Source organism: Streptomyces sp. NPDC051051, assembly GCF_040682975.1.
Taxonomy (GTDB): domain Bacteria; phylum Actinomycetota; class Actinomycetes; order Streptomycetales; family Streptomycetaceae; genus Streptomyces.
Genome location: NZ_JBFBCB010000019.1, coordinates 1 through 56,084, shown reverse-complemented (window position 1 = coordinate 56,084; position 56,084 = coordinate 1). Strand labels below are relative to the sequence as shown.

Sequence of the window (56,084 nt, the reverse complement as noted above, 5' to 3'; positions counted from 1 at the left end):
GGCTGCGCCGGCTCGGCCTGACTCCGGCGGGGGTGGCGGTGGCCGTCGGCGCGGCCGCCTTCCCGGGGGTGCTCGTGGGAGCGCTGGTGCACACCGGGGTGCTGGGCGTACCGGCCGTGCTCTGGGTCGCGGGCGGCGTGCTCGTCGTCGTCCTCGTGCTGTGGCGCGTACGCGCGCGCGTGCCGGGGCAGGGGCGTACCGGCCCGGAGACGCGTGCGGGCCAGGGCGCCCGCGTGCGTCACGACCCGTCTCCGCATCAACGCCAGCGCCCCCGGCGTCAACCCGTGTCCCTGGTGCAGCCCCCTCGGGAGTCGGCGGAATCACCCTTGCGGACACCTCGTCGCATCGCATCGCACCAGGTCAGCGGCTCCTTGCGTGTAAGGAACGGATAAGAGTTGAGTCCGGCTGACTCATGTCTGTTGACCCAGCGGTGAGCGTCGTGCACACTTGAGCCTGTTCCACTCAAGTCAGCTGGAGGAAGATCACCATGGCACGTGCGGTCGGCATCGACCTGGGCACAACCAACTCCGTTGTCAGCGTTCTGGAGGGCGGCGAGCCCACCGTCATCACCAACGCCGAGGGTGCCAGGACCACGCCGTCCGTCGTCGCCTTCGCCAAGAACGGCGAGGTGCTGGTCGGCGAGGTGGCCAAGCGCCAGGCGGTCACGAACGTGGACCGGACCATCCGCTCGGTGAAGCGCCACATGGGCACCGACTGGAAGATCGAGCTCGACGGGAAGCAGTTCAACCCGCAGCAGATGAGCGCGTTCATCCTGCAGAAGCTGAAGCGGGACGCCGAGGCGTACCTGGGCGAGAAGGTGACCGACGCGGTCATCACCGTCCCGGCGTACTTCAACGACTCCGAGCGCCAGGCGACGAAGGAAGCCGGTGAGATCGCCGGTCTCAACGTCCTCCGCATCGTCAACGAGCCCACCGCGGCCGCGCTCGCGTACGGCCTCGACAAGGACGACCAGACGATCCTCGTCTTCGACCTCGGTGGCGGCACCTTCGACGTGTCCCTCCTGGAGATCGGTGACGGCGTCGTCGAGGTGAAGGCCACCAACGGCGACAACCACCTCGGTGGTGACGACTGGGACCAGCGTGTCGTCGACTACCTGGTGCAGCAGTTCAAGTCCGGTCACGGCGTGGACCTCGCCAAGGACAAGATGGCCCTCCAGCGCCTCCGCGAGGCCGCCGAGAAGGCCAAGATCGAGCTGTCCTCGTCCACCGAGACCTCGATCAACCTGCCGTACATCACGGCGTCCGCCGAGGGCCCGCTGCACCTGGACGAGAAGCTCACGCGCGCCCAGTTCCAGCAGCTGACCGCCGACCTGCTGGAGCGCTGCAAGACGCCGTTCCACAACGTCATCAAGGACGCCGGCATCGCCCTCTCCGAGATCGACCACGTCGTTCTCGTCGGTGGCTCCACGCGTATGCCCGCCGTCGCCGAGCTGGTCAAGGAACTGACCGGCGGCAAGGACGCCAACAAGGGTGTGAACCCGGACGAGGTCGTCGCCATCGGCGCCTCGCTCCAGGCCGGTGTCCTCAAGGGCGAGGTCAAGGACGTCCTGCTCCTCGACGTCACCCCGCTGTCCCTCGGCATCGAGACCAAGGGCGGCATCATGACCAAGCTCATCGAGCGGAACACGACGATCCCGACCAAGCGGTCCGAGATCTTCACCACCGCCGAGGACAACCAGCCCTCCGTGCAGATCCAGGTCTACCAGGGCGAGCGCGAGATCGCGGCGTACAACAAGAAGCTCGGGATGTTCGAGCTGACCGGTCTGCCGCCGGCCCCGCGTGGCGTCCCGCAGATCGAGGTCTCCTTCGACATCGACGCCAACGGCATCATGCACGTGACGGCGAAGGACCTCGGCACCGGCAAGGAGCAGAAGATGACCGTCACCGGCGGCTCCTCGCTGCCGAAGGACGAGGTCGACCGCATGCGCCAGGAGGCCGAGCAGTACGCGGACGAGGACCACCGCCGCCGCGAGGCCGCCGAGGCCCGCAACCAGGGCGAGCAGCTCGTCTACCAGACGGAGAAGTTCCTCAAGGACAACGAGGACAAGGTCCCGGGCGAGATCAAGACCGAGGTCGAGGGCGCGATCGGCGAGCTGAAGGAAGCCCTCAAGGGCGAGGACACCGCCGAGATCCGCACCGCCACCGAGAAGGTCGCGGCCGTCTCCCAGAAGCTGGGCCAGGCCATGTACGCCGACGCCCAGGCCGCCGGTGGCGAGGCTCCGGGCGCCGGCGCCGGCGCCAAGGCCGCCGACGACGACGTGGTGGACGCCGAGATCGTGGACGACGAGCGCAAGGACGGTGCCGCGTGACGGAGGAGACTCCGGGCTTCGAGGAGAAGCCCGACGTCCCCTCCGGCGCCACCCCTGAAGACGCCGAGCCGCAGGCCGACTCCTCCGCCGCGGCGGAGGAGTCGGCCCCGGCCGGGGACGCGAACCAGACAGTGGCACTGGTGGCCCAGCTGGACCAGGCCCGCAAGGCGCTCGACGAGCGCACGGCGGACCTCCAGCGCCTCCAGGCCGAGTTCCAGAACTACCGCCGCCGGGTCGAGCGGGACCGGATCGCGGTCAAGGAGATCGCCGTCGCGAACCTCCTGACCGAACTCCTGCCCGTGCTCGACGACATCGGCCGCGCGCGGGAACACGGCGAACTCGTCGGCGGGTTCAAGTCCGTCGCCGAGTCGCTGGAGACCGTGGCGGCGAAGATGGGCCTCCAGCAGTTCGGCAAGGAGGGCGAGCCCTTCGACCCGACGATCCACGAGGCCCTGATGCACAGTTACGCCCCGGACGTCACCGAGACGACGTGCGTGGCGATTCTCCAGCCCGGGTACCGGATCGGCGAACGCACCATCCGTCCCGCGCGGGTGGCGGTCGCCGAGCCCCAGCCGGGCGCGCAGGCCGTCAAGGGCGACGAGGCGGAGGCCGGCGACGACAAGGAGAGCGGTGGCCCGGACGAGGGCTGAGCTTGACGAGCGGATGAGGAAGGAGGGACGTCGGGGATGAGCACCAAGGACTTCATCGAGAAGGACTACTACAAGGTTCTCGGCGTCCCCAAGGACGCCACCGAGGCCGAGATCAAGAAGGCGTACCGGAAGCTCGCCCGCGAGTTCCACCCGGACGCCAACAAGGGCAACGCCAAGGCCGAGGAGCGCTTCAAGGAGATCTCCGAGGCGAACGACATCCTCGGCGACCCCAAGAAGCGCAAGGAGTACGACGAGGCACGCGCCCTCTTCGGCAACGGCGGCTTCCGCCCGGGGCCGGGCGCGGGCGGCGGCTCCTTCAACTTCGACCTGGGCGACCTCTTCGGGGGCGCCCAGGGCGGCGGTGGCGGCGCGGCCGGCGGTTTCGGCGGCGGACTCGGCGACGTCTTCGGGGGCCTGTTCAACCGCGGCGGCGCGGGTACGGGCACCCGTACCCAGCCCCGGCGCGGCCAGGACATCGACACCGAGGTCACCCTGACCTTCACGGAAGCCATCGAGGGCGCGACGGTCCCGCTGCGCATGTCCTCGCAGTCCCCCTGCAAGGCCTGCTCCGGCACCGGCGACAAGAACGGCACCCCGCGCGTGTGCCCGACCTGTGTCGGCACCGGCCAGGTGGCGCGGGGCTCGGGCGGCGGGTTCTCGCTGACCGACCCCTGCCCGGACTGCAAGGGCCGCGGCCTGATCGCCGAGCACCCCTGCACGGAGTGCAAGGGCAGCGGCCGCGCCAAGTCCTCCCGCACCATGCAGGTCCGCATCCCGGCGGGCGTCACCGACGGGCAGCGCATCCGGCTGCGCGGCAAGGGAGCGCCCGGTGAGCGCGGCGGCCCGGCCGGCGACCTGTACGTGCTCGTCCACGTCGGCGCGCACCCGGTCTTCGGCCGCAAGGACGACAACCTCACGGTGACCGTGCCGGTGACGTTCGCGGAGGCCGCCCTCGGCGGGGAGATCAGGGTGCCCACGCTGGGCGGCCCGTCGCTCACGCTGAAGCTGCCGCCCGGCACGCCCAACGGGCGCACCATGCGGGCGCGCGGCAAGGGCGCGGTCCGCAAGGACGGCACCCGCGGCGATCTGCTGGTCACCGTGGAGGTAAGTGTTCCGAAGGACCTCTCGGGGAAGGCTCGGGACGCACTGGAGGCGTATCGCGAGGCGACCGCGGGTGAGGATCCGCGGGAGGAGCTGTTCGAGGCAGCGAAGGGAGCTTGAGAGTGATGGACGGCCGTCGGCGCAATCCGTATGAACTGACCCAGGAGACCCCGGTCTACGTCATTTCGGTGGCGGCTCAGCTCTCCGGCCTGCACCCGCAGACCCTGCGCCAGTACGACCGCCTGGGACTGGTGTCCCCGGACCGCACCGCCGGCCGGGGCCGCCGCTACTCGGCCCGCGACATCGAACTGCTGCGCACGGTCCAGCAGTTGTCGCAGGACGAGGGCATCAACCTGGCGGGCATCAAGCGGATCATCGAGCTGGAGAACCAGGTGGTGGCCCTCCAGTCCCGGATCGCGGAGCTGGAGGACGCCCTCGACGGCGCGGCGGCGACCATGCGGCAGCGCGAGGCCGCCGTGCACGCCTCCTACCGGCGCGACCTGGTGCCGTACCAGGAGGTCCAGCAGACCAGCGCCCTGGTCGTGTGGCGGCCGAAGCGGCAGAAGTCCGCGGACTGACGGGGTGACAGCACGCCCGAGGGGCCCGGAGGTCGATTCCTCCGGGCCCCTTCGCGTCCTCCGGGCCCCTTCGCGCGCTGTCCCGGCGGGCGTCGGCCGCCGTTCCGCACGGGGCCGGAGTGTCGTGCGCGTGGGGTGCTGCGCCGTCGGACGCGCGGGCCCGGAGCCGATGCCGGCCAGGGCTGGCCGACTTCGTGCGGTCCTCTGTTCGGGCGGGACGGCCGGGCGGTTCGCCGTGATGACGTTCCGTGAGGGGCGGAGAGGGCTGTGCGGTCGTTCGCTGATGTGTGAACTCGTGTCGAGTGAAGGGTCCGTAAAGGGGTTTTGGAGGGTTTCCGTCCTGTCTCCATGCGTCTTCACGTGCTAAGCGGAGTGTGATGTTGTCACTTCGTTAAGTAGTACGGCTTGACGCCGACGGGCGCCGCCGCGTTGGCTTTTGAGCCACCTGGGTCAACATGTCGCACCCATGTCCGGAACGCACCTGAAGTGAGCCCTCGAATGCGTCGTATCGCCATAGCCGTGGCTGCCTCCACGATGTCCCTCTCGCTCGCGGGATGCGGGATGCTGAGCGCGACGGAGGACAGCGGCGAAGCGACGCCGACGAAGAGCAACGACATCACCGTCGGCGTGCTGATGCCGGAGAAGACGAACACCCGTTACGAGGAGTTCGACTACCCCATCATCAAGGCGAAGGTCGCCTCGCTCACCGGCAACAAGGGCAAGACGGAGTACGCCAACGCGGCCGCGAAGAGCGAGACGCAGGTGGCCCAGATGGAGCGGATGATCGACGAGAAGGTCGACATCATCCTGCTCGACGCCGTCGACTCGCACGCCATCGCGGACACCGTGAAGAAGGCCAAGGACGCCGGCATCCCGGTCATCGCCTACGACCGGCTGTCCGAGGGCCCGATCGACGCGTACGTCTCCTTCGACAACGAGCTGGTCGGCCAGGTGCAGGGCCGCACCCTGGTCGAGGCGATCGACACGCCCAGCACCGCCGACAAGATCGTCATGATGAACGGCTCGCCGACCGACCCGAACGCCAAGCAGTTCAAGACCGGCGCGATGTCGGAGCTGAGCGGCCGGGTGACGATCTCCGAGTCCTTCGACACCAAGGACTGGAGCCCGGAGATCGCCGAGTCCAACATGGCCGAGGCGATCGGGAAGATCGGCAAGGGCAACATCGCGGCCGTCTACTCCGCCAACGACGCCATGGCCGGCGGCATCATCAAGGCCCTGCGCGCCGCGGGCGTCGAGGAACTGCCGCCGATCACCGGTCAGGACGCGGAGCTGCCCGCGGTGCAGCGGATCATCAGCGGTGAGCAGTACATGAGCGTGTACAAGCCCTACCCGCAGATGGCGGAGGCGGCCGCGGAGATGGCCGTCGCCAAGGTCCAGGGCCGTGACATCGAGTTCGACGCCCTGACCCGCGACAAGATCGACAGCCCCACCGACAAGGAGATCCCGGCCCAGCTGGTCACCGTGGTGGCGCTGACGAAGAAGAACATCAAGGAGACCGTCATCGCGGACGGCATCTACAAGCCGTCCGACATCTGCACCGCCAAGTACGCGGCCGCCTGCCAGGCCCTCAGGCTGAACTGAGCGGTGTGAGCCGGTAGGGACGGCGGGGCCGGGCCGGGCCCACCGTCCGCCGGGCCGGCCCTCGCCGTCCGTGGCGCGAGGTACCGAGCGGGCCCCCGAAGCACCGCAGGCGTCGGCGTACGCCGCACGGCGCCGCGCTCGGCGGGCGGCCGGCGGGAGCCGCCACGTGGAGCCGCTCGGTCACGTTCACGGTCGCGCGGGCGGAGCCGGTCCACGCCCCCGCGGGTCCCCGCCCCCGCCCCGCACCGGTACAGGCGACCTGAGGTCGCGCCGGCCCCGTCCGACGGCTCGCCGCTCCCACAGCCGGTACGGACTCCTGAGGCCACCGGAGCGGGCGCCTGCCCGCGCTCGGCCCGTACCGGGCCGTCGGGCGGTCGGGCCGTCGGCCGGTCGCCCAGGAGTCCAGCGTCGCCCGGCCGGTCCCGGCGCTGCGTGCAGGGCGCTGCCCGCGCACAAGCCCGCACCGTCCGGTCCGTCCCCCGAGGCACTGTCGGCGCACCGCGGCAGGAGCGCCACCCGGGCCCCTGGGCGCCGACCGGGCGCGCCCCCAGCCGCCCGGACCCGCCGGGCTGCCCCCTCGCCGTACGCCCCCCTCAAGGGTGTCGAGGCCCCGGCCCCGGCGCGAGGACACGGGCGCGAGGACACGGGCGTCCGGGCGGGGCGGTGCCCCCCCCCGCCCGCGGCGGCGCCCGTCACACCCCGGTCGGTGGCCGCGAGGGCCATCGGGGCGTCCCGGTGACGCCGTTGCCCCGTTGCCCCTTCGCCCGGGCGGCAGCGGTACGGCGGCCGCCCGGCCACGCCGGCGCCTGCTCCCGGGGGCGGGACGCGACGCGGTGATCACCCGGTGGGTTGCGGGGCGCACGGGCGTGCGAGGACCCGGACGGATTCCCGCCGGGCGTCCGCGGGGAGCATCAGCTTGTTGCAGTGTGAGGGGCGGAGGCCGGGAGGAACCCGCGTAAATGGGCGGAATTCAAAAGGATCGTGGGGAGGAGTCGTGTTGCGGAGCCGGTCCGGGGCCGCGCATAGTTGCGCTGCGGAAAACGCGGACGACGCGCGACACGCGGACGGCGGGGGTGGGATGGGCGATGGCCGGGCACGGGGCGGAGGAGCATCCTCACGGTGCTGACCGACTGTGCGAGGCCGGGGACCGCGTGTACTCCCGGGCCGTACGGCGGGGCCGGGTGTCGCGCCGGGACGCCGAGCCGGTGCCCTGCCTGCTGGACCTCGCCCTGTTGCACCCCGACCCCGACGACATGGAATGGCTGGTTCCGACCTCTCCGCAGGAGGTCATGACCCGGTTGCTGCGCGGACTCTACGACGAGGTGAGCGCCAGCCGGCTGCGGATGGGTTCGGCGGTCGCCGCCTTCGAGTGGTACGCCGGGCTCGGCGGGCCCGCGCCGGGCGGCCCGGCCGGGGAGGGCGCGGCGATCCGCGTCCTGGACGGGGCCTCCCGCATCCAGGCGGCCCTCGACGAGGCGACGGAGGCGTGCACCACCGAGGTGCTGACGGTGCAGCCCGGCGGCATCCGGCGCGAGCACGAACTGTCGGAGGGGCTGCACCGGGCGCTCGCCCTGCGCGGGCGGGGCGTGCGGATGCGCGACCTCTACAACCACGTCGCCCGGCACGGCCAGGGCCTGCTCAACTACCTGGAGCTGATGGGCGACGCGGTCGAGGCCCGCACCCTCGACGAGGTCATCGACCGGCTGATCCTGTTCGACCGCACGGTCGCGTTCATCCCCGCCAACGCCGACCGCACGATGGCGCTGGAGCTGCGCCACCCGGCCCTGGTCGCCTACCTGGGCACGGTCTTCGACCGGTTGTGGCGGCTGGCGGTCCCGCTGTCCGCCGCGCTGCCCGACACCCGCGTCGAGGGCGTCTCGCACCGCGAGCAGTCCATCGCCGCGCTGCTGGCGGAGGGGCACCAGGACGCGGTGATCGCCGAACGCCTCGGCATCAGCGTGCGCACCTGCCGCGCGCACATCGCCCGCCTCTCGGAGACGCTCGGGGCGGCCAGCCGTACCCAGCTGGGCGTGCGCATCGCCCAGGTCGGCCTCGACGTGCCGCGCACCGCGGATCCCGCTCAGCCCTCCGGGTCGAGGATCCCCGAGCGCCCGATGAGGTAGCCGAGCTGGGCGCGGCTCTCGCTGCCGAGGGTGGCGGCGAGTTTGGCGATGTGCACCCGGGCCGTACGGACGTTCATGCCGAGGCGGTCGGCGATGACGGCGTCGGTGTGGCCCTCGACGAGGAGGGCGGCGATGGCGCGCTGGCGCGGGGTGACGCCGTCGCGGGTGGGCTGGGTGACCGTCTCGGGATACATGGGGGTGGCCAGGCGCCAGAGCCGGTCGAAGACCGTGACCAGGAAGGAGATCAGCGCGGGGTGGCGGATCTCGAGCGCGAGGCTGCGGTCGGCGTTGGCGGGGATGAACGCCACCGTCCGGTCGACCAGGAGGAGGCGGTCGGTTATCTCGTCCAGGGTGCGGGCCTGCGCGTCGCCCCGCAGCTGTTCGTAGCGGGACAGCACGAGGGGCCGGTGCCGCTGCGTGTGCTGGTAGAGGGCGCGGATACGGCCGCCGCGGTCGAGGAGCGCCTGGTCGCGGCGCATGGCGACGGCCTGGGCCGCCTCGCCGCGGGCGCCCGTGTGGTGGTGGTTGGGCTGGATGCAGAGGACCTCCAGGGACGCCTCGCCCATGGCGTCGGTGATGGCCTGGTTGATCTGCTCCGTACCGCTCAGGATGCGCAGGGCCGACGCCTCCGCGTCCGCGGCGCACCGCCCGTCGATCCGCATCAGCGGCTCGAACTCCTCCAGCAGCAGGGTCTCGCGCCGTCGTTCGTCGGCGACGCGTGCCGCCGAGGTGCGCAGGAACCGGTGCAGCGCGGTGGCCGGGGCGACCGGTCTCAGCACCCGTGGTTCGCAGGGGTCCGGGTGCAGCAGGCCGAAGCCGAGCAGGCAGGGGGCCTCCTCCTCGGCGTCCTTCCCGGTGACGTGTCCGTCCCGCAGGGCCCGTGCGTACAGCTCCAGGCCCGCGGCGCACAGCTCCTCCACGCCGTGCTCCGGGTGCGGCGGCGGGTTCACCGGGTTCACGGCGCGGTGTCCTCCTGCTTGAGGATCCCGGACTGCGCGAGGAGGTAGCCGAGTTGGGCGCGGCTGCCGCTGCCCAGCGTCGAGGCGAGCTTGGCGATGTGCGCGCGGCAGGTGCGGACGTTCATGCCGAGCCGGCGGGCGATCGCCTCGTCGACGTGGCCCTCGACCAGGAGCTTGGCGATGGAGTGCTGGATGTCGGTGATGCCGTCCGGCGCCGGTTCGTAGGGGGCGCCCGCGCTCAGGGGTACGGCGCGGCTCCACATGAACTCGAAGACCTTGATCAGGTAGCGGACGAGGCCGGGGTGGCGCAGTTCGAGCGCGACCTGCCGGTCGTCGCGGGTGGGGATGAAGGCCACGGTCTCGTCGCAGATGATGAGGCGTTCGACGAGTTCGTCGATGGTGCGGTACTCCACCTTGCCGTCGGTGAACTGGGCCACGTAGGCCAGCGTCTCGGGGCTGTGCCGGGCCGTGTGCTGGTACAGGGTCCGGATGCGCACCCCGCGGTCGGTCAGCGGCTTGTCGCGGTCGAGGGCCTGTTCGAGGGTGTGTTCCAGCCGCCGTTGGCCGGGCTGGACGGTGAGCATCTCGGACCGGCACTGTGCGGTGGCGAGGTCGAGGGCGGCGTTGATCCGGTCGAAGCCCTCCAGGACCGTGATGGAGTGCGTGGACGCGGTGGACTGGGCGCTCAGTGCCATGAAGGGTTCGAAGGCGTCGGCGATCCGGATCGACATCCGCCGGTGTTCGCTGATCTCGCGTTCGATGGGGTTCAGGCGCTGGGCCAGGGCGACCGCCGGCGGCACGGGACGCAGCCAGTCGGCGTCGTCGGGGTCCGGGTGCAGGAGGGCGAACTCCATCAGGCACGGAGCGGGTTCCGCGTCCACGCGGGCGATGCGTCCGGCGCGCAGGGCCTGCGCGTAGAGCCGGGCGCCGGCCTCACACAATTCGGTCACCGCATGGGGATGTGTCCCTTTAGTCCCGATGGTTACCAAATTTCCACCCCCCAGGGTCCTGAACATGCAGGAACATGATGCACCGATCGTGTGGCCATGACGTGCCCGAATGAGCCATCGTCTTACTCGACGGGGGAAGAGGTGACCATCAAGTGAGGACGAAGCCGACTATGGGCAAGAGAAAGCTTCGCTCGGTTCTTGTCGCCGCCTTCTCTGCCGCTGTGGCCTTCGGAGTGCTGAGTGGCCTCGCGGGTGCGGAGAACGGCGCCCTGGCGGACAGTAGCTGGGGTTCGAAGCAGCCGAGCACCGCTGTCGCCGGCGACAGCAGCTGGGGCATCGTGGCGCCGAACGGCGCGGACGACAGCAGTTGGGGCTGACGGGCAGATGACGACCCCTCCTGACGACCGCTCCTTCCGACGCGAGATGGCCACGGCCTACCGCTCCGGCTGGCACTTCATCGACCTGGTCACCGCCATCCCCCACAGTGGTGACTCGTTGATGGTGACGGTGTTCGGGGAGCCGGTCGTCGTGACCCGGGACGATGACGACGACGTGCGTGCGTACCGGTGTCTGCGACGGCCCCGGGGAGCCCCCCAGCCCGTACGGTGTGCCATCCGATACGGAATGATCTTCGTCAACCTGGACCAGCGGGACCACCAACTGGCGGAGTCGGCGAGTCCGACCGCGCCCAGGACCATCTCAGCCACCCCCCGCAGTGCCTGACGCGATTCCCCCGTCGTAACAGATCGCGCAGGTACTTCCCCCCGCAGCGGCGTCACCGTGACCTGAACACGGTGACGCCGCTGTCGTTCGCGGGGACGTTTCCGGTTGTCGGACCCGGCGAGGTGGCCGGAAGTCGCCGGTGCGGATCAGGTCACCCGCCGGGCGGCCCGTCGGCTCCGTCCTCCCCGGCGCGTCGCGCCCGTCGTCCCCCTCAACCCCGGCCCATCGCCCGCGTCAGCTCGATCTCGATCACCACGCGCGTGGGGTTGGGGCGCGGGGTCCGGCCGTAGCGCTCGGCGTAACGGCGTTCCGCCTCCGCGACCCGGTCCGGCTCGGCGCGGACGACGGCCCGGCCCTCCAGCGTGGCCCAGCGCCTGCCGTCCACCTGGCACACCGCGACCCGGGCGCCCTCCGTGCCGGCCGCCAGGACGTTCCGCACCTTCGTACTCGCCCGGTCCGCGATCACCCGGGCGAGCCGGCCCTCCGGGTCGTACGTCACTCCCACCGGAACGACGTGCGGAGAACCGTCCGGGCGTGGTGTGGTCAGGGTGCACAGGTGTCTTTCACGCCAGAAGTCGAGGTACGGCGCGTCGGGAGCGCCCGGGTCCTGGGGGTATGCGGCCATGGCTTGAACCTAGCTGCCGGGGGACTCCCGGACGCAACCTTGAGTGGAATAGACTCAAGTTTGTGTACGCTGACAGAGTCAGTGATGACGGCTGACGCAAGGAGGAGACAGCGACCGTGGACGCAGAGCTGACCAACCGGAGCCGAGAAGCCATCCAGACCGCCGGCAATCGGGCCCTGTCCGCAGGGCACCCCGACCTCACCCCGGCACACCTGCTCCTCGCGCTGCTCCAGGGGCAGGAGAACGAGAACATCGTCGATCTGCTCGCCGCCGCCGGCGCCGACCAGGCCGCCGTGCGCACGGGCGCCGAGCAGGTGCTCGGCTCGCTGCCCAGCGTGGCCGGGTCCACCGTCGCGCCCCCGCAGCCCAACCGCGAACTGCTCGCCGTGATCGCGGACGCCCAGGAGCGCGCGCGGGAACTCGGCGACGAGTACCTCTCCACCGAGCACCTGCTCATCGGGATCGCCGCGAAGGGCGGCCGGGCCGGCGATGTGCTCGACCGGCAGGGGGCCACCGCGAAGAAGCTGCTGGAGGCCTTCCGCAAGGCCCGCGGCGGACGCCGCGTGACCAACGCCGACCCCGAGGGGCAGTACAAGGCGCTGGAGAAGTTCGGCACCGACTTCACCGCCGCCGCCCGCGAGGGCCGGCTCGACCCGGTCATCGGCCGGGACACCGAGATCCGGCGGGTCGTCCAGGTGCTGTCCCGCCGCACGAAGAACAACCCGGTCCTCATCGGCGAGCCCGGCGTCGGCAAGACCGCCGTCGTCGAGGGGCTCGCCCAGCGGATCGTGAAGGGGGACGTGCCCGAGTCCCTCAGGAACAAGCGGCTCGTCTCGCTCGACCTCGGGGCCATGGTCGCCGGGGCCAAGTACCGCGGCGAGTTCGAGGAGCGGCTGAAGACCGTCCTCGCCGAGATCAAAAACTCCGACGGGCAGATCATCACCTTCATCGACGAGCTGCACACCGTCGTGGGCGCCGGCGCGGGCGGCGACTCCGCGATGGACGCGGGCAACATGCTGAAGCCGATGCTCGCCCGCGGTGAGCTGCGCATGGTCGGCGCGACGACCCTGGACGAGTACCGCGAGCGGATCGAGAAGGACGCGGCGCTGGAGCGGCGCTTCCAGCAGGTGCTCGTCGCCGAACCGTCCGTCGAGGACACCATCGCCATCCTGCGCGGCCTCAAGGGGCGCTACGAGGCCCACCACAAGGTCCAGATCGCCGACAGCGCGCTGGTCGCCGCGGCCACCCTGTCCGACCGGTACATCACCTCCCGCTTCCTGCCCGACAAGGCCATCGACCTCGTCGACGAGGCGGCCTCCCGGCTGCGCATGGAGATCGACTCGTCCCCCGTCGAGATCGACGAACTCCAGCGCGCCGTCGACCGGCTGAAGATGGAGGAACTGGCCCTCGACAAGGAGACCGACCCGGCCTCCCGGGAGCGCCTGGAGAAGCTGCGCCGCGACCTCGCCGACAAGGAGGAGGAGCTGCGCGGCCTCACCGCCCGCTGGGAGAAGGAGAAGCAGTCCCTCAACCGGGTCGGCGAGCTGAAGGAGCGGCTCGACGACCTGCGCGGCCAGGCCGAACGGGCGCAGCGCGACGGCGACTTCGACACCGCCAGCAAGCTGCTGTACGGCGAGATCCCGACGCTGGAGCGCGACCTGGAGGCCGCGTCCGAGGCCGAGGAGGAGGCCGCCAAGGACACCATGGTCAAGGAGGAGGTCGGCTCCGACGACATCGCCGACGTCGTCGCCTCCTGGACCGGCATCCCGGCCGGCCGCCTCCTGGAGGGCGAGACGCAGAAGCTGCTGCGCATGGAGGACGAGCTGGGCAAGCGGCTCATCGGCCAGGGCGAGGCCGTCCGGGCGGTGTCCGACGCCGTACGCCGCTCGCGGGCCGGTATCGCCGACCCCGACCGCCCGACCGGCTCCTTCCTCTTCCTCGGCCCGACCGGCGTCGGCAAGACCGAGCTGGCCAAGGCCCTCGCCGACTTCCTCTTCGACGACGAGCGGGCCATGATCCGCATCGACATGTCGGAGTACGGCGAGAAGCACAGCGTGGCCCGGCTCGTCGGCGCCCCGCCCGGCTACATCGGCTACGAGGAGGGCGGCCAGCTCACCGAGGCCGTGCGGCGCCGGCCGTACAGCGTGGTGCTGCTGGACGAGGTGGAGAAGGCGCACCCGGAGGTCTTCGACATCCTGCTCCAGGTCCTCGACGACGGACGCCTCACCGACGGGCAGGGCCGCACGGTCGACTTCCGCAACACCATCCTGGTGCTGACGTCCAACCTGGGCAGCCAGTACCTGGTCGACCCGCTCTCCACCGAGGCCGAGAAGAAGGAGCAGGTCCTGGAGGTGGTCCGGGCGTCCTTCAAGCCGGAGTTCCTCAACCGGCTCGACGACCTGGTCGTCTTCTCGGCGCTGAGCAAGGAGGAGCTGGCCCGGATCGCACGGCTCCAGATCGACCGGCTCGCCAAGCGGCTGGCCGAGCGCCGGCTCACCCTGGAGGTCACCGAGGAGGCCCTCACCTGGCTCGCCGACGAGGGCAACGACCCCGCGTACGGCGCCCGGCCGCTGCGCCGCCTCGTCCAGACCGCCATCGGCGACCGCCTCGCCAAGGAGATCCTCGCGGGCGAGGTCAAGGACGGCGACACGGTCCGGGTCGACGCCTTCGGGGACGGCCTGATCGTGGGCCCCGCGCCGACCGGAAAGGCCCTCTGACCGGCGCCCGCGCCCGGCCGGACACACGCCCTGAGCGGAATTCCGCCAACCGGAGGTGAACCCTCGGGGCGGGGGTTGCCACCCCCCGCCCCGCATGGGGGAGGATGGCCAGATCCGCACGAAGGGAAAATCACGGTGACCATCGACCCGTCCTCGATTCCGAACTTCGGGGGCCAGCCCGAGCCGCAGCCCCAGGGACCGGCGGGCCCCGTCGTTCCGGATCAGGACCTCGTGAAGCAGCTCCTCGACCAGATGGAGCTGAAGTACGTCGTCGACGACGAGGGAGACCTCGCGGCGCCGTGGGAGGAATTCCGCACGTACTTCATGTTCCGCGGCGAGGGCGACCAGGCGGTCTACTCGGTCCGCACGTTCTTCGACCGTCCGCACCAGATCGACGAGAAGCCCCAGATCCTGGAGGCCATCGACGACTGGAACCGCCGCACCCTGTGGCCCAAGGTGTACACGCACACCCACGACGACGGCACGGTCCGCCTCATCGGCGAGACGCAGATGCTGATCGGCGCCGGCGTCAACCTCGAGTTCTTCGTCTCCTCGACGGTGAGCTGGGTGCGCGCCTCCATCGAGTTCGACAAGTGGCTCGTGGAGCAGCTGGGCCTGGAGTCCTCGGTCGACGAGGCGGACAAGCCCGGCGACGACGACAAGTCCGGCGACGACGAGTAACCGACCGCCGCACGCCCCAGGCGAACGAGAGCCCGGCCAGGGCCGCGACCCCACCACGGTCGCGAGCCAGGGCCGGGCTCTCGCCGTCCCCCGCCCCACGCGGCCGCGCGGCGGGGTTTCCCACAGGGTGTGGACGGGTGCGTCGGCCCGTACGGCGGGCGGCGTCGCGGAATCCCGCCGTCACAGCTGAGCCGCCGCCTCGACGGGCACCTCCGCCCACACCGTCTTGCCCACCGGCCGACGGGGTTCCGTCCCCCAGCGCACGGCCAGGACGTCCACCAGGAGCAGTCCTCGACCTGACTCGCCTTCCGGGTACGACGACGGCGGGGCCGTGGGCGGCCGCTTCGCGGCGGCGGCGTCCGCGACCTCGACGCGCACCAGACCCGCGGCCGCGTCGAGGACGAGCCGCAGCCCGAAGTCGCGTCCGGGGACCCTGCCGTGCCGCACGGCGTTCGCCGCCAGCTCGCCGACGACGAGCGCGACCGCGCACGAGGCGTCCGACACCGGCGGGTGGCCCCACTCCTCCATGCGCCGGACGGCGAGACGCCGGGCGAGCCGCGCACCGCGAGGTGTGGAGGCGAACCGCGCCGCGAATGAGGGCAGTTCCTGCTCCGGAGTGGTCGTTGCTGTCAGCACGGCTTGTCCGTCCTTGTCCGCTGTGAAGAGGGAGAACTCCCTCGACGTACACGCTTCGTCACGTTCCGTACCCAAGGATCGGCAGGTCGCCCTACGCTCGACAGGTGACACAGCCTTACTTTTCCTCCCGTAAGGAACGGAAGTGACGCCTTGGCCAACGGAATCGACCCCAGTACGTCCATGGCGGCCCTCTTCGGCGCGCGGGTCCGCCGGCTCCGCACGGCGGCCGGGCTGACCCAGGCCGAACTGGGCGACAGGACCCACGTGGTGAGCACGCGGATCACCCAGATCGAGCGGGCCTCCGGAGCCAAGCCGACACTGGAACTGGCCCGTGCGCTGGACGCGGCCCTCGGCGCGGACGACCTGCTGGTGGACCTGTGGCCGTACGTCTACCGGGAGGCGTTCCCGGACTGGTCGCGGAAGTTCATGGAGTACTCGGCGCGGGCGGTGGCCATCAGGCAGTACGCGGCGCACGTGGTGCCGGGTCTGTTGCAGACGGAGGACTACGCGCGGGCGGTGCTGAGAGTCGGCCGAACACTCGGCAGCGAAGAGCAGTTGGAGGAGCGAGTCGCCCTTCGCATGGGACGACAGGAGCGTCTCGGCAGCCCCGACCGCCCTGAGCTGTGGGTGGTCCTCGACGAGGCGGTGCTCCGGCGTCCGGTCGGCGGCCAGGCGGTGATGCGCGAGCAACTGACACGTCTGCTCGGCACCGTGACGGAATCTCACATCACCTTGCAGGTACTGCCGTTCGACCAGAGTGAGCACGACGTCATGGGCGGCTCGCTCACGGTGCTCACCATGCCGGACGGCTCGGAGACCGCCTACACGGAAGGCGCGCACTTCGGCCAACTCGTCGAGGATCCGGACGAGGTGAGGAGTTTCGCGCTGACCTACGATCGGCTGCGGGCGGCAGCGCTGCCCCCGCTCATGTCGCTCGACATGATCCGATCCGTGAGGGAGGACAACCACCGTGGAGCGAAGGTCCCGTCCCGATCTGAACGGCGCCGCGTGGCGCAGGAGCAGCTACAGCAATCAGGAGGGGGGCGACTGCGTGGAGGTGGCCGACGGGTTCCGAGGGGCCGTCGTCCCGGTCCGTGACAGCAAGGTCCCGCATGGTCCCGCGTTGTGCTTCGAGACCGCCGCCTGGGCCGCCTTCATAGGCGAGTTGAAGGCCGGGCCGCACCGTCGCTGAGGCGGCCGGGTCCCGGCCGCCGTCCGTGTCCCGGGCTCACCGGGCCCTTGTCCGCGAGGGTCCGGTCGGCCGCTGACCTCCTGAAAGAACCGGGGGAAAGAACCACCCACCCACCTACCCTCCCCGGCCGCGAAGCCCGCGTCACCCGTCCGGGTGACCGGCTTGCAGGGGCGGGACACGGGCGGTTACGTTCACCGCAACAACCGCAAACAGATACGGCCCCCGGCCGGGACGGCAATCCCGAACGAGGGCCTGACCGATCAGGAAGTGAACCCCTTCCCGATGGCTGACCCGCAGTCTAACGCGCGCCTGCGCGCCGACGCCGGAGCTCCGACGTCCGGCGTGATCCACGTCCGCACCCGCCTCACGGCCGACTTCACGGTGATCTCCAACGCCCTCGCCCAGCGGCGCGGCAGCGCGGTCACGGTCGGCGTCGCGGCGTACATCGCCTCCCTGCCCGACGGCTCCCCCGTGAGCATCGCCGCCCTGTGCGAGCACTTCAGCGAGGGGGAGATCCTCATCTCGCGGGCGCTCAGGGAACTGGAAGCCGCCGGATACCTGGAGCGCCGCCGCGAGCGAACACCCTCCGGACAGGTCCGCACCCGGACGTACTCCTACGACGTCCCCGGCGGCGACCCCGGTCCGGACGGGCCTCCGGAGCCGCCGCGCCCTCGGAAACAGCCCGTCGCTGCGGCGTTCACGCCCGCGTCCGCGACCGTGCGGGAAACGGTGCAGGCGCCTGCACCAGCCGAGCCCGAGACGCCGGTCCCGCTCGCCGAGGCCGACCCCCGAGCCGTCGCCCTCCTCGCCTTTCTGCGCCAGGTCGACCCCCGCCTCGTCCTGTCCGAGCGGGAGACCGCCCGCCTCGCCCCGGCCGTCACCGGGTGGCTCGCGGCAGGCCTGCTGCCCACGCACATCACGGACCACCTCACCGCCGGGCTCCCGGCCTCCTTGCTGGCCCGCCCGGCCGGCATCCTCGCCTACCGGCTCAAGGAGACGCCCCTGCCGCTACCGGCCAGAAGCGCCGAGCCCTCCGTACGTCCGGTGGTCGCCCCCATGGTGAACTGCGACGGCTGCGACCGGGGAATGCGCACGGCGGAACACGCCCGCTGCCGGGACTGCCGCACCGGGGACGAACTCCGCGCGGCGGGCTGAGCCGATGACCGGGTGTGTGGTCCACCCGAAGGTGGCAGATTTGTTGTGGCACGATGCGAAATCCGGCGCCAGGAGGAGGTGGGGCATGGTCGACAGGTTCAGGGACGGACTTCTGACCCCCGCGGAGACCGCCTCCTACCTTGAGATTCCACAGCCGACGCTCGCCACGTGGCTGAAGGGCAGGGCCGCTGGAGCACCACTGGTCCATCAGGTCGAGCAGGTGCGGAAGGGGCAGCCTTCGGTGCCGTTCATCGCAGTGGCCGAAGCGCACGTCCTTCGTTCCCTGCGTTCCCTGGGGCTCCGCATGAGCGAGATCAGGGAGGCGGCCGCCGCCGTACGGGACGCCTTCGACACCCCCTACGGCCTCGTCTCGAAGCGGATCGCCACGGACGGCGTGGACATCTTCATCGAGCACGGCTGGGGGGATCTCCGCAGAGCCCGCGACGGCCAGGTTCCCATCCAGGAAGTGGTCTCCGACCTCGACAACCAGCAGCTTCGCGCCGCCGAGATGATCGAACGTCTCGTGGCACACCGTGACGCGATCCACCGGGCTGTCGAGAAGGGCGGGCCGGCTGCGTATGCGATGAGGAGCGACCGCGTGGAGGGCACCTGGCCGTAACGGGTGGTCACCCTGGTCTCGACCGGTTCAGGACGCGAGGCGTCGAAGGCGGTCGGCCGCCTCGGCGAGCACCTCCTTCTTCTTGCAGAACGCGAACCGGACGTAGGGTGCGCCGGCCTCGCGGTGGTCGTAGAAGACGGCGTTGGGGATGGCGACGACGCCCGCCCGTTCCGGGAGGGTCCGGCAGAAGGCGATGCCGTCCGTCTCGCCGAGGGGGCGGATGTCGGCGGTGACGAAGTACGTGCCCGCCGGGCGGTAGACCGCGAAGCCCGCCTCCGTGAGGCCGGCCGCCAGCAGGTCCCGCTTGGCCAGCATGTCCGCGCGGAAGGCGTCGAAGTAGGCGTCGGGCAGGGCCAGGGCCTCGGCGACGGCGTACTGGAACGGGCCGGAGGCGACGTACGTCAGGTACTGCTTCGCCGAGCGCACCGCCGCCACCAGGCCCGGCGCCGCCGTCACCCAGGCGACGCCGCGCTCACACACCTATTCGTTTGTCGTGCGGCGTCGTGTCCGACCAGGTTCACAGTCGCACTGCCGGGTTCGGTGACAGGGCACTGTCCGCCGTATCCTGACCGCACACGGGAAGGAGCCGTCCATGAGCGTCGACGCGATCGTGCACACCGAGTTCCCCAAGGGATACACGGTCCTGTTCGGAGCTGACGGAAAGGTGATCATGACTCCGCAGAGCTTCGAGCACTCCAGCACGATCAAGTCGATGCAGTACGACACGATCGTGTCGCTCGGACGCCACGCGAAGACCGCCTCCGACGTCTACATCGACTTCCCCGCCGACGAGAACTCCGCCCCTGATCTGGCGATCCTTCGCGAGGACGCCCGCCGGGAGGGCAAGCGCTACAGCTTCGACGACGTCCTGCTGATCTCCGAGGTCGTCTCGACCTCCTCCGCACGCAAGGACTACGACGACTGCACCGCGAAGTACGGCCGCTACGGCATCCCTGCCTACCTGGTCGTGGACCCCTACGCCCAGGAAGTCGTCCTCCACACCGAGCCGACCGGCACCGGTTACATCGCGGCGCACACCCACAAGTACGGCACGGGCAAGCTCCCCATCCCTCTGGCCGACGGCCGAACCTTCACCCTCGACCTCGACGAACTCCCTCGCCCGGAGGTCGAGGCGGACACCCGCTGACGACGGGTGCCGGTGCGTTCGTGACGCTGAGCTGGTGCCACGCATGCTGCGTCGCGCTGCCCAGTCGCCCTGGCGCGAACTGTTGTTCCCGAAGACGTGCCCGAAGCCGAAAACAGGTTCCATCCCGCCCCCCTGCGCCTCCGGACACATCGGACAGTGCCACCCCGTCCGATCGAGGACCGAGGCCCGTCTGAGTACAGATACTCAGACGCCATGGTGGCCGATACCGATGGGGCACGTGATGCAGGGGCATTACGGTACGTCTCGGTCAGTGCGGTGTTGTGGTCTCAGGCTCGCATTCGCCCGTCCACGCACGACAAGACACGGGGAGGCACCGCGCATGGCGTGGGAGGAGTGGGAGCAGCTCAAAGCCGTTGCGGTTGAGCGGCACACTACGCAGATGCAGCTCAACCAACTGCCGGCCGACCAGGGAGGGAGCGGTGGGGGCGGAGGGCCGTGGGACAGTGGTGGCGGTTCCGACGGGATGCGGTCCGACAAGACGGTGTGGACCAAAGCCGGGACGAGTGTGGGTGGACTGCGGGAGCCCATCACCAAGGCGCTGGCGAGGATGGCAGACGGTCAGACAAGACTCGGTAAGGATTCCGAGTGCCTTACCGCTGCGGCTCAGTTGGAGGTTTACGGTTCCTGGAAGCGCTATCTCCAGGATGTGAGCAAGCGGTGCGGCAAGCTGGCAGAGCTGTTCGAGAAGGTGGGCAACGACCAGCTGAAGACCGATGAGGCGATCAAGGCTGAGATCGCCGGGCTGAAGGTCCAGTACGAGGACACTCCCGCCGTCGGCGGTAAGTCCGAGGGCCGGTGATCGGGAGCCATGGACTACACGACGCTCAAGGCCCTCAAGCCGTCCGAGTTCGCGGATGCCGCGGACGGGTACCGCACAACGAGTGACATGGCCGGCGCCGCCAAGGACCACATCGAAAACCAGATCGCCGCGGCCATGCGTGAGTCCTTGAAGGGCGAGGCCGTCGACGCAGCACTGGGCCAACTCAAGGAAGCGGCCGAGAACTTCCACTACACCCAGGTCGAGTGCGGTCTGATCAGCACGGCACTCAACGGCTTCTCGTACGACCTGGAAGCAGCCAAGAAGAGGCTGGATATCGCAGTCGCGGGCGCGCAGACGGAGAAGTTCACCGTCAACGCCGACGGGTCGATCAGTTACCCGTCGGGCGGGAAGGAGACCGACGGCAGACTTCCCGCAGGCGGCACGGTATCCGGCTTGACGGACCCGACGGCTGCCGCGATCGGTCGCCAGGCCGGCAACATCGACCCCAATCCCAACCGCCTTCTGGCGCAGGGGTACGCCAACCAGATCGCCACCGCTCTCAAGGAGGCAACGGAGGCCGACGGGAAGTGGGCTCCGAAGCTACGGGCGCTGAAGGCCGACGACGACCTGACCGTCTCCGACCGTGACTGGGCGGACGTGAAGAAGGACACCGATGGTGTTCTCAAGGGGGCCGGAGAATATCTCGACGGCATCAAAGAACCACCCAAGGGCGGCAGCCCGGAGGACAACGCCGACTGGTGGAAGAGCCTCACCGCAGAGCAGCAGACGGTTTACCTGGCCCTCCATCCTGCTGCCGTCGGCGCGCTCGATGGCCTGCCGGCCGAAGTTCGTGACGATGCCAACCGCACGGTTTTGGCGGAAACACAGGCGAAGTACCAGATGGACCTGGACTCCATTCCTCCCGAGCCTGAGCGCTACATTTACGGCCCCCACGGTGGCTATCCGCGTTTGAACGAAGAATGGCAGGAGTGGGACGAAAAGTACAGCGACAGAAAAGCCTCTCTGGAAAAGACCCTCAAAGGCATGAATGCCATCCAGAGCCGCTTCGATGCCACAGGTAAGGATGGACTTCCTCCGGCTTACCTTCTTGGCTTCGACACCAAGGGCAATGGGCACGCGATCGTCGCCAACGGAAACCCGGACACGGCGGACCATACGGCAGTATACGTGCCGGGAACGAAATCACGCCTTGAAGGAGCCGGTGGGGACATCGGGCGAATGACCAGGGTATGGGCGGAAACTCACGCAATGAATCCCGGACAGTCCGTGTCCACGATCACCTGGATCGGCTACGACGCCCCGCAGAACATCGCGCCGGAGGCGATGGATGATCACTGGGCGTATGACGGGGCGCCGAAGCTCAACAGATTCCTGGATGGACTCGAGACGGCTCAAGGCGGTCCGGACGCCAGCCACACGACAGTCATCGGCCACAGCTACGGTTCTACGACGGTTGGCGCCGCGTCCATGGCGGAAGGGGGCATGGCGGCGGACGACATCGTCGTGGCCGGCAGCCCTGGCATGCTCGTGGGCGATGCGAATGATCTCGATGTGGGTAGGGATCATGTGTGGTCCGAGGCCGCGACCAGCGACCCCGTGCCGGCTGGTGGCAAGGTGGCCCGCCTCGGCGGTGAAAAGTGGGACGTCGAGACCTGGAATGGAATTCCCTTCAATGCCGGGTACGTTCAGGTCATCCCCTCCGACGAAGCCTTCGGCGCCCATCGCATGGACGTGGACACAGGTGGCCACAGTGACTATTGGAATGAAAGCTCGCAAAGCCTCAAGAACCAGGCAGCGGTGGTTGCCGGCCGCTACGACAAGGTAGAGGAAGACGATTGATTTCCCCCGGCCGCAATCGCCGCTTTCGGATGCACCGCCTTGGTGCTGCCTTCTTGATCGCTGTTCTTTCTCTCGCCGGAACAGGATGTTCGAGCACAGTGGACCGCAGTGAAAACGCATCTGCAGCTGATGCATCCACCAGCTCCAAGAGCACCACGCTCGGCGTGGAAGAGGCTCGGGAGAAGGCGAAGACTGTTTCCAGTCAGATCTACGACATGATCGGCATCAAGGAAGGGAAGGTGACTGAGCCCGGACCCGGTATCGCACCCTGTGAAGAAGATCCCGAGCTCCTGTACAGCACTGTTCATCCGTGGTCCGTCTACGGCGTCTCCGAGGAAGAACTGAGGGACGGGTTTCAACGCCTGAAGGAAAATCTCCCTGAGCAGGGCTGGGAGATCGTCGAATACGGCCCCAACAACAGCAAGAGCAAGACGCTGGAGATTACGGCCGACTCCAAGACGGAGCCCTTCTCCTTGAACGCCGAGCTGTGGGTGTCGAGCCCTGCAACCGGGACGGAGAAAGATCCCAAAATCTTGGTCAATCTCACATCCGGATGTTTTCGCGCCCCCAAGGGGACAAATCTTGACCAGGAGTTCTAGCTTTCATAAATGAACGGCTGGTCAAGGGCGCCGGGCGGAAGGCGTCGTCTCATGCGCCAGGGTCCCGGTCGCGGCGGCTGAGCCGCAGCGCACAAGCAGTGTGGACAGGATCCAAGCGCGCATCATGGTGGCGCAGGCTACCGATGCTGTCGTACTCCTCGAAGCCGCGGTTTCCGCCGCCGTCCGCAGACGTCGGGCACTCGTGAGGGAAACCTGCCCACCATGTTCCGGCTGTTGCCCGGTGAGGATCCGGAGCCTGGCATCAACCGTTGCCGGCCTGCGTGAGCGTTGCGTGACACAGGGGTCGGCAGGCGCTGTGCTCGATCCGGTCGAGTCCTGTCAGTTCTCGTAGTGGTAACGGCACTGCGCGATCAGGACGCCGTCCTCGGTGGCCTTGTAGACCAGTCGGTGCTCGTCGTTGATGCGGCGCGACCAGTACCTCTGGAATCCGTGCTTGAGCGGTTCCAGTTTGCCGATGCCCTCGTTGCCGTTCCGGGTGATGTCCGTGATGGGCGTGTTGATGCGCTTCAGGGTCTTCCGGTCCTGAAGCTGCCACCACAGGTAGTCCTCCCGGCACGGGAAGAGAAGGTGATCTTCAACCCGTGACCCTTACTCGTCGGTCGCCAGCTCGCGCACACCGCCGCCGCCGCTTTCCAGCTCGTCGATGGACGCGAGCAGGCGCCGGGCGTTGGCCGGACTGCGCAGCAGGTACGCCGTCTCCTTCAGGGACTCGTAGTCCTCAAAGGAGACGATGACGACCGGCTCATGTCCGGCCCGGGTGATGACGACCTCTTCGCGGTCGTCGGTGACGGAGTTGAGCACCTCGGCATACCGTGCGCGCGACTCGAAATACGTCATGGTCTTCACAGCCGACCCTCCTTTCACGTAGAGAAAATTTACGTCCGCCCCCGCCGGTGCGGCATGCGCCGACATGACGGCCTCCGGCGCGAAAGTGCCGGCTGGGCGAGGCGTGGCAGGCGGCGGGGGCACGTCGGCCAGTCCCGCAGGGCGCCGGTCAGCGCGCGAATGCCCCGCGGAGCCGTTCCGCCGCGTCCGCCAGTACCTCGGTACGTTTGCAGAACGCGAACCGTACGAACGGCGCGCCCGCCTCGCGGTGGTCGTAGAAGACGGCGTTGGGGATGGCGACGACGCCCGCCCGTTCCGGGAGGGCGCGGCAGAAGGCGATGCCGTCCGTCTCGCCGAGGGGGCGGATGTCGGCGGTGATGAAGTACGTGCCCGTCGGGCGGTAGACCGTGAAGCCCGCCTCCGTGAGGCCGGCCGCCAGCAGGTCCCGCTTGGCCAGCATGTCCGCGCGGAAGGCGTCGAAGTAGGTGTCGGGCAGGGCCAGGGCCTCGGCGACGGCGTATTGGAACGGGCCGGAGGCGACGTACGTCAGGTACTGCTTCGCCGAGCGCACCGCCGCCACCAGGCCCGGCGCCGCCGTCACCCAGCCGACCTTCCAGCCCGTGAACGAGAACGTTTTTCCCGCGCTGCCGAGAGTGACCGTCCGGTCCCGCATTCCCGGCAGCGTGGCCAGGGGCACGTGCTCGGCCCCGTCGAAGACCAGGTGCTCGTACACCTCGTCGGTGACCACCAACAGGTCACGCTCAACCGCCAGTTCGGCGATCACGGTCAGCTCCTCGCGGGTGAGGACCGTGCCGGTCGGGTTGTGCGGGGTGTTGATCAGGAGGAGGCGCGTGCGGTCCGTCACCGCGTCGCGCAGCTCGTCGAGGTCGAGGCGGAACCGGGCCTGTCCGGGGTCGGGCCGCAGCGTCACCGGCACCCGCGTGGCGCCCGCCATGGCGATGCAGGCCGCGTAGGAGTCGTAGTACGGCTCCAGGGCGACGACCTCGTCCCCCGGCTCCAGCAGGGCCAGGAGGGCGGCGGCGATCGCCTCGGTCGCGCCCGCGGTGACCAGGACCTCCGTGTCGGGGTCGAACGTCAGGCCGTAGCGGCGGCGCTGGTGCTCGGCGATCGCCGTGCGCAGCTCGGGGACGCCGGGGCCCGGGGGGTACTGGTTGCCGCGTCCGTCCCGCAGCGCCCGTACGGCCGCCTCGCGGATCTCCTCGGGCCCGTCCGTGTCCGGGAACCCCTGGCCGAGGTTGAGGGACCCGGTCCGCAGGGCCAGCGCGGACATCTCGGCGAAGACCGTCGTCCCGAACTCGGCGAGACGGCGGTTGAGGAAGGGGCGTGCGGTGGCGGTCATGCCGGTCATCCTGCGCCGAAGCTCTGGACTTCCTCAAGTGTGCTTTGGCGGCCGGGGCGGCCGGGCATCCCCCGTGCACGCGCCGGTCGCACCGGTTGCGCGAGGCGCCCACGGGGGGCCGCTTCGGGGGATTCGGAAGGAGGGTGGAGCCATGGCAGTCGGCATCATCCTGGCGGTACTCGCAGTCGTCGTCCTGCTGGTGGTCGTCATCGTCACGGCCGTCCGCAGGAGCACCGCCGGATACCGGGGACCGTCCCGGCCCGGCTCCCGCTCGCGAGGGGGAGGCAGCAGCGGGGACGGCGGCAGCAGCTGGTGGGCCGCCGGTGGCGGGGCCGCCGTGGCGTGCAGCTCCTCCTCGGGCGGCGACTCGGGCAGTGGGGACGGCGGCTCCCACTCGGGCGGCGGTCACTCCTGCGGCGGCGGATCCTCGTCGTCCTGCGGGGGCGGCTCGTCCTGCGGGGGAGGCGGCGGCGGATGCGGCGGAGGCAGCTGACACGGGGCAGCTGAGCTTCCCCGGGGGGAGCCGCATCCGGACCGCGGGGCCGTCCCCCGACCGAAGGGCGCCCCGCGGTCGCACCATGCCCGGCGGGCGGGGCGCACGGGGACGATCCGGGCGGCACCGCGCACGCCGGGGTTGAACAGTTGATCTGAGGGGCCCTCTGAGGGATGGAAAGCCCACGAAGTTGGGTAAAAACGCTGTGGTGTCGCCACAGTTCATGATTCCCTCTAAAACACCAACGCAGCCCCTCGGACCCCTCGGACGTCTCGCGCGGACGTCCTCCCCACGCCGGGCCGGCCGGGGCCGACCTTCCCCGGATTCACCGGGGTGTGCCGGACCTTTCCTCTTCTGTGCGTTCTAGCGGAGCCGAGTCATGCTCACGACCCTGAACACCTCCTACACCGACACGTGCGCGGCCGACCTGGCCTGGGCCCTGGGGCGTGAGCCGCTGCCCGCCCTGGCCACCCTCGACCTCGAACTGTCCGGAGCCGTGATCCAGTTGAGGCTTCTCGGTGCCTCGCACCAGGTGCTGCTGGAGGAGGAACGGGGCTTCTGTTCCGAGACGGTCGCGTGCATCCCCGGCAGCAGCACCCCCCTCCCGCTCGGCGTGGCCAAACGGGTGGACGACTGGGAGTACGAGTTCGCGGCCCGCGTCGAGACGCTGACGCCGGACCAGTTCGCGAGCCGGGCCCAGGAACTGCTGGCCCTGGTCTCCGACCACCCGCACGGCCTCGCGGGCGTCTTCCCGGGCAGCCCGCACGCCTTCACGGCCCTGCTCGCGCAGCGCCACGAGGGCCATGTGCACTGGCGGACCTGGCACGCCTACCCGCAGGACGGGCAACTGGTGGCGACCAGGACGCGGGTGAGCGCGAGAGTGCCGGCGCACTGAACCGCGCCTCAAACGCGTGGCACCTGATCGACCGCGAATTATACACGTGTGGGTGACAAAGGGTGCCGTAGTCGTCACGTAACGTCGCAGTCGTGATCGAACCGCACGCACCGGCCCCGCCCGGCGCGGCGCCCGGCGGAGCGACGTCCGGTGCTCCATCCGGTGCTCCGTACGGCGCCCCACCCCGCGCCCCGTCCCGGCGCGGGCCCGCGCGGCTGCCCGTCCGGCCGGACACCGGACGGTTCCTGGTGCTCGCGTGCGTGTTCGTCTGCGCGGCCTGCGGTCTGGTGTACGAACTCGAACTGGTCGCCCTCGCCTCGTACCTGATGGGCGACTCGGTCACCCAGGCCTCCGTCGTGCTGTCCGTCGTGGTGTTCGCGATGGGCATCGGCTCCCTCGCGGCCAAACGGCTGCGCCGCCTCGCCGCCGCCGGTTTCGCCGCCGTCGAGGTGGTCCTCGCCCTGGTCGGCGGCTGCAGCGCCATGGCCCTGTACGCCGTGTTCGCCTGGACGGGCGGCTGGGGCGGCCCGTGGGGGAACGGCCCGCGCGTCCTGCTCGTCGCCTTCTGCCTCACCATCGGAGTGCTCATCGGTGCCGAGGTGCCGCTGCTGATGGAGCTGATCCAGCGCGTCCGCCGCCAGGACGCGGGCGGCGCGGTCGCCGACCTGTTCGCCGCGGACTACGTGGGCGCGCTGGTCGGCGGCCTGGCCTTCCCGTTCCTGCTGCTGCCCTTCCTGGGCCAGCTCACCAGCTCCCTGCTGACCGGCGCGGTCAACGTGATCGCCGGGGGCGCCCTCGTCCTCGGACTGTTCCGCCGCGACCTCACCCGCCGCACCCGCCGGCTCCTCCTCGTCGCCAACGTCACCGTCCTTGCCGTCCTCGCCTGCGCCGCCGTGCTCGTCGACGACTTCGAACAGGCGGCCCGCCACGCGGTCTACGGCGACGACGTCCGGGTCGCCCTGCACACCGGCGTCCAGGAGATCGTCCTCACCGGCGGCACCCGCGGCCGCCCCCTCGCCCTCTACCTCGACGGCCGGCTCCGCGGCGGCGGCCACGACCGGCTCCGCTACCACCGGGCCCTGGTCCGCCCCGCGACGGCCGGCCCGCACGCGCGCGTGCTCGTCCTCGGCGGCGGCGACGGCCTGGCCGTCCGCGAGGTCCTCACCCGTCCCGGCACCCGCCGCGTCGACGTCGTCGACCTCGACCCCGCCCTGATCCGGCTGGCCCGCGCCGACCCCGGCCTCTCCCGCCTCAACGGCCACGCCATCGACGACCCGCGCGTCCGCGTCACCGTCGGCGACGTCTTCCGCCGGCTGCGCGAGACCCCGCCGGGCACCTACGACGTGGTGATCGCCGACCTGCCCGACCCCGGCATGACCGCCAGCACGAAGCTGTACTCCCAGGAGTTCTACGGCCTCGCCCGCCGCGCCCTGCACCCGGGCGGCCGGCTCGCGGTCCACGCCGGCCCGGTGGACGCGCGGCCGTACACCTTCTGGACGGTCGAGACGACGATGCGCGCGGCGGGCCTGGGCACCGCCCCCTACCGGGCCGAGGGCGGCTGGGGCTTCGTCCTGGCCGCGGCCGGGACCCGCCCCGACCTGCGGCTCGGCCCCGGCGAACGGGCGCTGCGGGCAGGCCCGGCCGGCCTGCGGGCCTCCACCCTGGTCCACCCGCGCCACTGAGCGCGCGCAGGGTGCGCCCGGCCGGTGCGCGGGTGGCGCCGATCCAGGTTTCGGCGGGTGCATTCCCGGAAGCGCTGGGTAGGCTCCGCCCTTATGGAGCATGAGGTGTTCGTTCCGGTTCCGGCAGGGCGACTGCGGGCGGCCCTCGCCGACCCCGCGCGGGTGGCCCGGGCCCTGCCCGGCTTCCAGCAGGACGCGGGCACCGAGCCCGTCGCCGGCCGGCTGAAGCTGCGCGTCGGCGGCCACACCATCACCTACCGCGGAGCCCTGCGCGTCACCGCCCGCGAGGACGGCGGGTACGCCGTCGAGGGCGGCGCCACCGAGGCCCGCGGCTCCGGGACGGTCGAACTCGCGCTCACCCTGGTCCTGCGGGAGACCGACGGGGCCACCACGCTCCGCTTCGCGGGTACGGCGACGGCGGACGGCCGGATCGCGGAACTCCCGGCGGACGCCGTGGGCTCGGCGGCCGCACGCCTGCTGGACCGGTGGGCGGAGAACCTCGGAGCGGGTGCGGCGGCGGCCGGGGCGGCGGCCGGGGAACCTCCCGCCGCGGCCACCGTCACCGAGGCCGAGGTCCCCCCGCCGGGACCCGCCGCTCTGGACTCCGTCAACGGGACGGCCGACGCGGACGACCTGGACGAGCTGGGCGACGTCGACGGCCTCGACGAGCTGGAAGACGTCGACGGCTTCGACGACGCCGACGACGTGGAGGACGCGGACGACGTCGAGGACGTGCTCGACGTGGGCCCCACGGACGCGGTGCAAGCCGTCGCCGGGTTCCCGGACCCCGGCGTTCCCCCGGCCGAGGCCGCGCACGCGCGCCGCACCATGATCGGACGCAGCGCGGAGGAGGTGGACCACGCCCCGCCGCGCGGCCGGTACGCCCCGGTCCCGGCGCCGCAGACCGTCGTCCGGGACAACGCCCTGCGCTGGGCGGCCCCCGCGGCCGCGCTGGCGGTCGCGTCGGCGATCGTGGTCGGCCGGGCGCTGCGGCGACGCCGGTGACCTGAACGCCGGTGACCGGAACGCCGCGGTGACATCCGGCGCCCCCTTGATCACCTCGATAGGGTCGTCCCGTGAGCGACGAAGACTTCACGCTGACCGCGGGAGACGCGGAGGTGACCGTCCGGCCCGGCAACGGCGGGCGGGTCGGAGGGCTGCGGGTCGGCGGGGCGGAGCTGCTGCGGCAGGGCGAACGCTTCGGGTGCTTCCCGATGGTGCCCTGGTGCGGGCGGATCAGGGACGGCCGCTTCCGGGACGGCGCGGACGTGCGCCGGATGCCGCTCAACGCGCCGCCGCACGCCATCCACGGCACCGTCCGCGACGGCGCCTGGAAGGTGGCCCGCAGGTCGGCGGACGAGGCGGTCCTGACGTACGACCTGGTCGACCCCTGGCCCTACCCCGGCCGGGTCACGCAGATCGTCGCGCTGACCGAGGACGCGCTGACGCTGTCCATGGCGGTGGAGACGTACGGCTCGTCGTTCCCGGCGCAGATCGGCTGGCACCCCTGGTTCAACCGGAACCTCGGCGGCGAGAGCGGCGAGACCGGCGAGGACGTCCAGGTCGCCTTCGACCCCGCCTGGCAGGAGGAGCGCGGCGAGGACCACCTGCCGACCGGCAACCGGATCGAGCCGAAGCCCGGCCCCTGGGACGACTGCTTCGGCATGCCCGACGGCGTCTCCGTGTCCCTCACCTGGCCGGGCCGGCTCCGGCTGGAGGTGACGAGCCGGGAGAAGTGGGTCGTCGTCTACGACGAGCAGGAGGCCGCCGTGTGCGTGGAACCGCAGACCGGCCCGCCCGACGGCCTGAACACCCTCCCGCGCCTGGTCACGCCCCTGGAGCCGCTGGAGGCCACGACCACCTGGTCCTGGACCCGCCTCTAAGCTGAGGGGCATGACGGACGACGTACGCGGCGCGCTGCTGCAGCAGATCAAGGACAAGGCCGTGGTGCACGGCAAGGTGACCCTCTCCTCGGGTCTGGAGGCCGACTACTACGTCGACCTGCGCCGCGTCACCCTCGACGGCGAGGCCGCCCCGCTGGTCGGGCAGGTGCTGCTCGACCTGACCGCCGAGCTGGACTTCGACGCGGTGGGCGGGCTGACCATGGGCGCCGACCCCGTCGCCGGCGCGATGCTGCACGCCGCCGCCGCGCGGGGCCGCAGGCTGGACGCCTTCGTCGTGCGCAAGGCGGCGAAGGCGCACGGGATGCAGCGGCGCGTCGAGGGCCCCGAGATCAAGGGCCGCCGGGTCCTGGTCGTCGAGGACACCTCGACCACCGGCGGGTCGCCGCTGACCGCCGTGGAGGCCGTGCGGGAGGCGGGCGCCGAGGTGGTGGCCGTGGCGACCATCGTGGACCGGGCGACCGGCGCCGCGGAGAAGATCGAGGCGGGTGCGGGCGTGCCGTACCTGTTCGCCTTCTCGAAGGATGAACTGGGGCTGGACTGACGACCCGGTATGACCTGGACTTGACCGGCGCACGGACCGGCCGCGCAGGTCTGGAAAGATGGGGACGACGATGACGTCGCACCCAAGGTCTAGGTCAGGGCCGTAAGACTCAGAACGCCAACCCGCACACCCAAGGAGCGGACGAATGCCCATCGCAACCCCCGAGGTCTACAACGAGATGCTCGACCGGGCGAAGGCAGGCAAGTTCGCCTACCCGGCCATCAACGTCACCTCGACCCAGACCCTGCACGCGGCTCTGCGCGGCTTCGCGGAGGCGGAGAGCGACGGCATCATCCAGATCTCGACCGGCGGCGCCGAGTTCCTGGGCGGCCAGTACAGCAAGGACATGGTGACCGGCGCCGTCGCCCTCGCGGAGTTCGCGCACATCGTCGCCGAGAAGTACCCGGTCACGGTCGCCCTGCACACCGACCACTGCCCGAAGGACAAGCTCGACGGGTACGTGCGTCCGCTGCTGGAGATCTCCCGCAAGCGCGTCGAGGCCGGCCTCGGCCCGCTGTTCCAGTCCCACATGTGGGACGGCTCCGCCGAGACCCTCGCCGACAACCTTTCCATCGCGCAGGAACTGCTGGCGAAGGCCCGCGCCGCGCGGATCGTCCTCGAGGTCGAGATCACCCCGACCGGCGGCGAGGAGGACGGCGTCTCGCACGAGATCAACGACTCCCTCTACACGACGGTCGACGACGCGCTCCGCACCGCCGAGGCCCTCGGCCTGGGCGAGAAGGGCCGCTACCTGCTCGCCGCGTCCTTCGGCAACGTGCACGGCGTGTACAAGCCGGGCAACGTCGTGCTCCGCCCCGACCTGCTGAAGGAGCTCAACGACGGCGTCGCGGCCAAGTACGGTCAGCCGGCCGGCAGCAAGCCGTTCGACTTCGTCTTCCACGGTGGCTCCGGCTCCTCCGCGGAGGAGATCGCGACCGCGCTGGAGAACGGCGTCGTCAAGATGAACCTCGACACGGACACGCAGTACGCCTTCACGCGTCCCGTCGTCGACCACGTGTTCCGCAACTACGACGGCGTCCTCAAGGTCGACGGCGAGGTCGGCTCCAAGAAGACCTACGACCCGCGGACCTGGGGCAAGCTGGCCGAGGCCGGCATGGCCGCGCGCGTCGTCGAGGCCACGCAGAACCTGCGCTCGGCGGGCACGAAGATCAAGTAACGGCCCGCCGGCCGGGTCCTTCCCGGTCTGCGACGCCGTACCTCGCGAGCCCGGTGCCTCGGCGCCGGGCTCGCGGTATACCTGGGACCATGTCCGACGTCCGGCTGGCCTCGCCCCAGGGCAAGTGGATCCTGCTCACCACGGTTCTCGGCTCCAGCATGGCGATGCTGGACTCGACCGTCGTCAACATCGCCCTGCCCCGCATCGGCCGCGACCTGGGCGCCGACCTCGCCGCCCTCCAGTGGACCTCCAACGCCTATCTGGTCACCCTGGCCGGGCTGATCCTGCTCGGCGGCTCCCTCGGCGACCGCTACGGCCGGCGCAAGGTCTTCGTGGTGGGCGTGGTCTGGTTCGCCGCGGCCTCCCTGCTGTGCGGACTCGCCCCGGACGCCGGCGTGCTGATCGCCGCCCGCGCCCTCCAGGGCGTCGGCGGCGCCCTCCTCACCCCCGGCTCCCTCGCCCTCATCCAGGCCTCCTTCCACCGCGACGACCGCAGCCGGGCCGTGGGCCTGTGGTCCGGCTTCGGGGGCATCGGCGCGGCCGTGGGGCCCTTCCTGGGCGGCTGGCTGGTGGACGGCCCCGGCTGGCGCTGGGTGTTCCTGCTCAACGTGCCGCTCGCCGTGCTGTGCGTACCGGTCGCCCTGCGGCACGTCCCCGAGTCGGGCGACGGGAAGACGCACGGCCGCTTCGACGTCCTCGGCGCGGTGCTGGGCGCCGTCGCCCTCGCCCTCGTGACGTACGCGCTGATCGAGGCGGGCGGGGGGTCCGTGACCGTGGCGGTGGCGGCGGGGGCCGGCCTCGCCGCCGCGGTGGCCTTCGTGCAGGTCGAGCGGCACCGCCCCGACCCGATGATGCCGCCCGGCATCTTCGCCTCCCGCCAGTTCACGGCCGTCAACCTGGTCACCCTGTGCGTGTACGCGGCCCTCGGCGGCTTCTTCTTCCTGTCCGCCGTCCAGCTCCAGGTCGTGGCCGGCTACTCCGCCCTCGGCGCGGGTACGGCCCTGCTGCCGACGACCGTCCTGATGCTGCTGCTCTCCGCCCGCTCCGGCCAGCTGGCCGAACGGATCGGCCCGCGCGTCCCGCTCACCGCCGGCCCGCTGCTGGCCGCGGCCGGGATGCTGCTGATGCTCCGGGTCGGCCCCGGCGCCTCCTACGCCGCCGACGTCCTGCCCGCCGTCCTGGTGCTCGGCCTCGGCCTGGTCACCCTGGTCGCCCCCCTGACCGCGACCGTCCTGGCCTCGGTCGACGTCTCCCGCGCGGGCCTGGCCAGCGGCATCAACAACGCGGCGGCGCGCGCGGCGGGCCTCGTCGCGGTGGCCGCGCTGCCCCTGCTGACCGGGATGGGCGCGGAGGCGTACCGCTCGGCCGACGCCTTCGACGACGCGTTCGGGCGGGCCATGCTGTGGTGCGCGGGGGCGCTGGTCGTCGCCTCGCTGATCGCCTTCACGACCGTGCGCCGCCCGGCCCCGGACTGCCGCCGCCCGGAGTGCAGGACCCACGGGGCCGTCCTGGCGCCCCCGCTGGAGGGGGAGCGGGCGGCGGCGCGGCTGCCGGCGGGGCCCGCGGACCCGGCGAGCTGAAGGGGGCGGGAGGGGAGGGGCGCGACCCCGTCGGCGTGAACCCCGGCTGGTCCTCCAGACTGGACCCATGTCCATTCACGAAAACCTGCTCGGGGGACCGCCCCCGACCCACCTCCCCGACGACCCCGCGCCCCGCGAACTGCTCGCGGCCGGCACGGCCCCCGCCGACGTCGCCGCGAAGTACCCCACGTCCTCCCTGGCCTGGGCCCGGCTCGCCGACGACGCGTTCGAGCGCGGCAGCGTGGTGGAGTCGTACGCCTACGCCCGCACCGGCTACCACCGCGGCCTGGACAGCCTGCGCCGCAGCGGCTGGAAGGGGCACGGGCCGGTGCCCTGGGAACACGAACCGAACCGTGGCTTCCTGCGCGCCCTGCACGCCCTCGCCCGCGCCGCCGGGTCGATCGGCGAGCAGGAGGAGTACGAGCGCTGCACGCAGTTCCTGAAGGACTCCTCGCCGACGGCGGCCCAGACGCTGGGCTAGCCCTCGGCCGTCCTTTCGGGGCACGGGCCCGCCCGCTGTGATCGGGCGGGCCTTGCACTTTCGGGTGACGATTGCGGAAGATGCCCCCTGGGGACCGGGGCCCCCGTGTCGGTAACGGCAGGGGCGGACCGCTACCCGGAGTACATATCAGGAGACAGCGATGTCCCATGAGGCTCACGAGCCCGAGACCCCGCATCTCGACTTCGCAGGCACGACGCCGTACGAGGACTACGTCAAGGCGGACGTGCTCACCCACCTCCAGCACACCCTCTCCGACGATCCCGGAGAGATGGTCTTCCTGGTCACGACCCAGGTGATGGAGCTGTGGTTCACGGTGATCGTCCACGAGTGGGAGACCGCGGCCGGCGCCCTGCGCCGGGACGACGTGCCGACGGCCGTCGCCGCGCTGAAGCGCTCCGTGCGCGAGCTGGAGGCGCTGAACGCCTCCTGGAAGCCGCTCGGACAGCTCACGCCGGCCCAGTTCAACTCGTACCGCGGCGCGCTGGGCGAGGGTTCCGGCTTCCAGTCCGCGATGTACCGCCGCATGGAGTTCCTGCTCGGCGACAAGTCCGCGTCGATGCTCGTCCCGCACCGCGGCGCCCCGCGCGTCCACGCCGAGCTGGAGAAGGCACTGCACGAGCCGAGCCTCTACGACGAGGTCCTGCGGCTCCTCGCCCGGCGCGGGCACGCCGTCCCGCAGGCCGTGCTGACGCGTGACGTCTCCCGGCGCTACGAACCGTCGCCGGAGGTGGAGGCGGTGTGGACCGCCCTCTACGCGGGTGACGAGTCCGACGAACTCGCCCGTCTCGGCGAGGCGTTGACCGACGTCGCCGAGCTGGTGTGGCGCTGGCGCAACGACCACCTCGTCGCCACCCGGCGCGCGATGGGCGCCAAGACGGGCACGGGCGGTTCGGCCGGTGTGGCCTGGCTCGAGAAGCGCGCGCGCAAGAACGTCTTCCCCGAGCTGTGGACGGCGCGCTCCCATGTCTGACCTCTCCCGCAGAGCCCGTGAGCTGGACTCCGCCGACGAACTGGCCCACAAGCGCAAGGAGTTCGTCCTCGACGAGGTCGTCTACCTCGACGGCAACTCGCTGGGCGCGCTGCCCGTGTCCGTCCCCGGGCGGCTGGACGACGTCGTCCGCCGCCAGTGGGGCGAGCTGCGCATCCGCTCCTGGGACGAGAGCGGCTGGTGGACCGCGCCCGAGCGGATCGGCGACCGGATCGCCCCGCTGGTGGGCGCGGACGCCGGGCAGATCGTCGTGGGCGACTCCACCAGCGTCAACGTGTTCAAGGCGCTGGTGGGCGCGGTGCGGCTGGCGGGGGAGGAGCGGGACGAGATCCTCGTCGACGCGACCACCTTCCCCACCGACGGCTACATCGCGGAGTCGGCGGCCCGGCTCACCGGCCGTACGCTGCGGCCGGTGACCCCGGCGGAGGTGCCGGCGGCCCTGTCGGACCGTACGGCCGCGGTGCTGCTCAACCACGTCGACTACCGCACCGGCCGGCTGCACGACCTGCCCGCCCTCACCGCCGCCGTGCACGCGGCGGGCGCGATCGCCGTCTGGGACCTGTGCCACAGTGCGGGCGCGCTGCCGGTCGGCCTCGACGAGCACGGCGTGGACCTCGCGGTCGGCTGCACCTACAAGTACCTGAACGGCGGCCCCGGCGCGCCGGCGTACCTGTACGTACGGCGTGAGCACCAAGGCCGCTTCGACTCCCCGCTGCCGGGCTGGAACTCGCACGCCGAACCGTTCGGCATGCGGCCCGCCTACGAACCCGCCCCGGGCGCCCTGCGCGGGCGCGTCGGCACCCCGGACATCCTGTCCATGCTCGCCCTGGAGGCGGCGCTGGAGGTCTGGGAGGGCGTGTCCGTCGACACGGTCCGCGCCAAGTCCCTCGCCCTGACGGACTTCTTCCTGGAGTGCGTCGCGGCGTACGTCCCCGACGGCACGGTGGAGTGCCTCACTCCCCGCCCGCACGAGCGGCGGGGCAGCCAGATCGCCCTGCGCTGCGACGCCGCGGACGAGGTGATGCGCCGCCTGATCGCACGCGGAGTGGTCGGCGACTTCCGCCGGCCGGACGTGCTGCGCTTCGGTTTCACCCCGCTGTACGTGGGATTCGAGGACGTGGAGCGGGCGGCGCGGATCCTGGGGGAGGTGCTGGGGAGCTAGCTCCTCCCCTCCCGCCGGTCCGGTCACCCGGTAAGGACGTACACCCCTGCCGCGGCAGCCGCGTGCGCGGCGCGCGCGGCCCGCTCCGCGGCAGGGGCGTCCGGCACCACCCCCGCGGTCAGCCACTCGTAGTACAGCGGTGCCGAGACCGCCCGCACCACCGCCCCCGCGTCGGTCCCCGCGGGCAACTCCCCCCGTGCGACCGCCTGTTCCACGCACGGCGCCCACTCGGCGACCCGCACCGCGTAGAACCGCCGCAACGCCTGCGCCGTACGCGCGTCACAGGCCGCCGCCGCGATCACCGCCCGGAACAGCGCCCCCTGCCGGACGTCGGCCAGCGTCCGCTGCACGAGACCTGCGTTGGCCAGCAGGTCGGTCAGCACCGCCCCGGTCTCCGCACGGGGCGACGACGTCTCCGCCATCTCGGCGAGGAGGTCGGCGACCAGTCCCGTCACGGACCCCCACCGCCGGTACACGGTCGTCTTGCCGACCTCCGCGCGCCGCGCGACGTCCGCGAGATCGAGCCGGTCGAACCCTTCCTCGACCAGGACGTCCCCGGCCGCCCGCAGCACGGCGGCACGCACACGTGCGGTGCGCCCTCCGGGACGCACGGTGCCGGGCTCGGCGGACATAACGGCCTCCTTGGTGCACGTGCGGGCGATGCCCCGCGCAGGACGTCAGCGTAACGAAACAACAGAACCGTTTAACCCTCACCGAGCGTGACATCCGCGTGTCCGCGCACGTCACGGGCCTGATACCGTCCCCGCCAACGGCCGAATCCCCACCGGGGCCGCCAGAACCGTTCCGTCCAATTCCGTTTTGTCGCTGAGAGGTTGGAGCATGCCGGACGACGCCGTCGCAGCCCGGGCCGCCGCCGAAGAGGAGTCGGCCTTCTCGCACCCGGCGGTCGAGCCCGACGCCACCGCCGCCTACGGCGACCATCCCGACCAGCTGATCGACTTCTACGCCCCGCGCGGCGCGACCGGCCCCGCGCCGCTGGTGGTCGTCCTGCACGGAGGAGCCTGGCGGGCGCCGTACGACCGCCGGCACCTCACGCCGTTCGCGGACTTCCTGGCGCGGCGGGGCTTCGCCGTGGCCAACGTGGAGTACCGGCGGGGTGCGGCGGCCTCCGGGGGCGAGGCCGCCGGTGGCACGGTCTCTGCCGACGCGGTCTCCGGTGGTACGCCGGGCGGGGCGGTGACGGCGGCGGGCCGCTGGCCCGACACCTTCGACGACGTCGCCGCCGCGCTGGACGCGCTGCCCGCCCTCGTCCGGGGGGCCCTGCCGCAGGCGGACACCCGCCGCACGGTGCTCACCGGCCACTCGGCGGGCGGCCACCTCGCGCTGTGGGCCGCGGCCCGGCACGTCCTGCCGGCCGGCGCGCCCTGGCGCGTCGACGGGCCGCCCCCGCTGCGCGGCGTGGTCGCCCTCGCGCCGATCGCCGACTTCGGGGTCGCGGAGAAGCTCGACGTGTGCGGCGGCGCGGTGCGGCAACTCCTCGGCGGCGAGGCGCACGCCGGCGAGCGGCGGCCGTACGCCGACCCCGCGCTGCTGCTGCCGACCGGCATCGCGACGACCCTGGTCCAGGGCCGTACCGACCTGATCGTCCCGGAGGCCGTCGCCGAGTCGTACGCGGACGCGGCGGCGAAGGCGGGCGAGGTGGTGGGTCTGACGCTGCTGGAGGACGTCGGCCACTTCCCGCTGATCGACCCGGTGGCGGACGCGTGCGCGGTGGTGGCGGAGGAGATCGCGCAGCTGGCGTGGTGAGGGGGCGGCGGGTCCGCGGGCTGCGGGTCCGCGGTGAAGCGTCCCTGTCATACCCCTAGTACCTGAGAGCTACCTCCGAGGACAGCCCCTCGGCGGGACGCGAGCGACGGCCGCTGATCCGTAACTTCCCCACCAGGGACGCCCGATGGCCGGGCGGACCGGTCGGGGAGGGACGGGGCGATGGGGGTCGGAGCGGGGCGGTTCGCCGAACGGCGGCTCGGTGGGAGCGGATCGGGTGGTGCGGCAGGCGGCGGACCGGGCCGTGAGCGTGCGCCCGGCCGTGAGCGTGCGCCGGCCCGTTCCCCGCGCTGGGTCCGTGTCCTTCTCGCCGGCCTCGTCACCGCCGCCGTCGTGGTCCCCCTCACGGCCGCGGTCCGGCCGGGCATCCCCGCCCCGGACCCCGCCGATCTCGCCCCGGTGACGGCGTCGACGCTGGAGGGGGCGTACGCGGCCAACCGGGCCAACGCCGAACTGGCGGCCCGTACGGCGGCCGGGCACGGGGACCGGCACCGCGCCGCCGCCGACCGGGCACTCGCGGTTCCCTCCCGCAGACTCCTCTTCTTCGACGGCCGCGGTTCCGGCCGGGTGGCCGAGGTCTTCGGCGACCTGGCCCACACGGGCCGCGTCGCCGTCCTGGTGCCCGGTTCGGACACCTCGCTGGACACCTACGAGCGCTTCCACACGGCCGCGGCGGCACTGCACCGAGGGCTCACCCGGCAGGCCCCGGCCGGCAGCGGTACCGCGGTGGTGGCCTGGCTCGGCTACACCACTCCGGCGACCGTCAGCACCACCGCCGTCACCCCGGGCCGGGCCGACGAAGCCGCCCCGGGCCTGCGGGAGTTCGTGCGCGGGCTCCGCGGCGTCACCGGCCCGGACGCCCGGATCACCCTCCTGTGCCATTCGTACGGCTCGGTGGTGTGCGGGCGGGCCGCCGACGGCCTGGACGTGGACGACCTGGTCCTCCTCGGCAGTCCGGGCACGGGCGCGGACTCGGCGGCGGACCTGCGCACCCGCGCGCGGGTGTGGGCGGCCCGGGGCAGCGACGACTGGGTGGCGGAGGTCCCGCACGCCGCCGTCGCACTGCTCGGCACGACGGTCGGTTTCGGGACGGACCCGGTGTCCCCGGCCTTCGGCGCCCGCGTGTTCTTCGCCGGGGACGGCGGCCACAGCGACTACTTCCGGCCGGGCTCGGCCTGCCTGGCCAACCTCGTCCGGATCGTCCTCGGCGAGACCTCGGAGGTCACCCGTGCGTGAGACGAACACGGTCCGTCCCCGGGGGCGGCGCACCCTCCCGATCCGTGCCGGGATACGGCGGGCGGCAGACCGGCTCGACGCGGGCACCCCGCCCGAGCGGGACCGGGCCGTCGATGCCCTGCGCGCCCTGGCGATCCTCGGCGTCGTGCTCGGCCACTGGCTGGTGACCGCGCTCGTCGCCGACGGCGGCACCCTGCGCGCCGCCAGCCCGCTGGACCCCATGCCCTGGCTGGCCCCGGTGTCCTGGGCGTTCCAGACACTCGCCGTGTTCTTCATGGTGGGCGGCCATGTCGCGACGAGAAGCCACACCTCGGCCCGCGCGCGGGGCGTGACGTACGGCGGCTGGCTGCGGGCCCGGCTGACCCGGCTGTTCCTGCCGGTGGCCGCCATGACGGGCGTGTGGGCGGTGGTCGCGTTGTGCCTGCTGCTGGGCGGCGCCTCCTTCACCACCGTGCACACGGTGGTGAAGCTGGCGCTGTCACCCCTGTGGTTCCTGCTGGTGTTCGCGGCGCTCACGGCGGCGACCCCGCTGCTGGTCCGGCTCAACCCGCTGTGGCCGCTGGCCGTCGTCCTGCACGTGGATCTGGTCCGCTTCGGCCTCGGCGGCCCGTCATGGCTCGGCTGGGTCAACCTGGCGGCGGGCTGGCTCGTGCCGTACACCCTGGGCGCGGCCTGGACGCGTGGGGAGCTGGAGCGCCGACGCGCGGGCTGGCTCCTGTGCGGCGGCGGGGCCGTGGCGACGGCGGTCCTGGTGGTCTGGGCGGGCTATCCGGCGTCGATGGTCGGCGTGCCCGGCGCCGCGCTCTCCAACCTCAACCCGCCGACCCTCGCGGCCGTCACCTTCGGCCTCGCCCAGTGCGGTGCCGCCCTGCTGCTGCGCGACCGGCTGCGGCGGGCCGTGCGCGGACCGGTGGCCTGGGCGGCGGTGGCCCTGGTGAACCTCTCCGCGATGACGGTGTTCCTCTGGCATCAGACGGCTCTGATGGCGACCACGGCCACCGGCCTCCTGGTGGGCCGCCTGCCCGGTCTGCACACCGTGCCGGACGGCCTGGACTGGGTCGCGGCCCGCCTCCTGTGGCTGCCGGTCTTCGTCGCGGTGCTGGCCGTGTGCCGGGAGGCCTTCCACGGCTTCGAGAACCGCTGCGAGTGGCGCCCGCGGACGGCTCCGGCCCCCTCGAGGGTGGTGCGGGTCGGACGGCTGCCCGAAGCGCCGGAACCGCGGAAGGCCGGTCGTGCTTAAGGTGGGGCGGATGAACGGGGTGGAGGAGCGGCTGATCCGCGTCCTGCGGGTGGTGCGCGACGACCTGTGGACGACCCGCGCCGCGCCGCTGCCGCCCTCGGTGTGGCTGCGCTGGCTGCCGCACGGTCTGGTCTGCCTGGTCGCGTTCGGCACCATGGTCGCCAACGTCGACTTCCTGGCCGACCGTTACCGGCTCGACGCGCAGTTCGGCGTGCTGTGCGCGGTGCTGCAGGGCATGGCGGTGGTGCTGGCGCTGTGGCGCCCGATGCCGGCCTGGTGGCTGTCGACGGCGGTCACGGTGGTGGTCGCCCTGGCAGCCCGGGGTCGTCTGTTCCACGATCCGCACTCGGGCGACCCCAGCTGGCCGTGGGGTCCACCCGGCCTGATCGCGCACTGCGTGGTCCTGTTGCTGTTGTCGCTGCGGGTGCCGACCCGGGCGGCGGCCGAGGCGCTCGCGCTGACCGCCCTGGCCACCTATGTCGTCGAAGGGGTGATCGGCGGCGCCGGCTACGGGCCGTCCGGCATGCTCGCGGTGACCCTGTTCGCCGTCGTCGTCCTCCTGGGCAGCGCCCTGCGCGGTCGCCGCGAGGCCCGCCACCAGCTCGTCGAGCAGGCGGGCATCACCGCCGAGGAGCGGGCCCGCCGCACCGTGCTGGAGGAGCGCAACCGCATCGCGCGCGAGCTGCACGACGTGGTCGCCCATCACATGTCGGTGATCTCGATCCAGGCGCAGGTGGCCCCGCACCTCGTGGACAACCCGTCCGAGGAACTGCGCCAGAACCTCGAAGGCATCAGGCAGAACGCCCTGGAGGCGCTCGCCGAACTGCGCAGGGTCCTCGGCGTGCTGCGCTCCGAGAACCCCGAGGACCCCTACGGCCTCGGCGCGGCGGGCGGCGGAGGGACCCCGGACGCCCCGCAGCCCACGCTCGACCGGCTCGGCGCCCTCATCGACAACACCCGTGCGGCGGGGCTGGAGGTCGTGACCGAGGTGCGGGGCGAGGCGCCGGCGTATCCGCCGGGCGTGCAGCTGTCGGCGTACCGGATCGTGCAGGAGGCGCTGAGCAACGCGCTGCGGCACGCGCCCGGTTCCCAGGTGCGGGTCGGCGTCGTCCACGATCCGCGGGGCCTGTCCCTGGAGGTCGTCAACTCCCGCCCCGGAGGGCCGGTACGGTCTTCGCCCGGTGCGGGGCACGGGCTGCTCGGCATGCGGGAGCGGGCGGTGATGCTGGGCGGTCACGTCGCCGCGCACCCGACGCTGCACGGCGGGTTCATGGTCTCCGCGTTCCTCCCGAAGGACGGCCTCCCCCTCCCTCCCACCGAGGACACCGACCCGCCCGCCGACCTCGAGATGATCTTCCCCGAGCCCCGCCGGGAGCCGCCGACGGCCGCACCGGCGCCAGGACCCGCGGCCGGACCACCGACGGGACCGCCCGCAGGTCCGCCGCCGGGCCCCCCGTCAGGACCTTCGGCCGGACACCCGACAGGAGACGAGAGCAGATGACGAGCGGCACCATCCGCGTACTGATCGCCGACGACCAGCAGATGGTCCGGCAGGGCTTCACCGTGCTGCTCAACACCCGGCCGGACATCGAGGTGATCGGACAGGCGGTCGACGGACTCGACGCCGTCGCTCAGGTCGCCGAACTGTCCCCGGACGTCGTCCTGATGGACATCCGCATGCCCGAGCTGGGCGGCATCGAGGCCACCCGCCGCATCACCGTCGCCACTCCCGGCATCAAGGTGCTGGTGCTCACCACCTTCGACCTCGACGAGTACGTGTACGAGGCACTGCGCGCCGGGGCGTCCGGGTTTCTGCTCAAGGACGCCTCCGCCGACCAGCTCGCGGAGGCGGTGCGGATCGTGGCGGCCGGTGACGCCCTGCTCGCGCCCGGCATCACCCGCAAGCTGATCGCCGAGTTCTCCCGCCTGGACGGCACACCCCGCCCCCCGCTGAAGGAACGCGTCGGCGACCTCACCGAGCGCGAGACGGAGGTGCTGACCCTCATCGCGCAGGGCCTGTCCAACGCGGAGATCGCCCGTCGGCTCGTGGTCGCCGAGCAGACCGTGAAGACGCACGTGGGCCGCATCCTGGTGAAGCTGGGCCTGCGGGACCGCACCCAGGCGGCGGTGTTCGCCTACGAGTCGGGGCTGGTGAGGCCCTCCGGGTACTGACCACCCCGGCGAGACCGGCGAGACCGGCGTGCGGGCCCCGACCCGTAGTACTTGAGAGGGACCCGGCGGAACCCCCCTCACTGGTGACGACCGCCACCCCCGTCTCCGCCTACGGTTCTGACTGTGACCGAGACGACCGAGACGACCGAGACGATCCAGACACAGTCCACGCCGCCGGACGACCCGTACGCGGCCCGGCGGCCGGGCAGCCCGGAGATCCGGGTGGCCCTGGGCGCCGTGCGGGGGCTGCGGGAGGACCTGTTCGAGGATGCGTTCGCCTACCGTCCGCTGCCCCACCGTGAGCCGGACGGCCGCTTCACCCGTCGGCTGACCGGCCGCAAGCGGGTGTATGCGACCTGGTCCCGGCACGCGCTGGTCGGGGCGGGCGGTGCGCTCGCCTTCCTGGCCTCCCTGGTCGAGGACGGCGGCCTCGTGGGCCTGGTGTGCGGGCTGCTGGCGCTGGCCCCGGTGCTGCTGACCCTGGTCCGCCCGGCGGGGGCGTTCTGGCTGTCGCTGATGTCGACCACGCTCGTCGCCGCCTTCGGCTCGGCGTGGAGCGACTGGCCGTGGCTGCCGGGCACCTTCGTCTCCCACCTCGTCGTGCTGACGGTCGTGGCGATACGCACCCGGCCGCGCACGGCGGCCTGGATGTGGCTGCTGACCCTGGCCTACGGCTTCGTCGCCGAGACGGTGTTCGGCTCGAACCACTACTACACCAACGTCGGGCCGATGCTCGTCCTCTCGGCGCTCGTCCTGCTCGCCGTCACCGTCTGGCACATCCGTCGGCAGGCCGAGGAGGAGGTCACGGCCCAGCAGACGGTGACCGCGCACGAGCGTTCGCGGCGCACGCTGCTGGAGGAGCGCACCACCATCGCCCGCGAGCTGCACGACGTGGTCGCCCACCACATGTCGGTCGTCGCCATCCAGGCGGAGGCCGCCCCCTACCGGGTGGAGAACCCGCCGCCCGAGCTGGAGAAGGCGTTCGCGACGATCCGGGAGAACGCGGTCGCGGCCCTGACCGAGCTGCGCCGGGTCCTGGGCGTGGTCCGCGCCGAGGACTACGAGGCCCCGGACGCCCCGCAGCCCACGCTCGCCGAGCTGGACGGGCTGCTGGCCAACGTGCGGGAGGCCGGTCTGCCGGTCGAGAAGGCGGTGACCGGCGCGGTGCGGGAACTGCCGCAGGGCGTGGAGCTGTCGGCGTACCGGATCGTGCAGGAGGCCCTGAGCAACACCCTGCGGCACGCGCCCGGCGCGAGCGCCCGCGTGGAGATCGGCTATGTGCTCGGCGGGCTGGGTCTGCGCATCGTCAACGGCCCGCCGACCGACCCCGCCCTGGTGAAGCCCTCGCCGGGAGCCGGGCACGGCATCACGGGCATGCGGGAGCGGGTGACCATGCTGAACGGCGAGATGACGGCGGACCCGACGCAGGACGGCGGTTACGAGGTCACGGTGTTCCTTCCGGTGCCGATGGCCACGGCGGACGACGGTGCGGCATGACCATCCGGGTACTGATCGCGGACGACCAGATGATGGTCCGCGAGGGCTTCTCCGTCCTGCTGAACGCGATGCCGGACATCGAGGTCGTCGGCGAGGCGGTGAACGGCCGCGAGGCGGTGGACCGCGTCCGTGAACTGGCGCCCGACGTCGTCCTGATGGACATCCGGATGCCCGAGCTGAACGGCATCGAGGCGACGCGGGAGATCGTGGCCGCGGACGGCACGGCGAAGGTGCTGGTGCTCACCACCTTCGACCTCGACGAGTACGTCTACCAGGCGTTGCGCGCCGGAGCCTCCGGCTTCCTGCTGAAGGACGCCTCGGCCCGCCAACTCGCCGACGGGGTGCGGATCGTGGCCGCCGGGGAGGCGCTCCTCGCCCCGTCCGTCACCCGGCGTCTGATCACCGAGTTCTCCAGACTGTCCGACGGCCCCCGGCTGCCCCGCGCCGCCCAGGCGTCCTACGGCGACCTGACCGAGCGGGAGACGGAGGTCCTGGTCCTCATCGCGCAGGGCCTGTCCAACGCGGAGATGGCCGGGCGGCTGGTGGTGGCGGAGTCCACGATCAAGACGCACGTCAGCAGGATCCTGGTGAAGCTGGGCCTGCGGGACCGTACCCAGGCGGCGGTGTTCGCCTACGAGGCGCGGCTGGTCAGACCGGGGTGAGACGCCCCTGGTCAGCAGTGGGGTCGACGGGCTAGCGTCCGGTCATGGCAGCAGTCGACGACCTTCGCTTCGATCCCTGGGACCCGGCGTTCGTGGCCGATCCGTACCCGGCGTACGCCGAGTTGCGGGAGCGGGGCCGGGTGATCCGGTACGAGCGCACCGACCAGTGGCTGGTGCCGCACCACGCGGACGTCTCGGCGCTGCTGCGGGACCGGCGACTCGGGCGGACCTACCAGCACCGTTTCACGCACGAGGACTTCGGGCGGACGGCGCCCCCGGCGGAGCACGAGCCGTTCCACACCCTCAACGACCACGGGATGCTGGATCTGGAACCGCCGGACCACACCCGGATCCGGCGGCTGGTGTCGAAGGCGTTCACGCCGCGCACGGTCGAGCGGCTCAAGCCGTACGTCGAGCGGCTGGCCGGTGAGCTGGTCGACGGGCTGGTGGCGGCCGGCGGCGGCGACCTGCTGACGGACGTCGCGGAACCGCTGCCGGTGGCGGTGATCGCCGAGATGCTGGGGATCCCGGCGTCGGAGCGGGCCCCGCTCAGGCCGTGGTCGGCGGACATCTGCGGGATGTACGAGCTGAGCCCGTCGCCGGAGACGGCCCGCCGGGCGGTGCGGGCGTCGGTGGAGTTCTCCGCGTATCTGCGGGAGCTGATCGCGGCCCGCCGCAAGGAGCCCGGCGACGACCTGATCTCCGGGCTGATCGCCGCCCACGACGAGGACGACCGGCTCACCGAGCAGGAGATGATCTCGACGGCCGTGCTCCTGCTGAACGCGGGCCACGAGGCGACGGTCAACGCCACGGTCAACGGCTGGTGGGCGCTGTTCCGCAACCCCGGCCAGCTGGCGGCCCTGCGCGCCGACCACGCGCTGGTCCCCTCCGCCGTGGAGGAGCTGATGCGCTACGACACCCCGCTCCAGCTCTTCGAGCGCTGGGTCCTCGACGAGATCGAGATCGACGGCACGGTGATCCCGCGGGGCGCGGAGATCGCGATGCTGTTCGGCTCCGCCAACCACGACCCCGCGGTCTTCACCGACCCGCACCGCCTGGACCTGACCCGCGCGGAGAACCCGCACATCTCCTTCAGCGCGGGCATCCACTACTGCATCGGCGCTCCCCTCGCCCGCATGGAGCTGGCCGCCTCGATGCGGGCCCTCCTGGAGAAGGCCCCCACCCTGCGCCTCGCGGCGGAGCCCGCCCGCACACCGAACTTCGTGATCAGGGGCCTGGAAGGACTCGGCGTGGAGATCGCCTGAACCACCGGCCCCCCAGCCCCCGTCCCGGGGCCCGCCCCCGCCCCCGCCCCGGCCACCCAGCCCTCGCCCCGGAGCCCGAGCCGGGCCCGGACCTCGCCCGAGCCGGGCCCGGACCCGACCCCTGACTTCGAGTCCGGCCCCGCCCCCGTCCGCCCCCCGTCACGTGGTCAGGTCCCGTCGGCGCAGTCCCGCGGCGCCGGCCGCGACCAGGGCTGCCGCCAGTGCGGTGAGCGTCAGTACGGGGCCCCACTCCATGCCGCCTCCCGGCAGCTTGGGCAGGTGGCCGAAGGGGGAGAGGTCCAGCACCGCCTGCGGGACGTCCAGCGCGGGGCCGATCCAGCCGATGACCAGGACCGCGCCGGCCGCCCCCCATGCGGCCGGGGCCAGCCGTGGGGCGAGGCCGTACAGGAGGACGGCGACGCCGCCGACGGTCCACACCGCCGGGAGCTGGACCAGGCAGCCGGCCAGGATCGGGCCCGCTTCCCCGCCGTGGCCGACGGCGAGGCCGAGGCCCGCCAGCAGCATGATCAGGGCGGCGCCGCCGAAGGCGACCGCCAGATGGCCGGCGGCCCAGCGCAGCCGGCCGACCGCGTTCGCGAGGACCGGTTCCGCCCGGCCGGAGGTCTCCTCGCCGTGCAGCCGCAGGACCGAGGCGACGACGTACAGGGCCGCGACGAGGCCCAGCATGCCGGTCATCGCGGCGAGGAAGGCGTCCGTGAGCGCCGACCGGCCGCCCATCCGCTCGAAGATCTCGCGGGCCCGCTCGTTGTCGCCGACCAGGTCTGCCGCGCCCTCCGCCAGCCCGCCGTAGACGACCCCGGCGAGGAGGAAGCCGATGCTCCAGCCGAGGACGCTGCCGCGCTGCAGCCGCCAGGCCAGCGCCCCCGCCGTGCGCAGCCGTCCGCCGGCCCGTCCCGGCCGGGTGGGCAGGAAGCTCATGCCGAGGTCCCGGCGGCCCGCCAGCACGTAGGCCGTCACGCCCTGCGCGGCGATCGCCGCCGCGAACAGCGCCGGCACCCACCAGCGTTCGTCCGCGAAGGGCCGCAGGTTCTCCAGCCAGCCGAGCGGGGAGAGCCAGGTCAGCACGGAGGAGCCGTCGTCCGTCGCCGAGTCGCCCGCCGCGCGCAGCACGAACGCGGCGCCCAGCACTCCCGAGGCCAGCCCCCGGGCCAGCCGCGCGCTCTCGGTGAGCTGCGCGGCGATCGCGGCCATGGTCGCGAAGAGCATCCCCACGGCCGCGAGCCCCAGCCCGAGGGCCACCGCCCCGGCCACCCCGTGTCCCGCCAGCCCGACGGTCACCAGCAGGGCCAGGACCGCGTCGGCGACCCCCGCCGCCAGCAGCGCCGACGTCAGCGAGGCGCGCCGCCCCACCATGCCGGAGGCGATCAGCTCCTGGCGGCCGCTCTCCTCCTCGTCCCGGGTGTGCCGTACGACGATCAGGATGCTGGTCACGGCCGCGAGGGCACCGGCGTAGACGCCGACCCGCCAGGCGGTGAGGGCGCCCGGCGAGTCGCCGAAGACCGGGCCGACGAGGGCGCGCAGCGAGGCGTTGGCCGCCATCTGGTCCTTGAGGGAGGCGCGTTCGGCGGCGGTGCCGTACAGGCTCTCCAGGGTGTTCGGCATGGAGAGGACCATCAGGGCGTTGACGCCCACCCAGAGGGGGATCATCACCCGGTCGCGGCGCAGCGCGAACCGCAGCAGCGTTCCGGTGCCCGAGAGCCGGGGTGCGAGGACGCTCATCGGTTCGCCGCCTCGGCGGTGCCGGCCTGGTAGTGGCGCAGGAACAGTTCCTCCAGCGTCGGCGGCGTCGACGTCAGCGACCGCACGCCCGTCGCGCTCAGCGACCGCAGTACGGCGTCCAGCCCGTCGGCGTCGACCTGGAGCCGCACCCGGCGGCCCCGGACGTCGAGGTCGTGGACGCCGGGCAGCCGTGCCAGCCCGTCGGGCTCACCGGCGAGTTCGGCGGTGACGCTGGTGCGGGTGAGGTGGCGCAGGTCGGCCAGCGAGCCGGTCTCGACCGTGCGGCCCCGGCGGATGATGCTGACCCGGTCGCAGAGTTCCTCGACCTCGCTGAGCAGGTGCGAGGACAGCAGGACCGTACGGCCCCGCTCGCGCTCCTCGGCCACGCACCGCTGGAAGACCTCCTCCATCAGCGGGTCGAGGCCGGAGGTCGGCTCGTCCAGGACGAGCAGGTCGACGTCCGAGGCGAACGCGGCGACCAGGGCGACCTTCTGCCGGTTGCCCTTGGAGTAGGTGCGGCCCTTCTTGGTGGGGTCCAGCTCGAAGCGTTCCACCAGTTCCGTGCGGCGCCGCGCGTCCAGTCCGCCGCGCAGCCGGCCGAGGAGGTCGATGACCTCGCCGCCGGACAGGTTCCGCCACAGGGCCACGTCGCCGGGGACGTACGCGATGCGGCGGTGCACCTCCACCGCGTCCCGCCAGGGGTCGCGGCCGAGGACCCGCGCGGCGCCGGAGTCGGCGCGCAGCAGGCCGAGCAGGACGCGGATGGTGGTGGACTTGCCGGAGCCGTTGGGGCCGAGGAAGCCGTGCACCTCGCCCGTCTCGACCTCCAGGTCGAGACCGTCGAGCGCGTGGGTGCGACCGAAGGACTTGTGCAGCCCGGACACCGTGATGGCCTTCGTCATGCGTCAGAACGTACGCTTGCTTCAGAAATTTGTGAAGTTAAGGAAGTGTGAAAACGGTCGATAGGATGTGGCCATGAGCGAAGCAGCCGGTGCCGGGGTCAGCGCCGAGGGCGGGCGGGACGCGGAGTCCGTGTCGAGGTTCGTCGAATCCTTCGCCGCGCAGCTCGTCGAGGCGGGCATGCAGCGCATGGCCGCGCGGGTCTTCGCCGCCCTCCTGGCCTCCGACTCCGGCGCGCTCACCTCGGCCGAACTGGGCGAACAGCTGCGGATCAGCCCCGCGGCGGTGTCCGGCGCCGTCCGGTACCTGTCGCAGCAGCACATGGTGGCGCGCGAGCGCGAGCCCGGTTCGCGCCGGGAGCGCTACCGGGTGCACAGCGACCAGTGGTACGAGGCCTTCACCAACCGCGAGACCGTCCTCAGGCGGTGGGAGGGCGCCCTGCGCGACGGCGTCGCCGGCCTCGGCGCCGACACCCCCGCCGGCCGCCGGATGGCCGAGACGCTCGCCTTCTTCGAGTTCGTCGAGGGCGAGATCGCGGCCATGATGGAGCGCTGGCGGACCCACCGCGAACAGGTCTTCGGCAAGGGCTAGCCGAAGCCCCGGTCCGGCACACCCCGTCCGGCACCCCCCGCCCGGTCCCGCTCACCGCCCCGGCAGCACCAGCCCCAACGCGCCCTCGCGGACCACCCAGGTCCGCCGCCGTACGGGTCCCGCCACCGTCGCGTCGGCCCGGTAGCGGAAGTCGGCCCCGGACACCGTGACGGTGCGGCCGCGGGCCTCCAGCGGGGAAGCCTCCGCGCCCACCGACACCGGCCGGACCTCCACCGCCGCCGTGCCGGAGGCGTCCGGGGTCACCGACACCGCCTCGACCGGCTGGTCCAGGTCGACCAGCGTCACCCCGTCGACCTCGACCCGCAGCCGGGTCGGTCCGGGCGCCGGCGGGGCCGGCTCCGGCCGGGACGGCACCAGCGTGCGTACCAGGGACCGGCAGGTCGCCCGCAACCACGGCCGTACGCCGGCCGCGTCCGGCTGCGCGTCCCGGCCGGACAGCGGCGGTATCCGCAGCGTGCCCAGGACGACCCCGTCGCTGTCGTCGACGAGCAGGTCCAGACGCCGCTCGGCGCCGTCCAGGACGGCCCGCGCCGCCGCGACGGTGCCCAGGGGCACCCCCAGGGCGTGCGCGACGCTCAGGGAGCCGCCCACGGGCACCATGGACAGTGCGCATCCGGCCAGCTCCCGCCGCCGGTGCAGCAGGGCCACCGCCCGCATCAGCGCGCGGTCGTCCCCGATCACCACCGGCCGCCGCGAGCCGCGGCGCGCGAGGGCGCGGGCAAATTCCTCCGCGTCCTCCGGGAGGCACACCTTCGTCGCCGCACCCGCGCTGAGCACGTCTTTCGCGATCCGTACGGACTCTCCGTCCGTCCTCCGGGCGACCGGATCGATGATCACCAGCAGCTGCTCCGGCGTCGCGGAAGTCGCCACCTCGGTCCTGCCTCGCTTCCTCGGGTAGCATCTTTGTGCAAGAGCCCCTTGCGCTATTGCGCCAGGGGCTTCGTCTATTCCGGGGCATCCGGGTCCGACGGTGTGCGACCGAAGACGGTCGCGTGGCGGCCGATGACGGTCGCGGTGCCGCGACCGACGACGGTCGTGGTGCACGTGGTGGTGAGAGCTTCCGCGTACGCCCCTGACCCTGGACATGCCCCACCCGGAAGGGGTGTACGCGCGTGCCCGCACTTGTGCTGCTCGGTGCTCAGTGGGGTGACGAGGGCAAGGGAAAGGCCACCGACCTGCTCGGCGGCTCGGTGGACTATGTAGTGCGTTACCAGGGCGGCAACAACGCCGGCCACACGGTCGTCGTGGGCGACCAGAAGTACGCATTGCACCTCCTCCCTTCCGGAATCCTGTCGCCCGGATGTACGCCCGTCATCGGAAACGGAGTCGTCGTCGATCCGTCGGTCCTGCTCTCCGAGCTGAGCGGTCTGAACGAGCGAGGCGTCGACACGTCGAAGCTGCTCATCAGCGGCAACGCGCACATCATCACGCCCTACAACGTGACTGTCGACAAGGTGACGGAACGCTTCCTCGGAAAGCGGAAGATCGGCACCACGGGACGGGGCATCGGCCCGACCTACGCCGACAAGATCAACCGGGTCGGCATCCGCGTACAGGACCTGTACGACGAGTCGATCCTGGAGCAGAAGGTCGAGGCGGCGCTCGACGTCAAGAACCAGCTGCTGACCAAGCTGTACAACCGCCGCGCCATCGCGGTCGAGCAGGTCGTCGAGGAGCTGCTGGGCTACGCGGAGAAGCTGCGCCCGTACGTCGCCGACACGGTCCTGGTGCTCAACCAGGCCCTCGAGGACGACAAGGTGGTGCTGTTCGAGGGCGGCCAGGGCACGCTCCTGGACATCGACCACGGCACGTACCCCTTCGTCACCTCGTCGAACCCGACCGCGGGCGGCGCCTGCACCGGTGCCGGCGTGGGCCCGACGAAGATCAGCCGGGTCATCGGCATCCTCAAGGCGTACACGACCCGGGTCGGCGCCGGCCCGTTCCCGACGGAGCTGTTCGACGAGGACGGCGCGGCGCTGCGCCGCATCGGCGGCGAGCGGGGCGTCACCACCGGCCGTGACCGTCGCTGCGGCTGGTTCGACGCGGTCATCGCCCGCTACGCGACCCGCGTGAACGGCCTGACCGACTTCTTCCTCACCAAGCTCGACGTCCTGACCGGCTGGGAGCAGATCCCGGTCTGCGTGGCGTACGAGATCGACGGCAAGCGCGTCGAGGAACTCCCCTACTCGCAGAGCGACTTCCACCACGCGAAGCCGATCTACGAGACCCTGCCGGGCTGGTCCGAGGACATCACGAAGGCCAAGACCTTCGAGGACCTGCCGAAGAACGCCCAGAACTACGTCAAGGCGCTGGAGGAGATGTCCGGCGCCCCGATCTCCGCGATCGGCGTGGGCCCGGGCCGGGACGAGACGATCGAGATCAACTCGTTCATCTGAGGCACCCGGGAAATCGCCGGGGACCGTACCGACGGCCGCCTCCCGCTCGCGCGGGGGGCGGCCGTCGGCGCGTCCGGCGGCGGCGCCGGTCCCGCCGGGAGACACGGGGCGGGCGGGCGTGCGCCGGAAGGGATCCCCCGCGCGCCGACGCGCGGCCCGTCGGCGAGAAGACGGGGAGCGCGGTGCGCGCCCGGCCGGGCCGCCGACGGTGGACCGCGGCCGGTTCAGCTGAACACGATCATCGACCCCTGCGCCAGACTCCTGGTGGCCGCCGCGTGCAGCCCGAGCCACACGTGCCGTTCGCGGGCGAACGGACTCGGGTCGTACGGCGGCGCGACGGCCGGTTCCTCCAGCTCCGTTGGGGCGGCCGGGGGCTGCGGCGCGGCCGGCGGGTTGGCGGGGTCGATGCCGATCGAGGGGGCGACGTACTCGAGTTCCCGCAGCAGGGACTGCGAGGAGCCGAGCGGGCCGCCGCCGGCGAGCAGCTCCTCGTTGGACAGGGGCTGCGGGAAGTCCACCGGGACGTAGGCGCCGGCGTGGTCGTAGTGCCACACCAGGTGGGACTGCTGGGCCGTCGACTCGAACATCTCCAGGAGCTGCTCGTAGTCGCCGCCCAGGGCGTCGACCGGGGTCACCGGCAGTCCGCACACCTGGAGCAGGTAGGCGCGCCGCAGGAAGTGCAGGGCGTCGTAGTCGAAGCCGGCCACGGGGGCGACGTCGCCGGACAGGCCCGGCATGTACTGGTACACCGGCACGGGGGGGAGTCCCGACTCGGCGAGCACCTTGTTGTACTGCGCGAGTTCCTCGGCGAAGGGGTTGTCGGGGGTGTGGCACAACACGTCGACGAGCGGCACCAGCCACAGGTCACAGGCCAAAGAGAGCTCCTCACTCAGGGTGTCGCGCGGTCATTGCTGCCCGGACTCGGAAGGGTAGTCGGTGTGTCCTGCGTCAGCTCCCTTCGTGCAGGTCCCATACCCACACTCCGGCCACCCGCCTACCGGGTCGGCCCACGAGCTTGTCCACGGTGGCCCGCAGCGGCCCGTCGTGCGGCTGCGGCGCGAGCACCAGCGCGCCCGCCCGCCAGTACGCGAGGTCCCGCCGGGCCTGCTCCCGCGCCCGGTCGTCGATCACCTGGGCGAAGCCCGTCTCCCGTACGTCCTTCAGCAGGCCCGCCGTCCAGTTCAGCGGCACGCCGTAGACACCGCTGCGGTCGCCGTCGCCGTAGGGCCGGTTGAAGTAGCCGCCCGGCATCCGGAAGCCGAGGCCGGCGGCGGTCTGCCAGTGCAGGGCCTCGGCGTCGGTGGGGTCGGGCAGCGGTACCGGCACGAGGGCCTCGCCGGGGCCGACGTACCCCTTCCAGACGCCGTCGGTGAAGAAGGCGGGCGCCCCGGGGCGCGGCTCGGACCGCAGCGGGGCCGGGACCAGGGGGAGCAGGACCAGACAGACGACCAGCGGGACGGCGTACCGCGGAGCCGGGGAGCGGGAGCTCGCCGACCGGTCGACGGCGAGGGCGAGCAGCATGCCGAGGACGGGCGCGCAGATCAGCGCGACGCGGCCGACGATGACCGACTCCAGCAGCGGCAGGTGCGCCAGCGGCGCCCAGGGGCCGGGGACCTCGGCGCCGGTCGCCGGGACGCGGACGCGCGGGCCCAGGGAGAGGAGGGCCGCGGCGGCCGCGGTGAACGCCAGCGCCCTGACGACGGGCCGCCGCCACAGGCCGATGGTGATCGCGAGGGCGAGGAGGAGCAGGGGCCAGCCGTAGAAGGCGTTCTGTTCGGTCCGGTTGAGGGAGAGGGCGTCCGCCCGGCCGGCGTCGCCGGCGAGGAGGGACCGCTCGGCGAAGGCGAACAGGGCGCGCACCGGGTTGGCGGCGCCCGGCCCGTGGTCGAGGTGGGTGTAGCTCTGCGGGCCGGAGAACTGCCAGGCCAGCGGGTAGACGACCAGGGGCAGGCAGACCGCCGCGGCGATCGCCAGGCCGCGCAGCAGGGGACGTGCGGCGGCGCGGGCCGCGCGGGGGCGCACGGCCGCGTGGGCGGCGGCGAACAGGAGCATGCCCAGCGCGGCCAGCAGCAGGGCCTCCTCGCCGAGGAACACCTGGTAGGCCGTCATCAGGCCGAGGACCACCGCGTCGCGGGTGACCCGGGTGCCCGCGCACAGCCGCAGGGTCCGCTCGGTGATCGCCGGGATCATGAACAGGACGACGAAGTTGGGGTGGGCGTTGGCGTGGCTGACCATCGGCGGCGCGAAGGCGGCCAGCGCGGCCCCGGTGAAGGCCGCCCCGCGCCGCGCCACGAGCCGGCGCAGGATCAGCCGGTACCAGGCCGCAGCGGTGGCCGCGAGACCCAGCGTCATCGCCAGGCTGAGGGCGACGGCCGGACCCCACAGGAGGGTGACCGGGGCGAGCGGGACCGACAGGCCGGGCATGGCGGTGTTCGCCATCAGGTTCACGCCGTCGGGGACCCCCTGGAGGTCGCTGAACAGCGGGTTCCGCAGGTGCACGACGTTGTCGGCGGTCACCGCGAAGAACCACTCCCACTGGTTCTGGTCCTGGAGGGAGTCGGTGAGGTGGCGGTGCGCCGGGTCGAAGAAGCGGCCCGCGTAGAGCGCGACGGCCAGGGCGAGGAACAGGGCGGCGGCGACGGCGTCGGCGGCCCTCACGGCCGGGAGGCGCAGGCGGACCAGGTCGCGCAGGAAGCGCGGGTAGTCCAGCGGACGGATCTTGGAACCGGGCCGGTGCGACCAGTGCACGGGGACCTCGGCGACCGGCCAGCCCGCCCGCTGGAAGTGGCGCAGCACCTCCACGTCGATGGCCCAGCCGTCCAGCCGGGACGCGGCGAACGCGGCGCGGACCTTCTCGCCGTCGAACAGCTTGAACCCGCACTGGGTGTCGCGTATCCCGCGCACGGCCGTCCCGCGGATGAGCAGGTTGCCCGCGCCGCCGAGCAGTTCGCGCGCCGGGTGCCGGCGCTCGCCGAGCGTCGCCCCGGGCACGGCACGGGAGCCGACCGCCGCCGCGCCACCCTCGGTGAGCGCCTCGTCGAGCCGCTCCAACTCGTCCACGGGTACGGCGAGATCGGCGTCGGTGATCAGCACGCGGCGCCCCCGGCTGGCGCCCACGCCGAGCCGCAGGGCGTGGCCCTTGCCGCGGTTGCGGGGGCTGGTGACCAGCCGCAGCCGGGGGTCACGGCGCCGGGTGACGATCTCGCGGGTGGCGTCGGTGGAGCCGTCGTCGGCGACCACGATCTCCCAGCCGCCCCACCGGTCCCCGGCGGCGGCGAGCTGCCGGGTGAGCGCGTCGAGGGTGGGGCCCAGCCGGTGCTCCTCGTTGTAGGCGGGGATCACGACGGAGAGGGCGGGCGGCCGGCGGGACGCGGCGACCTCGTGGGGCTCGGGGGCCCTGCCGGGCTCGGGGACGCTGCGGGACTCGGGTGCTTCTCGGGGCTCGGGGACGCCGTGGGACTCCTCGGCGGTGTCCGTCCCGCTCATCCGGCCGTCAGCCGCTCGATCAGCGCGAGGGAGTGCGTGTGGTACGCGTCGATGATCGTGCGGGCCGTGGCGGTGTCGCGGCGGTGGAGGGCGTCGACCAGTTCGGTGTGGCCGGACCACAGGTTGCCGCGCAGTTCGGTCAGCCGGCGCAGGTGCTGCACCAGGCACACCCAGGTCTGCAGGCGCAGCCGGTTCAGGAAGTCGGCGAGGTAGGGGTTGCCGAACAGGGCGCTCAGCTCGCGCCAGAACCGCAGGTCGTAGCCGATGAGCACGGTGAGGTCGCCGGCCGCCGCGGCCCGCTGCGCCTCCTCGCCGCGCCGGCGCACCCCCGCGACGGCCGCCGCGATCCGCGGGTCGTCCAGGCCCCGGAAGGGCTGCCTGCCCTCGTCCAGGGCGAGGAACATGCCCTCGACGACCAGGCTGCGCGCCTCGATCATGCTCCGGAAGTCGGCCACGGTGTACTCGTGCACCCGGAAGCCCCGGTGCTGGTCGGCGTCCAGCAGCCCCTGCGCCGAGAGATCGACCAGTGCCTCGCGGACGGGCGTCGCGGAGACGCCGTACTGGTCGGCGATCTCCTTCACCGTGAACTCCTGGCCCGGCTGGAGCCGTCCCGCCAGCACCTCGTCGCGCAGGGCGTCGGCGATCTGCTGCCGCAGGGTGCTGCGCGTCACGGCGCCCTTGCCGCTGCTGCCGGGCATGGTCGGGGCGTCTCCCTCGTCCTCGTCGCGTACGCCGGTCGACGGCGTGAGCGCCATCGGCCGATGGCGTGCTCGTCGGTATGTACGAGCACGCCACCTTACGCGTTCGACGGATTCAGGAGCTTGTCCGCGGCCTGCCCGCACACCGGCGCAGGACGTCGCGCTCCCGGCCGGTGAGGCCGAGGGCCTCGACGGGGTCGGTGGCGGCCGGGGCCCGGCGGGGACCGGGCGTGAGGGG

General features: G+C 72.1%; 53 protein-coding genes and 2 pseudogenes (1 of these 55 running past the window's edge). 40 read left to right on the top strand and 15 right to left on the bottom strand.

All coding sequences use genetic code 11. The features are described from left to right. From AB0N31_RS16615 to AB0N31_RS16585, 7 genes and pseudogenes are all read left to right on the top strand, one after another. Positions 1 to 392: the end of an undecaprenyl/decaprenyl-phosphate alpha-N-acetylglucosaminyl 1-phosphate transferase gene (locus AB0N31_RS16615; protein ID WP_366059080.1), read on the top strand. 784 nt of this gene lie to the left of the window's left edge; 392 of the gene's 1,176 nt are visible here — the last part of the coding sequence; its start codon lies beyond the left edge, outside the window; it ends in the stop codon at positions 390 to 392. A gap of 95 nt (positions 393 to 487) precedes the next feature. Next, the gene (gene dnaK / locus AB0N31_RS16610) at positions 488 to 2,329 is read left to right on the top strand and encodes a molecular chaperone DnaK (protein ID WP_366059079.1); all 1,842 of its coding nucleotides are present in this window, start codon (positions 488 to 490) and stop codon (positions 2,327 to 2,329) included. Further along, entirely contained in the window at positions 2,326 to 2,979 is a 654-nt protein-coding gene (gene grpE / locus AB0N31_RS16605; protein WP_366059078.1) for a nucleotide exchange factor GrpE, read from the top strand. The genes dnaK and grpE overlap by 4 nt, the downstream gene beginning before the upstream one ends. A 36-nt stretch (positions 2,980 to 3,015) precedes the next feature. Then, a complete protein-coding gene (dnaJ, locus tag AB0N31_RS16600; RefSeq protein ID WP_366059077.1) occupies positions 3,016 to 4,200 on the top strand; it encodes a molecular chaperone DnaJ in 1,185 nt (394 codons plus the stop codon). Between the two features lie 5 nt (positions 4,201 to 4,205). Then, positions 4,206 to 4,658 carry a helix-turn-helix domain-containing protein gene (locus AB0N31_RS16595; RefSeq protein ID WP_366059076.1) on the top strand — a complete coding sequence of 151 codons (453 nt, stop codon included), beginning with the start codon at positions 4,206 to 4,208 and terminating at the stop codon, positions 4,656 to 4,658. Between the two features lie 498 nt (positions 4,659 to 5,156). Next, entirely contained in the window at positions 5,157 to 6,260 is a 1,104-nt protein-coding gene (locus AB0N31_RS16590) for a substrate-binding domain-containing protein (protein WP_366059075.1), read from the top strand. A gap of 1,085 nt (positions 6,261 to 7,345) precedes the next feature. Further along, positions 7,346 to 8,378: pseudogene (locus AB0N31_RS16585) on the top strand (LuxR C-terminal-related transcriptional regulator). Here AB0N31_RS16585 and AB0N31_RS16580 read toward each other — a convergent pair. Together AB0N31_RS16580 and AB0N31_RS16575 are read right to left on the bottom strand one after the other, a co-directional pair. Then, complete coding sequence (locus tag AB0N31_RS16580; RefSeq protein ID WP_366059143.1) at positions 8,341 to 9,333, bottom strand: helix-turn-helix transcriptional regulator; 993 nt, start codon at positions 9,331 to 9,333, stop codon at positions 8,341 to 8,343. The pseudogene AB0N31_RS16585 and the gene AB0N31_RS16580 overlap by 38 nt on opposite strands. A 5-nt stretch (positions 9,334 to 9,338) precedes the next feature. After that, entirely contained in the window at positions 9,339 to 10,358 is a 1,020-nt protein-coding gene (locus AB0N31_RS16575) for a helix-turn-helix transcriptional regulator (protein WP_366059074.1), read from the bottom strand. 155 nt (positions 10,359 to 10,513) lie between these two features. On the opposite strand from AB0N31_RS16575, the gene AB0N31_RS16570 reads away from it, so the two are divergent. Next, positions 10,514 to 10,669: a hypothetical protein gene (locus tag AB0N31_RS16570; protein WP_366059073.1), complete on the top strand. Its 156-nt coding sequence runs from the start codon at positions 10,514 to 10,516 to the stop codon at positions 10,667 to 10,669. 7 nt (positions 10,670 to 10,676) lie between these two features. Next, positions 10,677 to 11,015, top strand: coding sequence for a hypothetical protein (locus AB0N31_RS16565; protein WP_366059072.1), 339 nt, complete (start codon positions 10,677 to 10,679; stop codon positions 11,013 to 11,015). Positions 11,016 to 11,226: 211 nt separating this feature from the next. On the opposite strand, the gene AB0N31_RS16560 is transcribed toward AB0N31_RS16565, so the two are convergent. After that, the gene (locus AB0N31_RS16560; RefSeq protein ID WP_366059071.1) at positions 11,227 to 11,640 is read right to left on the bottom strand and encodes a TIGR03618 family F420-dependent PPOX class oxidoreductase; all 414 of its coding nucleotides are present in this window, start codon (positions 11,638 to 11,640) and stop codon (positions 11,227 to 11,229) included. A 116-nt stretch (positions 11,641 to 11,756) separates the two neighbouring features. On the opposite strand from AB0N31_RS16560, the gene clpB reads away from it, so the two are divergent. Next, positions 11,757 to 14,357 (top strand): ATP-dependent chaperone ClpB, encoded by a 2,601-nt coding sequence (gene clpB / locus AB0N31_RS16555; RefSeq protein WP_366059070.1) that lies wholly within the window; start codon positions 11,757 to 11,759, stop codon positions 14,355 to 14,357. Between the two features lie 135 nt (positions 14,358 to 14,492). Next, a complete protein-coding gene (locus AB0N31_RS16550) occupies positions 14,493 to 15,038 on the top strand; it encodes a YbjN domain-containing protein (protein ID WP_366059069.1) in 546 nt (181 codons plus the stop codon). A gap of 180 nt (positions 15,039 to 15,218) precedes the next feature. Here AB0N31_RS16550 and AB0N31_RS16545 read toward each other — a convergent pair whose 3' ends face one another. Continuing rightward, the gene (locus AB0N31_RS16545) at positions 15,219 to 15,674 is read right to left on the bottom strand and encodes an ATP-binding protein (RefSeq protein WP_366059068.1); all 456 of its coding nucleotides are present in this window, start codon (positions 15,672 to 15,674) and stop codon (positions 15,219 to 15,221) included. A 180-nt stretch (positions 15,675 to 15,854) separates the two neighbouring features. Here AB0N31_RS16545 and AB0N31_RS16540 point away from each other — a divergent pair, with 180 nt between their 5' ends. From AB0N31_RS16540 to AB0N31_RS16525, 4 genes are all read left to right on the top strand, one after another. Then, a complete protein-coding gene (locus AB0N31_RS16540) occupies positions 15,855 to 16,772 on the top strand; it encodes a helix-turn-helix transcriptional regulator (protein ID WP_366059142.1) in 918 nt (305 codons plus the stop codon). Beyond that, the gene (locus AB0N31_RS16535; protein WP_366059067.1) at positions 16,726 to 16,866 is read left to right on the top strand and encodes a DUF397 domain-containing protein; all 141 of its coding nucleotides are present in this window, start codon (positions 16,726 to 16,728) and stop codon (positions 16,864 to 16,866) included. The genes AB0N31_RS16540 and AB0N31_RS16535 overlap by 47 nt, the downstream gene beginning before the upstream one ends. Before the next feature lie 282 nt (positions 16,867 to 17,148). Next, the gene (locus tag AB0N31_RS16530; RefSeq protein WP_366059066.1) at positions 17,149 to 18,021 is read left to right on the top strand and encodes a hypothetical protein; all 873 of its coding nucleotides are present in this window, start codon (positions 17,149 to 17,151) and stop codon (positions 18,019 to 18,021) included. 85 nt (positions 18,022 to 18,106) lie between these two features. Then, positions 18,107 to 18,640: a hypothetical protein gene (locus AB0N31_RS16525; RefSeq protein ID WP_366059064.1), complete on the top strand. Its 534-nt coding sequence runs from the start codon at positions 18,107 to 18,109 to the stop codon at positions 18,638 to 18,640. Positions 18,641 to 18,667: 27 nt separating this feature from the next. Here the strand turns inward: AB0N31_RS16525 and AB0N31_RS16520 are convergent. Continuing rightward, positions 18,668 to 19,099, bottom strand: a pseudogene (locus AB0N31_RS16520) (aminotransferase class I/II-fold pyridoxal phosphate-dependent enzyme); the annotation flags it as partial. Positions 19,100 to 19,232: 133 nt separating this feature from the next. On the opposite strand from AB0N31_RS16520, the gene AB0N31_RS16515 reads away from it, so the two are divergent. The 4 genes from AB0N31_RS16515 to AB0N31_RS16500 all read left to right on the top strand — a co-directional run bounded on the left by AB0N31_RS16515 (position 19,233) and on the right by AB0N31_RS16500 (position 23,027). Next, complete coding sequence (locus AB0N31_RS16515; RefSeq protein WP_366059063.1) at positions 19,233 to 19,787, top strand: Uma2 family endonuclease; 555 nt, start codon at positions 19,233 to 19,235, stop codon at positions 19,785 to 19,787. 340 nt (positions 19,788 to 20,127) lie between these two features. Beyond that, entirely contained in the window at positions 20,128 to 20,607 is a 480-nt protein-coding gene (locus AB0N31_RS16510) for a hypothetical protein (protein WP_366059062.1), read from the top strand. Positions 20,608 to 20,616: 9 nt separating this feature from the next. Further along, complete coding sequence (locus AB0N31_RS16505; RefSeq protein WP_366059061.1) at positions 20,617 to 22,428, top strand: alpha/beta hydrolase; 1,812 nt, start codon at positions 20,617 to 20,619, stop codon at positions 22,426 to 22,428. Beyond that, entirely contained in the window at positions 22,425 to 23,027 is a 603-nt protein-coding gene (locus AB0N31_RS16500; protein WP_366059060.1) for a hypothetical protein, read from the top strand. The genes AB0N31_RS16505 and AB0N31_RS16500 overlap by 4 nt, the downstream gene beginning before the upstream one ends. A gap of 339 nt (positions 23,028 to 23,366) precedes the next feature. Here AB0N31_RS16500 and AB0N31_RS16495 read toward each other — a convergent pair whose 3' ends face one another. The 3 genes from AB0N31_RS16495 to AB0N31_RS16485 all read right to left on the bottom strand — a co-directional run bounded on the left by AB0N31_RS16495 (position 23,367) and on the right by AB0N31_RS16485 (position 25,242). Beyond that, positions 23,367 to 23,588, bottom strand: coding sequence for a Txe/YoeB family addiction module toxin (locus AB0N31_RS16495; protein ID WP_366059141.1), 222 nt, complete (start codon positions 23,586 to 23,588; stop codon positions 23,367 to 23,369). 48 nt (positions 23,589 to 23,636) lie between these two features. Next, positions 23,637 to 23,894: a type II toxin-antitoxin system prevent-host-death family antitoxin gene (locus AB0N31_RS16490; RefSeq protein ID WP_366059059.1), complete on the bottom strand. Its 258-nt coding sequence runs from the start codon at positions 23,892 to 23,894 to the stop codon at positions 23,637 to 23,639. A 148-nt stretch (positions 23,895 to 24,042) separates the two neighbouring features. Then, positions 24,043 to 25,242: a pyridoxal phosphate-dependent aminotransferase gene (locus tag AB0N31_RS16485; protein ID WP_366059058.1), complete on the bottom strand. Its 1,200-nt coding sequence runs from the start codon at positions 25,240 to 25,242 to the stop codon at positions 24,043 to 24,045. Between the two features lie 142 nt (positions 25,243 to 25,384). Here AB0N31_RS16485 and AB0N31_RS16480 point away from each other — a divergent pair, with 142 nt between their 5' ends. The 11 genes from AB0N31_RS16480 (at position 25,385) to kynU (ending at position 36,157) form a co-directional block, all read left to right on the top strand. Beyond that, positions 25,385 to 25,726 carry a hypothetical protein gene (locus AB0N31_RS16480; protein WP_366059057.1) on the top strand — a complete coding sequence of 114 codons (342 nt, stop codon included), beginning with the start codon at positions 25,385 to 25,387 and terminating at the stop codon, positions 25,724 to 25,726. A 379-nt stretch (positions 25,727 to 26,105) separates the two neighbouring features. Continuing rightward, positions 26,106 to 26,621 (top strand): DUF2617 family protein, encoded by a 516-nt coding sequence (locus tag AB0N31_RS16475; protein WP_366059056.1) that lies wholly within the window; start codon positions 26,106 to 26,108, stop codon positions 26,619 to 26,621. A 92-nt stretch (positions 26,622 to 26,713) separates the two neighbouring features. Beyond that, positions 26,714 to 28,303: a polyamine aminopropyltransferase gene (locus AB0N31_RS16470; protein WP_366059055.1), complete on the top strand. Its 1,590-nt coding sequence runs from the start codon at positions 26,714 to 26,716 to the stop codon at positions 28,301 to 28,303. A 93-nt stretch (positions 28,304 to 28,396) separates the two neighbouring features. Further along, positions 28,397 to 29,308, top strand: coding sequence for an SRPBCC domain-containing protein (locus AB0N31_RS16465; protein ID WP_366059054.1), 912 nt, complete (start codon positions 28,397 to 28,399; stop codon positions 29,306 to 29,308). A gap of 71 nt (positions 29,309 to 29,379) precedes the next feature. After that, positions 29,380 to 30,186 carry an aldose 1-epimerase gene (locus AB0N31_RS16460; protein WP_366059053.1) on the top strand — a complete coding sequence of 269 codons (807 nt, stop codon included), beginning with the start codon at positions 29,380 to 29,382 and terminating at the stop codon, positions 30,184 to 30,186. A gap of 10 nt (positions 30,187 to 30,196) precedes the next feature. After that, positions 30,197 to 30,748 carry an orotate phosphoribosyltransferase gene (gene pyrE, locus AB0N31_RS16455; RefSeq protein ID WP_366059052.1) on the top strand — a complete coding sequence of 184 codons (552 nt, stop codon included), beginning with the start codon at positions 30,197 to 30,199 and terminating at the stop codon, positions 30,746 to 30,748. Positions 30,749 to 30,893: 145 nt separating this feature from the next. Further along, a complete protein-coding gene (gene fbaA / locus AB0N31_RS16450; protein ID WP_366059051.1) occupies positions 30,894 to 31,925 on the top strand; it encodes a class II fructose-bisphosphate aldolase in 1,032 nt (343 codons plus the stop codon). Positions 31,926 to 32,014: 89 nt separating this feature from the next. Next, on the top strand, positions 32,015 to 33,505 hold the full coding sequence (locus tag AB0N31_RS16445) for an MFS transporter (RefSeq protein ID WP_366059050.1): 1,491 nt from the start codon (positions 32,015 to 32,017) through the stop codon (positions 33,503 to 33,505). A 67-nt stretch (positions 33,506 to 33,572) separates the two neighbouring features. Continuing rightward, positions 33,573 to 33,986, top strand: a complete 414-nt coding sequence (locus tag AB0N31_RS16440; protein WP_366059049.1) for a DUF3151 domain-containing protein — start codon at positions 33,573 to 33,575, stop codon at positions 33,984 to 33,986. Positions 33,987 to 34,146: 160 nt separating this feature from the next. After that, a complete protein-coding gene (locus tag AB0N31_RS16435; protein ID WP_366059048.1) occupies positions 34,147 to 34,977 on the top strand; it encodes a tryptophan 2,3-dioxygenase family protein in 831 nt (276 codons plus the stop codon). Continuing rightward, positions 34,970 to 36,157, top strand: coding sequence for a kynureninase (kynU, locus tag AB0N31_RS16430; RefSeq protein WP_366059047.1), 1,188 nt, complete (start codon positions 34,970 to 34,972; stop codon positions 36,155 to 36,157). The genes AB0N31_RS16435 and kynU overlap by 8 nt, the downstream gene beginning before the upstream one ends. A gap of 23 nt (positions 36,158 to 36,180) precedes the next feature. On the opposite strand, the gene AB0N31_RS16425 is transcribed toward kynU, so the two are convergent. Beyond that, a complete protein-coding gene (locus tag AB0N31_RS16425; RefSeq protein WP_366059046.1) occupies positions 36,181 to 36,789 on the bottom strand; it encodes a TetR/AcrR family transcriptional regulator in 609 nt (202 codons plus the stop codon). Between the two features lie 208 nt (positions 36,790 to 36,997). Between AB0N31_RS16425 and AB0N31_RS16420 the strand changes: the two genes are divergently transcribed. The 8 genes from AB0N31_RS16420 to AB0N31_RS16385 all read left to right on the top strand — a co-directional run bounded on the left by AB0N31_RS16420 (position 36,998) and on the right by AB0N31_RS16385 (position 46,014). Then, positions 36,998 to 37,924: an alpha/beta hydrolase gene (locus AB0N31_RS16420; protein WP_366059045.1), complete on the top strand. Its 927-nt coding sequence runs from the start codon at positions 36,998 to 37,000 to the stop codon at positions 37,922 to 37,924. 180 nt (positions 37,925 to 38,104) lie between these two features. Beyond that, a complete protein-coding gene (locus tag AB0N31_RS16415; protein WP_366059044.1) occupies positions 38,105 to 39,178 on the top strand; it encodes an alpha/beta hydrolase in 1,074 nt (357 codons plus the stop codon). A gap of 40 nt (positions 39,179 to 39,218) precedes the next feature. Further along, positions 39,219 to 40,418, top strand: coding sequence for an acyltransferase (locus tag AB0N31_RS16410; protein ID WP_366059140.1), 1,200 nt, complete (start codon positions 39,219 to 39,221; stop codon positions 40,416 to 40,418). A gap of 10 nt (positions 40,419 to 40,428) precedes the next feature. Next, entirely contained in the window at positions 40,429 to 41,919 is a 1,491-nt protein-coding gene (locus AB0N31_RS16405; RefSeq protein WP_366059043.1) for a sensor histidine kinase, read from the top strand. Continuing rightward, entirely contained in the window at positions 41,916 to 42,590 is a 675-nt protein-coding gene (locus tag AB0N31_RS16400; protein WP_366059042.1) for a response regulator transcription factor, read from the top strand. The genes AB0N31_RS16405 and AB0N31_RS16400 overlap by 4 nt, the downstream gene beginning before the upstream one ends. A 123-nt stretch (positions 42,591 to 42,713) precedes the next feature. Continuing rightward, positions 42,714 to 44,087, top strand: coding sequence for a histidine kinase (locus AB0N31_RS16395; RefSeq protein WP_366059041.1), 1,374 nt, complete (start codon positions 42,714 to 42,716; stop codon positions 44,085 to 44,087). After that, entirely contained in the window at positions 44,084 to 44,749 is a 666-nt protein-coding gene (locus AB0N31_RS16390) for a response regulator transcription factor (protein ID WP_366059040.1), read from the top strand. The genes AB0N31_RS16395 and AB0N31_RS16390 overlap by 4 nt, the downstream gene beginning before the upstream one ends. A gap of 44 nt (positions 44,750 to 44,793) precedes the next feature. Then, the gene (locus AB0N31_RS16385; protein WP_366059039.1) at positions 44,794 to 46,014 is read left to right on the top strand and encodes a cytochrome P450; all 1,221 of its coding nucleotides are present in this window, start codon (positions 44,794 to 44,796) and stop codon (positions 46,012 to 46,014) included. A gap of 159 nt (positions 46,015 to 46,173) precedes the next feature. Here the strand turns inward: AB0N31_RS16385 and AB0N31_RS16380 are convergent, their stop codons facing one another. Continuing rightward, on the bottom strand, positions 46,174 to 47,754 hold the full coding sequence (locus tag AB0N31_RS16380) for an ABC transporter permease (RefSeq protein ID WP_366059038.1): 1,581 nt from the start codon (positions 47,752 to 47,754) through the stop codon (positions 46,174 to 46,176). Next, a complete protein-coding gene (locus tag AB0N31_RS16375; protein ID WP_366059037.1) occupies positions 47,751 to 48,656 on the bottom strand; it encodes an ABC transporter ATP-binding protein in 906 nt (301 codons plus the stop codon). Before AB0N31_RS16375 ends, AB0N31_RS16380 begins: the two co-directional genes overlap by 4 nt. A 73-nt stretch (positions 48,657 to 48,729) precedes the next feature. Here AB0N31_RS16375 and AB0N31_RS16370 point away from each other — a divergent pair, with 73 nt between their 5' ends. After that, the gene (locus AB0N31_RS16370; protein WP_366059036.1) at positions 48,730 to 49,245 is read left to right on the top strand and encodes a MarR family transcriptional regulator; all 516 of its coding nucleotides are present in this window, start codon (positions 48,730 to 48,732) and stop codon (positions 49,243 to 49,245) included. Between the two features lie 51 nt (positions 49,246 to 49,296). Here the strand turns inward: AB0N31_RS16370 and AB0N31_RS16365 are convergent, their stop codons facing one another. Beyond that, positions 49,297 to 50,136 carry a diacylglycerol kinase family protein gene (locus AB0N31_RS16365; protein ID WP_366059035.1) on the bottom strand — a complete coding sequence of 280 codons (840 nt, stop codon included), beginning with the start codon at positions 50,134 to 50,136 and terminating at the stop codon, positions 49,297 to 49,299. A 242-nt stretch (positions 50,137 to 50,378) separates the two neighbouring features. Between AB0N31_RS16365 and AB0N31_RS16360 the strand changes: the two genes are divergently transcribed. After that, positions 50,379 to 51,662: an adenylosuccinate synthase gene (locus AB0N31_RS16360; RefSeq protein WP_366059034.1), complete on the top strand. Its 1,284-nt coding sequence runs from the start codon at positions 50,379 to 50,381 to the stop codon at positions 51,660 to 51,662. 224 nt (positions 51,663 to 51,886) lie between these two features. On the opposite strand, the gene AB0N31_RS16355 is transcribed toward AB0N31_RS16360, so the two are convergent. The 3 genes from AB0N31_RS16355 to AB0N31_RS16345 form a co-directional block, all read right to left on the bottom strand. Then, on the bottom strand, positions 51,887 to 52,537 hold the full coding sequence (locus tag AB0N31_RS16355) for a hypothetical protein (RefSeq protein WP_366059033.1): 651 nt from the start codon (positions 52,535 to 52,537) through the stop codon (positions 51,887 to 51,889). A 73-nt stretch (positions 52,538 to 52,610) separates the two neighbouring features. Further along, positions 52,611 to 55,148, bottom strand: coding sequence for a dolichyl-phosphate beta-glucosyltransferase (locus tag AB0N31_RS16350; RefSeq protein ID WP_366059032.1), 2,538 nt, complete (start codon positions 55,146 to 55,148; stop codon positions 52,611 to 52,613). After that, complete coding sequence (locus AB0N31_RS16345) at positions 55,145 to 55,846, bottom strand: GntR family transcriptional regulator (RefSeq protein ID WP_366059139.1); 702 nt, start codon at positions 55,844 to 55,846, stop codon at positions 55,145 to 55,147. Before AB0N31_RS16345 ends, AB0N31_RS16350 begins: the two co-directional genes overlap by 4 nt. Positions 55,847 to 56,084: the final 238 nt, after the last annotated feature.

Excerpts from the sequence above, each read along its gene's own strand:
- AB0N31_RS16440 (WP_366059049.1), top strand. The coding sequence starts at position 33,573 with ATGTCCATTCACGAAAACCTGCTCGGGGGACCGCCCCCGACCCACCTC.
- dnaK (WP_366059079.1), top strand. The coding sequence starts at position 488 with ATGGCACGTGCGGTCGGCATCGACCTGGGCACAACCAACTCCGTTGTC.
- AB0N31_RS16595 (WP_366059076.1), top strand. The coding sequence starts at position 4,206 with ATGGACGGCCGTCGGCGCAATCCGTATGAACTGACCCAGGAGACCCCG.
- AB0N31_RS16415 (WP_366059044.1), top strand. The coding sequence starts at position 38,105 with ATGGGGGTCGGAGCGGGGCGGTTCGCCGAACGGCGGCTCGGTGGGAGC.
- AB0N31_RS16475 (WP_366059056.1), top strand. The coding sequence starts at position 26,106 with ATGCTCACGACCCTGAACACCTCCTACACCGACACGTGCGCGGCCGAC.
- AB0N31_RS16385 (WP_366059039.1), top strand. The coding sequence starts at position 44,794 with ATGGCAGCAGTCGACGACCTTCGCTTCGATCCCTGGGACCCGGCGTTC.
- kynU (WP_366059047.1), top strand. The coding sequence starts at position 34,970 with ATGTCTGACCTCTCCCGCAGAGCCCGTGAGCTGGACTCCGCCGACGAA.
- AB0N31_RS16485 (WP_366059058.1), bottom strand. The coding sequence starts at position 25,242 with ATGACCGGCATGACCGCCACCGCACGCCCCTTCCTCAACCGCCGTCTC.
- AB0N31_RS16350 (WP_366059032.1), bottom strand. The coding sequence starts at position 55,148 with ATGAGCGGGACGGACACCGCCGAGGAGTCCCACGGCGTCCCCGAGCCC.
- AB0N31_RS16390 (WP_366059040.1), top strand. The coding sequence starts at position 44,084 with ATGACCATCCGGGTACTGATCGCGGACGACCAGATGATGGTCCGCGAG.
- AB0N31_RS16400 (WP_366059042.1), top strand. The coding sequence starts at position 41,916 with ATGACGAGCGGCACCATCCGCGTACTGATCGCCGACGACCAGCAGATG.
- AB0N31_RS16530 (WP_366059066.1), top strand. The coding sequence starts at position 17,149 with ATGGCTGACCCGCAGTCTAACGCGCGCCTGCGCGCCGACGCCGGAGCT.
- fbaA (WP_366059051.1), top strand. The coding sequence starts at position 30,894 with ATGCCCATCGCAACCCCCGAGGTCTACAACGAGATGCTCGACCGGGCG.
- AB0N31_RS16425 (WP_366059046.1), bottom strand. The coding sequence starts at position 36,789 with ATGTCCGCCGAGCCCGGCACCGTGCGTCCCGGAGGGCGCACCGCACGT.
- AB0N31_RS16575 (WP_366059074.1), bottom strand. The coding sequence starts at position 10,358 with ATGTTCAGGACCCTGGGGGGTGGAAATTTGGTAACCATCGGGACTAAA.
- AB0N31_RS16515 (WP_366059063.1), top strand. The coding sequence starts at position 19,233 with ATGAGCGTCGACGCGATCGTGCACACCGAGTTCCCCAAGGGATACACG.
- AB0N31_RS16590 (WP_366059075.1), top strand. The coding sequence starts at position 5,157 with ATGCGTCGTATCGCCATAGCCGTGGCTGCCTCCACGATGTCCCTCTCG.
- AB0N31_RS16380 (WP_366059038.1), bottom strand. The coding sequence starts at position 47,754 with ATGAGCGTCCTCGCACCCCGGCTCTCGGGCACCGGAACGCTGCTGCGG.
- AB0N31_RS16405 (WP_366059043.1), top strand. The coding sequence starts at position 40,429 with ATGAACGGGGTGGAGGAGCGGCTGATCCGCGTCCTGCGGGTGGTGCGC.
- AB0N31_RS16510 (WP_366059062.1), top strand. The coding sequence starts at position 20,128 with ATGGCGTGGGAGGAGTGGGAGCAGCTCAAAGCCGTTGCGGTTGAGCGG.
- AB0N31_RS16370 (WP_366059036.1), top strand. The coding sequence starts at position 48,730 with ATGAGCGAAGCAGCCGGTGCCGGGGTCAGCGCCGAGGGCGGGCGGGAC.
- AB0N31_RS16445 (WP_366059050.1), top strand. The coding sequence starts at position 32,015 with ATGTCCGACGTCCGGCTGGCCTCGCCCCAGGGCAAGTGGATCCTGCTC.
- AB0N31_RS16525 (WP_366059064.1), top strand. The coding sequence starts at position 18,107 with ATGGTCGACAGGTTCAGGGACGGACTTCTGACCCCCGCGGAGACCGCC.
- AB0N31_RS16480 (WP_366059057.1), top strand. The coding sequence starts at position 25,385 with ATGGCAGTCGGCATCATCCTGGCGGTACTCGCAGTCGTCGTCCTGCTG.
- AB0N31_RS16465 (WP_366059054.1), top strand. The coding sequence starts at position 28,397 with ATGGAGCATGAGGTGTTCGTTCCGGTTCCGGCAGGGCGACTGCGGGCG.
- AB0N31_RS16540 (WP_366059142.1), top strand. The coding sequence starts at position 15,855 with ATGGCGGCCCTCTTCGGCGCGCGGGTCCGCCGGCTCCGCACGGCGGCC.
- dnaJ (WP_366059077.1), top strand. The coding sequence starts at position 3,016 with ATGAGCACCAAGGACTTCATCGAGAAGGACTACTACAAGGTTCTCGGC.
- AB0N31_RS16560 (WP_366059071.1), bottom strand. The coding sequence starts at position 11,640 with ATGGCCGCATACCCCCAGGACCCGGGCGCTCCCGACGCGCCGTACCTC.
- AB0N31_RS16565 (WP_366059072.1), top strand. The coding sequence starts at position 10,677 with ATGACGACCCCTCCTGACGACCGCTCCTTCCGACGCGAGATGGCCACG.
- pyrE (WP_366059052.1), top strand. The coding sequence starts at position 30,197 with ATGACGGACGACGTACGCGGCGCGCTGCTGCAGCAGATCAAGGACAAG.
- AB0N31_RS16420 (WP_366059045.1), top strand. The coding sequence starts at position 36,998 with ATGCCGGACGACGCCGTCGCAGCCCGGGCCGCCGCCGAAGAGGAGTCG.
- AB0N31_RS16345 (WP_366059139.1), bottom strand. The coding sequence starts at position 55,846 with ATGCCCGGCAGCAGCGGCAAGGGCGCCGTGACGCGCAGCACCCTGCGG.
- AB0N31_RS16435 (WP_366059048.1), top strand. The coding sequence starts at position 34,147 with ATGTCCCATGAGGCTCACGAGCCCGAGACCCCGCATCTCGACTTCGCA.
- AB0N31_RS16505 (WP_366059061.1), top strand. The coding sequence starts at position 20,617 with ATGGACTACACGACGCTCAAGGCCCTCAAGCCGTCCGAGTTCGCGGAT.
- AB0N31_RS16375 (WP_366059037.1), bottom strand. The coding sequence starts at position 48,656 with ATGACGAAGGCCATCACGGTGTCCGGGCTGCACAAGTCCTTCGGTCGC.